Source organism: Arthrobacter sp. AFG7.2 (assembly GCF_002892835.1).
Classification (GTDB): domain Bacteria; phylum Actinomycetota; class Actinomycetes; order Actinomycetales; family Micrococcaceae; genus Arthrobacter.
Window position 1 is genome coordinate 1 of record NZ_PJMB01000006.1, and the last position, 57,671, is coordinate 57,671.

Genomic DNA, 57,671 nt, shown 5'->3' on the forward strand with positions numbered 1-57,671 from the left:
GCCGACGACGGCGGCCACTTCCGTTTCAAAGTCCAGGTCCGTGCAGCCTGCCGGAATGCCGATCACCTCGCCGGTGCCTGTCACGGTGTGCGGGTTGGTGAAGTAGAACGTGGGCGCCTCGTACCATTCGGTCACCACGCCGGCCACGCCGTCGATGCTCTTCCGCACGCCTTCAACGTGTTCCTCGAACGCCACGAAGTCCCGGATGGTGGCGGGCGCCAGCGGTGCGAGCAGCTGCACATCCGCCAGCGGAACAGCGGCCACAGAACCGATGGCTTTCCGGGCCGCGGCCAGTGTCTCCTCGAGGCCGGCATCCAGCAGGGTCTGGACACCCTGGCCTTCGGGGAGGGGGTAGCAGGCGCCGTCTTCAACGAAGCCTGACCGCGTTCCGCCGTCGTGATTCCAACGGGCAATCTTGACCATGAATATCTCCTCAGGCTGTGCGGCGGGCGGGGACTGAAGCGGCGGTGATCCCCAGGGTGCGTGCGTTGCCGCCCAAGACCTGAGCCTCGTCCCCGACAGACAGCCCGGCAGCCTTCACCTCGTCCACAGGGACGTCGGAGCCCATGTCGAACGGGTAGTCCGAGCCGAGCAGCACCTGCTCCGGACCGGCGGAAGCCACCAGGGCACGGAGTTCGGCGGCGCTGTGCACCAGAGAATCGAAGTACAGCTTCGTCAGGTATGACGACGGCGGCGCGGCGCAGCCATGTGCCTCCGGCCGGACCTTCCAGGCGCGGTCCGAGCGGCCCAGCGTGGTGGGCAGGTAGCCCCCGCCGTGGGCGGCCAGCACCTTGAGGTCCGGGTGCCGGTCCAGGACGCCGCTGAAAATCAGGTGGGACAGGGCAACGGCGTTCTCGGCTGGCTGGGACACCGTATTGGCGAGGTAGAACCGGTCCAGCCGCTCATCCAGCGAGCAGCCGAAGGGGTGCAGGAACACCACCGCGCCCAGCTCCTCGGCCCGGTTCCAAAACGGTTCCAGGCGGGGATCGGAAAGTTCGACGGTGCTGCGTACCGGATCTTCCGGAGTGGCGGCAAACGAGCCAATTTCGACGCCGAGCAGCCCGCACTCCAGCACCGCGTGCTCCAGCGCCTCCACCATCAAGGCGGGATGCTGCAGCGGGACCAGGCCCAGCCCGTTAAGCCGCTCGGGGGCGCGGTCCACAAACTCCCGGACCGCCTGATTGGCGGCCTTCGCTACCTGAAGGGCCAGCTCTTCGCCGGCAAAGTAATAGAAGTGCGACGGCGACGGCGAAACCAGCTGCACATCCACGCCTTGCGCATCCATGTCCGCGAGCCGGCGGTCCAGGTCCGTCAGCTGCGGCCAGCGCTCCTTGATCATCCGGCCCGAAGCTGCCATCGATTCCGGGCCGTTGCGGCGCACTTCCAGTGCCTGCTGGGCGCCGAAGCCCTCGGGATCAGCCTCCGCCACAAGCTGCTGCAGGGCCGGAAGCAGGACATGGGCGTGGACGTCCACGGTGGGTGTTTGCATGTCAGTGGTGCGCACGCTCATGCCGGTTCCTTCACCAGGGTGGAGATTGAATGCATGAGGCCGGGCACGTTGGCATCCCGGACACCGTCGAGCATCCACTGGCCCAACTGCACGGACGCGTCGACAACTGCCTTTGCCCTGTCCAGGCGGCGGTCGGTGAACTCTTTCCAGAGCGTCTCGGTAACGTCGTCGGCAACGATCAGGAGTTCGGCCAGCACAGCCGCGTCCTCCATCGCCATGGCAGCACCCTGCGCAATCGTGGGCGGGCAGCTGTGTGCGGCGTCGCCGATGATGACGCTGCGGCCGCGGTTCCAAGGCCCGTCCACGAGGTGCGTGGTGAACCAGGTGTAGTTGATGCGGGCACTGTAGTCCAGGTTCTCCCGGATCTCGTTCCAGGGGCCGCCGTAGGCCGCGGCGAGTTCAGCCATAATGCGGGGGCCGTCCTCGTGCTTGCGCTCCTGTGCCTTCTCCACCAGGTAGGCGTAGATGGTGTCAGGGCCGGTGGGGCAGTAGCCGGCGATGAAGCAGGGGCCGCCGTAGGTGAGGTCCGTGCGGACCACCTCCTGGGGGCGCTCCACGAAGGCACGCCAGATGCCCATGCCGGTGGCCTCGGGTTCAACCTCGATGCCGATGGCCTTGCGGACGGCAGAGTGCAGTCCATCCGCGCCGATCAGGAGGTCATAGGTGGCGCTGCCGCCGTCGGCGGTGCTTACGGTGACGGACCCGCCGTCGTCCGTTATGCCTGCGACCGCCTTGCCGTAGCTGATCCGGGCGCCTGCCTGCTCTGCCCGCTCGCGGAGGATGGCAGTGAGGTCGGGGCGGTACATGCCCATCGTGGCGGGGAGTTCGTCGCCGCCGGTCCGGATGTCTTCCAGGACGGCGATGACGGTGCCGGCGGGGTCCGGGGCGCGCAGGCCCAGGGTGCTGAACCCGTAGCCCTTCGCCTCGACCTGCTCCCACACCCCGAGCTGGCGGAGGACCCGCAGGGCGTTGCCCTGCAGGGTGATGCCGGAGCCAAGGGTCTGCGGTGCTTCCGCCCTCTCGAGGATTTCCACCTTGATTCCGGCGTCGGCCAGGAGGATGCCTGCGGTCAGTCCCGCGGCTCCGGCCCCGACGATTCCGACGTTCTGTACTGCTGCCATCGCTGACTCCTTTGTATTGACGGCGTTACTGCTGGTGGTTTTGTTGCTGTTTCAACTGAAATTATCGGACGGCGATCGGGTTGACGGGCGATCCGACGGCGCCGGTGATGGGAAGCGGGGCGGCGGTGAGCAGGAAGTCGTACTTGCCGTCCGCTGCGCACGCTTCCGCGAGGCCGTCCGGGTCCCACATCTCGCCCAGGAACAGTCCGAGGTTGGGGATGGCGATCTGGTGGAGGGGCTGGAAGGCGGCGTCGAATTCGTTGGGACGCACTTCGAAACCCCAGGTGTCGGTGGCGATCCCGGCGATTTCGGTTTCATGGAGCCAAGGCGCGGTGGTGAACGAGAGGCCGGGGGCTGCGCCGCCGGCGTAGTCGCCCCAGCCCTCACGCCGGACGCGGGTGTGCTGGCCGGTGCGGATGACGACGATGTCGCCTCTGCTCACCTTTGAGCTGGGGCCCTGCAGTGCGATGGTGCGCTCGAGGTGTTCGGGGGTGATCGCGAAACCATCCGGCAGCTCGCCGTCGTTCCGTCCCAGTTCGGGGCCCAGCGCGCGGCCGACGTCCAGCAGGACGCCACGGGTGACGATCTTTGCCGCAGCGGTCTCGATGCCGGTGACCAGGTCACCCTCGGAAGTGACCACGTCGCCGGCGGCCCTGCCGTTCCAGGCCTTGCCCTGGTCGAAGATGTGCCCCAGCCCGTCCCACTGCGTGGAGCACTGCAGCGGCATGGCGATCACGTCGTCCGCACCGCCGAAGCCGTGCGGGAAACCCTGGTTGCCGCGTTCGGCGTCCACGCCGGTGTCCGTCATGGTGTGGACGGGATTGGTGCGCCGGCGCCAGCCCTTCTGCGGGCCATTCGTGTCGAACGGCTGCGACAGTGAGAAGGCCTCACCAGTCTTTACCAGGGCTGCGGCCTCGATGCGCTTGGCGGCGTCAATGTAGTTCAGGGTCCCGAGGACGTCGTCCTGGCCCCAGCGGCCCCAGTTGTTGTGGGCCTTGGCCATGGTTCGGATGCTGCCCAGTGGGTCCTCACGCCGGATGACCGGGGAATCGGTTGATTCCCCGGTGCCGGTTGGTGCTGTGTCCTGGGTGGTCACTGGACACCTTCACTTGTGGTTTCGTCCTTGCAGTGGATGAGCTGTGTTCCCAGTCCGGTGATGGTGCCTTCCATGACGTCGCCGTCCTGGAGCAGCCGGCCCCAGTGCTGGCCGTTGCCGGCCGGGCTTCCGGTGAGGACCAGGTCGCCGGGCCGGAGCGGCATGATCTGGGAGGCTTCGCTGACGAGCTTGGCGACGCCGAAGATCATGTCTGATGTGGACTCGTCCTGCATGGCCTTGCCGTTGAGCTTCAGCGTTACCTGGACGTCCTGCGGGTCGCCAAAGAATTTGGCAGGCACCAGCAGCGGTCCGGTGGGCAGGAAGCCGGGGGCGTTCTTGGCCCGGTACCAGTCCGAGCCGATGGCCGGCATGTCCTTCCGGAAGACGTATTCGCGGGTAGTGATGTCGTTGACCATGGTGTACCCGAAGACGTAGTCCAGGGCTTCCTCGGGGGTGACGCGGAATGCGGTCTTCCCGATGACTGCAGCCACTTCCAGCTCCCAGTCGTGGGACTTGCTGTAGGACGGGAGCGTGAGGTCGTCCGTGGCGGACGCGATCGCCGTCGGGAGCCCGATGAAGAAGTATGGCGTTCCCTGGCCTGCCCGCTTGTCCATCATGGCAGCCGTCCTGGCGCGTACTTCCTCTTCGTCCTCGCCGGGTTCGCGGTGGGCTGCGGCGAGGTCGATCACGTGCTTGCGGTAGTTCGCGCCGGTTTGCAGGACCTGGGCGGGTTCCACCGGGGCGAGGATTTCGACGTCGGCCAGCGCCAGGCCGCTGTCCCCACCTGCAGAGGCGGCCAGGCTGTCCAGCTGTGCCTCGGTGGTTGCCCAGTGCTCGATCAGGGAGTTGATGTCACCGTCCAGCGGCAGGACGCGATCACCCACCAGCAGGCCTGCCCGGGCTTTACTGTCCCCGGCCTCCTGGAAGCGGACCAGGGCATATGTTGCTTCAGGCATATCTTTCTAGCCCCGTCCCTGCTTGGCGTAGGGGTTAAGCAGGGCTTCCTTCATCTCGGCGGAGGCGCCTTCTTCGGTGGCGGTGAAGCCTTCGGCCGGGGGGAAGGATTCGGTCATGGAGTGCGGCATCGCGCCGTTCTTGTAGAAGTTGTTCGAGCCCAGGGACGGCTTCCAGGTGTTGGCGTCCCAGTCCGGGACGTAGTTGCGGTAGCCGCCGGAGTTCAGTTCAACGCGTAGGCCTGAGGGGTCACGGAAGTAGAGGAAGTTCTGTTCCCCCACACCGTGGATGGAGGGGCCGTACTCCATCGGGGTCCCGTTTTCCATCATGACGTCTGCGGTACGGAGCAGGTCCTCGGTGGCGTCCACCCAGAAGGCGATGTGGTTGACACGGCCGGCGCGGCTGGAGGTGTCCAGGACCACGCCAAGGTCGTGGGACTTCTCGTTCGTGGTCAGCACAGAGAACACGGTGATGGGTGCCTCGTCCAGGTCCACGAACGCCATGACGCGGAAGCCCAGGGCCTCGTTGTACCACTTGGCGAAGCCGCGGACATCGGAACAGGCGACAGTGACGTGGTCCAGGAAGCGGGGTGCGGCGGCGTGGCTGCTGCGGCGCTCCGGCCGGTCCGGGTAGGTGGACTCGAAGCCGGGCTCTGCGACGAACTTCTCAACTTCATAGAAGAGGCGCATGGGGTGGCCGTAGGGGCCGGTGAATTCGTAGGCCTTGCCGAAGCCGTGGCCCCCGGGCGTCCAGGTTCCCTGCACGCCGGTTGCTTCGACGCGCTCGGCGGCGGCTTCTAGGGCGGCCTGGGAGTTGGTGCGCCATGCCATCCGGCCCAGGGATGCTTCCGGTCCTTCGGTGATTACGAGGCTGTAGCGGTAGTAGTCGCCCCAGCAGCGCAGGTAGACGTTGCCGGCCACGCGGTCAATGATGCGCATGCCGAACTTTTCCTCGTAGAACCGGGCCGAGGCTTCGACGTCCGGAGTGGTGATCTCGAGGTGGGCAAGATGGGAGAGCGGAGTTTCCACGTTGAAGTCCTTCTGGTTACTGGCTGCGGTACTGGTTGTTGCAGGTCCTGTAACTACTGTGAGGCACTTCATATATTTGGGGAAGACGAGCTTTTTGATATCAAGTATCCGTCGCGCTGATACCTGAATTCTTCCAAAGCAGGTGTGGGCGGGGCACCTGTTTCCCTGCCCCCGGGACTGTGTCTGTTGCTGCCGTGTTTAGGACGACATCCGGTACGGCCCGGTGACGCGGGATCCCGGTTTCGGATCCCCAGCTGACATGATGAGAAGCATGGCTCCTTCCCGTCCCGATCCTCAGGAGCGCCTTGAAGGCACCGTCGTCGTTCTTCGCGAGCTGATCGAGAATGACCTCCCGGCTCTATTCACAGCCATCGGAAGACCCGAGATATTCGCTGGCGGCTGGGGTGGAGGTATGGGGGCTTATCGCGAGGACTTCGCGCAGTGAGCGGCGTTTCTGAGGCAATGGCTGCCCTGGCAACAAGGCAACGTGTACGCCGTGGCGCGAGGAATGGCCCCAGGTACGCAGTGTTATTGATGAGTGTTTGGCGGGCAGGCTGGCGAACCCCAGCTATACCCCGTCTCCGTAAGCGATCCCTTACGGGCAAGGGACCCACCTGATGCTCCGCAGCTCATAACCCAAGTGCGGCGAGTTCAGGTGGTGAGTGCAACACCCTGAATTCTGTGGGGTGGGCCTTTGGCTTGGGTGAGTATCCATTGGAGTGCCTCGCGAAAGGCTGCTCCTGCAAGCTCCCACTCTTCTCTAGCTCCGCCGTCGTCAGCCCAGAAGTACACCCTGTAGGTCGGAACATCGACTTTGCCTGATCTGATTCCGCTGATCAATGAGTTCTGTTCGCATTTACCCGACCGTGCTCCGAGACGCAGTACCTGGTGTCTCGCATGCCCATCCTCTAACGCTTACTTCTAAGCCGTGGTGTGGTGCTAACCGTCCCTAGGAACCAGGGAGGCTGATCACGAACCAAATGAGTCCCGCCCCGAATGGAATCCAAAGGAAAGGTGTGAAGTTTGTCGTCAAGTTATTCTCGTCGGCAACTATCCCGGCATTCCAAAACGCGAATCCGCCGCTTATCAGGAGAGTAAGACTCACCGCCAGCGCGAGCATCGAGATTGCCGCCGATTTCCTGATTATGCTGGCCTCCCGAGGTCTCTGTAGATACAAGGGCGAGTTCTCATGCTAGCTTTCCGCATGCTCGCACAGTCGCACGTATGGCGGTCGCCGAGCGTTCCTTGGCGTGACCGTATTGGACATTTGCGGTTTGTGGAAACCAATGCCGGAGTGCTGGTGAAAGGGGCCATGTGCAAACCTTGGATCGGGGGTTGTTCCTCACGCTGAACTTTAAGAACGGATTCTGATATGGACGAAGGCGAAATGAGGATGCTGGCTTTCTTCATCGGGGTGGCAGCGCTGGCCGTGGTGTTATTCGTTTCAGGCGTCATCTCGCAGCGCCGCCGCCGGGCCCCCAGGGGTTCTGCGTCCGCCCGGACCGGCGGAGGCCACGATGACTCAGGTGTGGCCGTAGGGGGTGCGTCTGCATCTTCTGACGAACGTGGCGGCACTGATGGGGATGGCGGCGGTGCTGACGGTGGCGCTGACGGCGGCGGGGGCGGTGGTGGCGACTGAGTAGTGGTTCGGCCTGAACCTGGACAAGAAGAAAGCCCTTCCCGGATAGCCCGGGATGGGCTTCTTCTTGGAGTGCTGATGCAGAAACTGCGGGAGCGTTTCGGCGGGGACCTGAAACCGGTTGCGCCTACTCCTTGCCAAGCCCCGCGGCCGACGTCTTGTCTCCCGTTACGTCATTCAGTGCCGCCAGGTCGAAAAGCCCATTGATGTCGGCCTGCTTGGTGGTGCCGGCAGCAACACCGTCGGCCAGGAGCTTTTCATAGGTCCCCGCGAGGGGGTCCACGGTAAACACGATGTTTTTCAGTGACCTGTCGATAACGTCTGCCTTCAGCTCGGCGCCGGCGGCTTCCTTCAGTGCCGCGTTGATGACGGAAGCTTTCTCGCCGTCGGCCGCCTTGTTCAGCCACTCAACAGACTTCACGTGCCCCTTCAGCAGAGCCTTCACAGTGTCCGGGTGGTCGGCCGCGAACTTCTGGTTCACGATCAGAATGGTGGTGGGAAACTCACCGGGCTTGCCGGAGAGCGAGTCGTCCCACAGGTCCTTTTCGTCCACCAGCACCTTGGCGCCGGCGGTCAGCACCAAACGTGAGGCCCACGGCTCGGGCAGCCACGCGCCGTCGAGCTTTCCGTCCTGGAACAGCTTCAGGGTCTGCGCGTTTTCAGTGGGGTTGATGGCGACGTCGCCGCTGCCGTCCACGTTGGTCTTGTAGCCCTGGGAGGCGAGCCAGGCCCGGAGGGCGACATCCTGCGTGCCGCCAAGCTGCGGGGACGCCAGCGTCTTGCCCTTGAGGTCCGCCGCGGAGTTGATCTCCGGCTTGACCACCAGCTGGGCGCCGCCGGCGGCCGCGCCGGCGATGATGTTTACGGACTCCCCGCCGCTCTTGACGAACGAGTTGATGGCGGGGTTCGGGCCGATGTAGGTGGCGTCGATGGCGCCGGCGTTCAAGGCCTCGATGGCGGCGGGGCCGGCGTTGAACACCTGGGTGGTCAGCTTGGTGTCCCCGAGTTCATCGGCGATGTAGCCCTGGCTGACGCCGACGAGGGCGGGGGCGTGGGTCACGTTGCCGAAGTAGCCGAGCTTCAGTTCGGCGGCTGGGTTTCCGGCAGGTGCGGCGCCCTGGACCGTTGCCGGGGTGCCGCTGTTGACGGCGGAGGCGACGGCGGCGCCCCCGCCAATGAGCGCCAGGATGCCGGCAGCGATGGCGATCTTCAAGCCGAGGGGGCGTTGTGGTGCAGCGGACCGACCGGCCACGATGCGGGTGGAACTTTGCTGGTCCTGCCGTGCCCTGGGGCTCTTGTTCGAGGCGTCTGTCACTGGATTTCCTTTGCTGGGGCGGATGCTGAGATGAGACTACGAAGAGCCCCGCGGCGCCACAATCGTTGCTGTAGCAGGCGTTCACGCGGCGTAGCGAACGCGCAACGGGGCGTAGCGCAGCGACAAGAAACGTCGCGGGACGTCTTTTTCAAGGGCGGGGCGAAGAGTGTCTGCGATACCCGGGGGTTGCCGGAAACTGGGTCTGTTTCCGGACACTGCAGCGGACGTACCATCAGGCATGGAAAAGCTGAGATTTGAGGTGCGTATTAACGCTCCAGCCCAAACCGTCTGGGCGACGATGCTCGATGATGCCACGTACCGGGAATGGACGAGTGCCTTCAACGAGACGGGTTCCTACTACGAGGGCGACTGGAACCAGGGCAGCGAGATTCGTTTCCTCGGCCCTGAGGAGGAAGGATCCGTGGGAGGGATGATCGCAATAGTTGAGGAAAGCAGGCCGCATGAGTTCATCTCCCTGCGGTATCTCGGCCAGATCGTCCGCGGTGAGGATGACAGGACCAGCGATGCAGCAAAGGAATTCATCGGCGCCCACGAAAACTATTCCTTCACTGAATCGGACGGGGTGACCACAGTGGAGGTCGAGCTTGAGAGCGAGGACGATTGGGCGGACATGCTGAATGAAGCGTGGCCCGTGGCCCTGGCTAAACTCAAGGACCTCGCCGAAGCCCGGTCCTGACCTGCCGCCCGGGCTGCTGGCTGATGCTGACTGCAGCCGCTTCGCTCGGCCGGGGTGCACCGGCATCGCTTTCACCATAGGCTGGCCGGGTGGATACAGGCACCGTGAACTCCCGCGAACAGGGCGTGCAGCTCGACAGGCAGTCGCGCATTCTTGAAGCAGCGCTCGAACTGCTGTCGCGCTATGGGATCTCCGGTGTCAGCATGCGCGCAGTGGCGCGCGAGGCGGGAGTGGCCCTCGGCCTGGTGAACTACTACTACGAGGACAAATCGAGCCTGATCCGCGCGGCACTGCACAGCGTCGACAAACACGACCTCGCTCTGGTTGCGCCGGACCCCGCCCTGCCCGCGGACGAGCAGCTCCGGAACGCACTCCGCCGTGTTGCGGGCCCGGAACTCTTGACGACCCGCTATCTGTCGCTGCGCCTTCATCTGTGGGCGCTCGCGAAGGCGGACGAAGATTTCGCGCTGATCAATGCGGCGGCGTTCGACCGCTACCTGGACGGGCTCGCGGCCCTGATCGGGAACGCCAAGCCGGAGCTGTCCGCCAAGGAATGCAGGGAGCGGGCTGCTGACATCGTGGTCCTGCAGAACGGAATGTGGCTGACCGCGCTCCTTGGCGTGGACAAAGAATCCATTCGGCGGAGCATCGCCCGCACTGAAGAAATCGCCTTCGCCGCATAGCAGCCACCACTTCCCGGCGTGGCAGCCACCACTTCGCCGGCACGCGACACCGCCGGAAGCCCATGGTGCTTGCCCTGGCACCGGTACGCGCCTGTCATATTCGGACGGAACCGCGACACATGCGAGCGGTGGGCTCGAATTCCCGTGCCCCGCTACGGGCGTAAGGTTTCGCCGTCGTAAATTTTGAACGTTTGTCCAGTTTTCTATTGAACAGGTGTTCAATAGGCATTACTGTCCTTGGGTATGACCTACGCCACACCAGGGGATGCCTCGGATTCTCCGGCTGACACGGTCAACCTTTCGCTTTCGAAAGAACGACGACCCGCCCTGGGCCACTCTGACCGGCACCAGGTAGAAGGAGAGTTTGCAGCATGACAACAAACCACTACGACTACGTCATCGTCGGCGGCGGAAGCGCGGGTTCCGTGCTCGCCAACCGGCTGAGCGAAGGAGGCCAGAGCAGCGTCCTGGTTCTTGAAGCCGGCCGGAGCGACTACCCGTGGGACCTTTTCATCCAGATGCCGGCCGCCCTGACGTTCCCCAGCGGCAATCCCCTCTATGACTGGCGGTACCAGTCCGATCCTGAACCGCACATGGGGGGACGCCGGGTGGCGCACGCCCGCGGCAAGGTCCTGGGCGGCTCCAGCTCCATCAACGGCATGATCTTCCAGCGCGGCAACCCGCTCGACTACGAGCGTTGGGGCGCCGACGCCGGCATGGAGACCTGGGACTTCGCCCACTGCCTTCCGTACTTCAACAAGATGGAAAATGCCCTCGCAGCGGATCCCGACGATGAGCTGCGCGGACACGACGGGCCGCTTGTCCTCGAGCGCGGCCCGGCCTCCAACCCGCTCTTCCAGGCGTTCTTCAAAGCCGCCCAGGAAGCCGGCTACCCCCTCACCGACGACGTCAATGGCTACCGCCAGGAGGGCTTCGCGGCCTTTGACCGCAACGTTCACAAGGGCCAGCGCCTTTCGGCGTCCCGAGCACACATCCGCCCCAACTCCTCGCGGAAAAACCTTACTGTCCTGACCCGGGCGATGGTTAGCAAGGTCAATTTCAAGGGCAATGTGGCCACGGGCGTCACCTACCGCCGCAACGGCCAGACCCACGTGGTCAACGCCGGCGAGGTCATCCTGTCAGGCGGGGCCATCAACACCCCGCAGCTGCTGCAGCTCAGCGGCGTGGGCGATGCCGGGCACCTGAATTCGCTGGGCATCAACACCGTGGCCAACCTGCCCGGCGTCGGCGAAAACCTGCAGGACCACCTGGAGGTCTACATCCAGCACGCCTGCACCCAGCCGGTCTCCATGCAGCCCAACCTGGACCTGTGGCGCTACCCCCTCATCGGCCTGCAGTGGCTGCTCGGACGCAAGGGCCCTGCCGCCACCAACCACTTCGAGGGCGGCGGGTTCGTCCGCTCCAACGAGGACGTGGCCTACCCCAACCTGATGTTCCACTTCCTGCCCGTGGCAGTCCGCTACGACGGCCAGAAGGCGGACGCCAAGCACGGCTACCAGGTGCACATCGGCCCTATGTACTCCGATGCCCGCGGCACCCTGAAGATCAAGTCCACCGACCCCACCGTCCACCCGTCCATGCTCTTCAACTACCTCTCCACAGAGCAGGACCGGCGTGAGTGGGTCGAGGCGGTCCACGTGGCCCGCGATATCCTGGGCCAGTCCGCGATGACGCCGTTCAACGGCGGGGAACTTTCGCCCGGGCAAAGCGTCCGTACCGACGCGGAGATCCTGGACTGGGTGGCCAGGGACGCCGAAACCGCACTGCACCCGTCCTGCACGGCCAAGATGGGCCCGGAGTCCGACCCGATGGCCGTGGTGAACCCGCTCGACATGTCGGTCCACGGCACCCAGGGGCTGCGGGTAGTGGACGCTTCGGCCATGCCGTACGTCACCAACGGCAACATCTATGCGCCCGTCATGATGCTTGCCGAAAAAGCTGCTGACCTGATTGCGGGGAAGGCGCCACTGGCTCCCCGGCATGCTGAGTTCTACCGGCACGGCGTCAGCCCGCTGGAACGTAATGGTGCCGGTTCTGCTGCCCCTGCGGCAACGGCCTAGGCATGATTGATGCAGTCGAGAAGGAGAAACCATGACCGCCACCGTTGAGCAAGTCCAGCAGGCCGGGGAAGTGCAGGGCACCGTCAAAGGTCTGTACATCGACGGCGCCTGGCACCAGGCGTCCGACGGCGGCACAACAGATGTGCACTGTCCCGCAGACCGACGCGAGGTGGCGGTTGTCTCCTCGTCCACGGTCGAGGACGCGGAGCGCGCGATCGCCAGTGCCCGGGCAGCGTTCGACGGCGGGCCGTGGCGCCGGATGACCGACATCGAGCGGGGCGAGGTGCTGCTTCGTATCGCCGGCCTGCTTGAGCGGGACAAGGCAGCTTACGCCCGCGCCGAGGCACTGGATACGGGCAAGCGCCTCGTCGAGGCCGAGTACGACATTGACGACATTGCCTCCTGCTTCCGCTACTACGGAAAGATCGCCGGCCTTGATGCCGGCCGGGTGATCGATACGGGCCGGCCGAACGCCATCAGCCGGGTGGTGTACGAACCGCTCGGCGTCTGTGCCCTCATCGCACCCTGGAACTACCCGCTCCTGCAGGCGGCGTGGAAAGTGGCGCCGGCACTCGTTGCGGGAAATTCGTTCGTGCTCAAGCCCAGTGAGCTGACGCCGTCGACCTCCATCCTGCTCATGGAAACCCTCGCCGAAGCCGGCGTTCCCGCCGGTGTGGCAAACCTGGTTACGGGATCCGGGTCCAGGGTGGGAGGCCCACTCAGTTCTGACCCGCGCGTCGACCTCGTCTCCCTGACCGGAAGCCTGGCCACAGGGCAGACCATCATGGCTGCCGCGGCCGAGACAGTGAAACGAGTCGCTTTTGAGCTCGGCGGGAAGAACCCCAACGTCGTCTTCTCTGACGCGGACTGGGACGCCGCCGTCGACAATGCCCTGACGGCAGTCTTCCTGCATTCCGGCCAGGTCTGCTCGGCAGGGGCGCGGCTCGTCGTCGAGGAGGCCATTGCCGAACGTTTCGTCGCCGAGGTGGTGGAACGGGCGAAAAAGATCCGGATGGGCGGGCCTTTTGATCCGGACGCAGAAACAGGTCCGCTGATTTCCGCCAAGCACCGCGACCAGGTCCACGCCTACGTCCAGGGCGGGATCGCGGAGGGCGCCGAACTCTTGTGCGGCGGCTACATCCCTGACGACGGGACGCTCTCTGACGGCTTCTTCTACCCGCCCACCGTGCTGGGCAACTGCCGATCCGGTATGAGCGTGCTGCGGGAGGAATCCTTCGGGCCGGTGCTGACTGTCGAGACGTTCCGGACCGAGGCAGAGGCCGTTGCCATAGCCAACGACACAGAGTACGGCCTGGCGGGGGCGGTCTGGACGTCCGATGCGTCGAAGGCGCAGCGGGTCGCAGCCGGCCTGCGGCACGGAACAGTGTGGATCAATGACTACCACCCGTACGTACCGCAGGCGGAGTGGGGCGGTTTCGGGAAGTCGGGAATTGGCCGGGAACTCGGCAGCGCGGGCCTCAACGAATACCGCGAGGCAAAACACATCTGGCAGAACATCCAGCCCGCACCCAGCGGCTGGTTCGGCGCACCTGCCGACGGCGCCGGGGTGGGGACCGCCGGCTAGCAACAGCAATGGGGGAAATGGCCGGGCGCCGCAGGCGCGGCGCCCGGCGGTCGATATTACCTGCGTCCAATGGCGGCCGCGGGCCATCACCATCGTGCTTTTCTGACCTAGGAGTTCGAATGTTGGAACCCAGCAAGAGTACTGATTCAAGCGGTATGGACGAGTTTGGCTATGCCCAGACCCTGGACCGCAGCATCGGCAAATTCGCCAGTTTCGCGGCCGGTGTCAGCTACATCTCCATCCTCACCGGCGTTTTTCAACTGTTTTACTTTGGCTTCTCCATGGCCGGACCCGCCTACGCCTGGTCCTGGCCTATCGTTTTCGCCGGCCAGCTTATGGTGGCGCTCTGCTTCGCCGAGCTTGCAGGCCGCTATCCGGTAGCCGGTTCGGTCTACAACTGGGCCAAGCGGCTCTCGTCCGGCACCTTCTCCTGGCTGGCCGGCTGGCTGCTGCTCATCTCCTCGATCGTGGCGCTCGGAGCCGTGGCCCTTGCCCTGCAGCTGACCCTGCCCCAGATCTGGTCCGGTTTCCAGGTCATCGGCGACGGCACCGGCACCTACGATTTCGCCCTCAACGGCGTGCTGCTCGCCAGCATCATGATCTCCATCTCCACCCTGATCAACGCCTTCGGCGTGAAGCTGATGACCAAAATCAACAGCATCGGAGTCTTCGTGGAACTCGCCGCCGCCGTGCTCCTCATCCTGGCCCTTGCCTGGCATGTGGTGCGGGGTCCGGAAGTCCTTTTCAGTACCGCGGGCTACGGCGTGGACCACGACCTTGGCTTCTTTGGGGTATTCCTCATCGGCGCGATGGCTTCCGGTTACGTCATGTACGGCTTTGACACCGCCAGTTCCCTCGGCGAGGAGACCAAGGACCCCAAAAAGACAGCCCCCAAGGCCATCCTCCGTGCAATCTCGGCGTCCTTCATCCTCGGCGGCCTGATTCTCCTTGGCGGACTCCTTGCCGCCCCCGACCTCAACGATCCCAAGCTGGGCGCCGCCGACGGCGGCCTGCAGTACATCGTGCTCTCCGTGCTGGGAGGGCCCTTCGGCAAAGCATTCCTGGTGTGCATTGTGGTGGCCGTGACCGTCTGTACCTTGGCCGTTCACGCTGCCGCCATCCGCATGATGTTCGCCATGGCCCGGGACAATAACCTGCCTTTCAGCCGCCAGCTCAGCAAGGTGCATCCCGAGCGGAAGACGCCCACCGTGGCGGCCATCGTCATCGGGCTCATCGCCATCATTCCGCTGATCGTCAACGTCTCGCAGCCCGCAATTTTCACCATCCTGTCCAGCATCAGCATTGTCCTGATCTACCTGTCCTACCTGCTGGTCACCGTTCCCCTGCTCCGCAAGCGGTTCCAGAAAAAGTGGCCCCTCGCGGATGACGGCACCGAGCCGGGCTTCAGCCTGGGCAAGTGGGGGCTGCCGGTGAACATCGCGGCGGTGCTGTGGGGCGGCGCCATGACGCTGAACCTCGTCTGGCCCCGCCCGGAGATCTACAACTCCGTGCCCCCGTTCGAGTGGTACCTGCAGTGGGGCGGTGTCCTGTTCGTCGGTGCGGTCACCGGCGGCGGTGCACTGCTCTATCGGCTGAAGATCAGGCACCAGACCGGCGTGCTCGCCGCCCATGCTGCCGCAGCGCCGGAACCTCTCCTCCAGGCCTCTGCCCTGCGAGAGCCTGCCGCCCGCCCGGCACCTGTTCCTGCCGTGGCTGCCCACTCTGTTGTGGACAGGAACGCTGTTCTGGACGCAAACTCTGTTCTGGACGCAAACTCTGTTGCGGAAGCAAACGCTGTCGTTGACGCTGTGAGGTAACTCCGCCAGGCCACAGCCCGGCCGTGAAGAGCATCCCTTCGCCGACTCTCCAGCGCGAAGGGATGCTCTTCGTCGTCAGGCAGCCTTGACCAGGGGCAGCTCGTCCCAGTGGGTGGTGTAGCGGGGCGAGCGCATGGTCCGTTTCATGCTCCAGTCGACGCCGGACTTGATGCCCGCATGGCCCAGTCCGATGGAGCCGCGCCCGTAGCGCCGGCTGATGTCCTCCAGGAGCGGACCGATGCCGCGTTCCTCGTGCGGGTTCTCGAACAGCTCCAGTGGGGACTGGTTGCCTGTGGGCCTCAGGTCCGTGAGCATAAGCCCGGCCTTGGCGTACTGGAGTCCGTCCCGGATGGCCGGCAGCAGCGCGTGTGCCGCCCTGGTGAGCAGGAGCGGATCCGCCGTGGGCATGGGAAGCGATACGCACACGGACGGATAGGCCTGTTCATGCTGCCGGAAGGGAGACGTGGCAGCGAAGGCGGTGAGGACTTTTGCCTGCAGTCCGTGTTTGGCGAGCCGGGCGCTGGCCTGCTGGCCGTAGATGCTCAGGACCTCCCGCAGGCCGGCGGCTGTGGTCACCGGGGTGGAGAAGGATCGGGAGAAGATGAGCTGGTCCCGTCCCATGCGTTCCTCCTCCATGGGAATGCACGGCGTGCCATTGAGTTCCAGGACAGTGCGCATCATGACCACCGAGAATTTGTCGCGGACAGCTACTGGATTGGCCCGGGTGAGGTCCAGGACGGTGTGGATGCCGATGGCGTTCAGGCGTTTTGCCAGGCGGCCGGCGATGCCCCAGATCTCCTCCACGGACAGCCGTCCGAGCAGTTGCTCCCGGACGGGTTCGGGCACGCTCTCCCAGTGGCAGACGCCGGCGAATGCGGGATTGTTTTTGGCCCACTTGTTGCACAGCTTTGCCAGGGTTTTGGTGGGCGCTATGCCAACACAGACCGGGACGCCCACGTTGCGGCGGACGGCGTCCTTCATGGTCCTGCCCAGTGCCAGCAGCTGTTCCGGCTCACCCTTCACGCCCAGGAAGGCTTCATCGATGCTGTAGACCTCCAGCCATGCCGAGTACCTGCCGAGCAGCTCCATCACCCGGGCGCTGATGTCGCCATAGAGCTCGTAGTTGCTGGACTTGGCCACCAGCCCCCATTCCTTCGCGCGGGGTGCAAGCTTGAACCATGGCTCGCCGGTGGCAATGCCCAGGGCTTTCGCTTCGGGGGAGCGGGTGACAGCGCAGCCGTCGTTGTTGGAAAGCACCACCAGCGGCCGGCCCTCAAGGGAAGGGTCGAAGGCGCGCTCGGCCGAGGCGTAAAAGCAGTTCACATCCACGTGGGCAATCTGCGGCATCTGCCGCATCAGGGCGGGCCTAGACATGGTGCAGGCAACGTGTGGCCACGCCCCAGATGGTCAGTTCGGAGAGTGCCGGGACCCGAATATCCGGATACCGCGGGTTCTCTGCCTGCAGCACCACACCGCTGCCAGTGAGGCGCAGGCGTTTGACGGTGAGCTCCCCGTCAAGGACAGCGACGACGACGCACCCGTCTTTGGGCTCCAGCGCCCTGTTGACGATGAGCTCATCGCCGTCGCTGATGCCCGCACCTTCCATCGAGTCGCCCGTCACTCGGACTACATACGTGCTGGTGATGTCCTTGATGAGGTGTGCGTTGAGATCGATCCGGCCGTCGAAGTAGTCCTGCGCCGGAGACGGAAACCCCGCGGCGACGGGCACCGGCGAGATCAGCACCGAGAATAACGAGGCGCCCGCGTCTATCACGCGGGGACCGACAATAACGCCCACAACACACCCTAATTCGAATATATGTTCGATTAGTTCAGTGTAGTCCTTGGCTCCGACAAAGCGTAGACGCGTGGTCAGGGCAGGCGGTTACGCTCCGGCAGCGAGCCGATTAAAAACGGCAGGAGCGGCGCCGTCCTCCGGGGGACGGCGCCACTCCTGCCACTGGCTGGAATGCTGATCAGCCGGCGACGGCCGGCCGGGATTCCCGCACTGCCGACGGTGTGAACGTCGCCCCGGTGTCCGGGAAGGAGGGCACCTGGATCCGGGCGTGGGTGTGGACTTCCTGGACAGTCCTGCGGGTGTGCTCCGCGATCTCCTCCATGGTGGTGACCCACATGCCGTCCATCGCCTTGACCCGTTCCATCAGGCGCTCCAGCGCAACGGCTTTCGAAGGCCGGCCGGAGATAAACGGATGATTGGTGAGGACGAAGCAGCTTCCCTGCGCATGGTGCGCCTCGGCCTCAAGCGTCCACATCTCCAGCACCTTCGCCGGGCTCTCGATGACGCCGCTGCCGGTCACACCCGGGTAGAACGCGTACTGCTCCCAGTCGTCCAGCGCCCAGTCCACCGGGATCTCCACGAGGTCCCGGGAGTCGTCCGGGGCGACGCTGAAGCGGTAGGGGGCATCGCCGTCGAGCAGGCTGGAATCGTAGAGGAAGCCGCGGTCCGCCAGCAGCGCCGGCGAGTGCCAGTTCAGCTCCCACCAGGGTGCCCGGTAGCCCACCGGCTCAACCCCGGCCACCTTGGCCAGCGCCTCCAGCCCGCGGTCGATGTAGCGCGCCTCCGTCCCGGCGTCGATCCCCTGCATGGGCTCGTGCAGGTAGCCGTGGTGCGCCACCTCGTGCCCGGCATCCACGATGCGGCGGACGGTGTCCGGGTAGCACTCGGCCGTAAAGCCGGGGATGAAGAAGGTGGCGCGGATGTCCTGCCGCTGGAGGATCTGCAGCAGCCGCGGGACGGCGACCTTGGGCCCGTAGGACTGGTGGGTCATCAGGGACATGCGGCTGGTGCTCTTGGGATCGTGGGCGATGGTGCAGGATTCGGCGTCGACGTCGAACGTGAAGGACGCTGCTGCCTGCTTGCCCTCCGGCCAGGTGATCGGGTGGGCCGAGTCCGGGAATGCTTCAAGGGTCATGTCAGGTGTTCCTAGAGTTAGAGGCTGGCCGGGGCTGCGGGCTGTGCGGGGATTCCGGTTAGGACCGGGGATGGCTGGACGTCGCTGCCTGCAGCCGGGACGGATTCGAGAAACTTGCGGTGCACCTTCGGCCCGAGGATGACATAGCTGGTGGCACTCGCCAGTCCGCCGGCCAGCCAGGACAGATCCCAGCCGCCCAGGGCCACGGCGACGGGCCCCTGCATGGCGGGAACGAGCCCGTACATGAACAGCCACGTGGCGAAGATGCCGACCAGAAGGGAGGTGACGCCTGCCCAGTTGACGCCGGGAAGCCGCTTGGTGCCGACGGCGTCGAACAGCCTTGCGGGGTTACCCGGCCAGCGCTTTTCGATCCAGAAGTAGTGCACCAGCATGACGCCGCCCCAGGCTGCCACCCAGGCGACCAGGCCGATGAGCCAGGCGTCCAGGACCGCCGCGAAGTCCTCCTGGAAGATGAAGAAGACGACGGCGATGAGCGAGAAGACGCCGACGAACAGGTTGAGCTTGCGGCGGCTGATGGTGATGTCCAGCGACTGGGTGGCCACCGAGAAGGTGTAGATGTTCAGGATGTTGGTGGCGATGGGGCCGTGCAGCACCATCAGGAGCACCGGCAGCGCGAGGACGCCGAAGTTCTGGACAATGAGCTTGCCGGGGTCGATTTCACCGCTGTTGGTTGCCAGGCTGGCGCCCAGGACACCGAGCCAGACCACCGGGATGAACTGCCCGAGGACGGAGGCCAGGTAGACCTTCTTCTTGGGTACCTCTGTGCTGACGAACCGGGAGTAGTCCGCTGCGTACGTGAACCAGGTGATGCCCCAGCCGATGCCGATGGCGGTCATGACGGCGCTCATGGCCGCGATCCGCTCGGATCCTTCCAGGATGTTGCCCGCCGGGCCGGCGTAGCCCCAGTCGATCTTCATGCCGAACCAGGCCACGGCGGACATGACGGCAAGGATAATGATGGTTGGCGGGACGGTCCACTTTTCGAAGGCGGCAATCGCCCTGTAGCCGAACCAGGCGATAGCTACCTGGGTGGCCATGATGGCCGTGGCGACGCCGATCTTCCAGGCGTAGTTCTGCGCCGTGGGATCCACCCAGCCGAGCGTTCCGAAGAGCGCCATGACCAGATCCAGGATGATCCAGGTGTTGACCGCGCACCAGCCGATCACCAGGAGCGCCTGGATGGACGCCGGGAGGTAATTGCCGCGGCGCCCGAAGGCTGCCCGGGCCAGGACCATGCCCGTGGCTCCGGTCTTCTGGCCCAGCAGGACGAAGCAGCCGAAGAGCAGCATGCCGATCAGGTTGCCCAGCACCAGCACGATGACGGTGTCGGCGAAACCCAGCCCCAGGTGGATTCCGAGGGCGCCGAGCACCCAGTTGATGGGCGCGAGGTTGGCGCCTGCCCAGATCCAGAACTGGCCGGACACTTTGTGCGTGCGCTGGGATTCGGGAATCGGCTGGAGCCAGGCTTCGCAGTCTTCGGCGGGCGCGGACTGCCCGGCTCCTGCGGCTGAAGTTTGGTGTTGCATGGGTGCCTCTTCGTTGAGGGAAATGGGGATATCTCAAGATTATGTGTCCCAGCCCACAAGTCCTATATAGTATCTGTAGCGAAATTTTTCCTTCTGCATGACGGAGTGTCGTGTCCATACGTTTACGGGATGTTCTGGCGCATCCCACGCTCATGCCGGCGGAGCCGGTCATTCGGGCGGCCGCAGCGGTGGCCGCCGACACCCAGCTCCGCTGGATCCACTCCAGCGAGGTTTTGGATATCGCCCAACTGCTCGGCGGCGGTGAACTGCTGCTCACCGGCGGCCAGGCCCTCGCCGCGGAAACGGATGAGCGGCGCACCGGGTATGTCCGGGAACTGGCGGAACGAGGTGTTGCGGCTCTCGCCATCGAGACGGGCACTGACCTGGCTTCCATTCCGTCGTCGATGATCGCGGCAGCCGAAGCCGCGGGCCTTCCCTTGGTGGAGCTGCGAAAGCGGGTGCCCTTCATCAGCGTGATGGAGGCGATCAACTCACTGCTGGTCAGTGAATCCGCTGCCCATCTGCAGCAGGCAGACCAGACCAGCCATGCCATGGCCGTCGAGCTGGCCCATGGTGGCAGCCTTGACCGTGTCCTGGGTGTGCTCGCCGCTGCGACCGGTGCCGAAGTTGCGCTGACCTCGACGACAGGGATCACCCTGGCCAGCGCCCTGCCCGCCGAGCCGGACGGGCCGTCCCGGTCCGCAACCTTCGGTGAGGCAGGGCGGGACAACATCAGCGATATCCACATTGATGTCTCCGTTCGCGGCATTCCGTCGGCCCGGCTCACGCTCTCCGTCCCGGCTGGCGGTGACATGAATCTGGCAAGAATTGCAGGGTACCGGTCGGTGGACATCATTTCCCTGGCGCTGCTCCAGCGGATGCCTCCCGGCCTCAAGGAAATGGCAGGTGCGGCGCTCATCCGTGCCATCGATTCGGGGACGCAAAGCTGGAGGCTCCAGCAGCTTGCCCCCGCCGCCGGGATTGCAGCGAACGCCCAGCTGGTGGCCGTCGTCGTCCGTTCCGGCGGTTCGCGCCAGACCCGCAGCAACGTGGAGCATCTGCTGGACCGGGTGGGGCAGCACAGCGTCAGCTATGCAGACAACGCGGAGCTGCTCGCCTTGGCAGTCCTGCACAATGACAACGTCCAGGACGACAGGAACGCCGTCGTCGACGGGCTTCGGTCCCTGGCTTCAACGGATCGATCGGTCAGCGCTGTAGGTCCGGTGGCGGCAGGCATTTCCAACGCACCCTGGTCATTGACCGAAGCCCGGCTGACCCTGGCCCTGGCTGGCGGGAACGGCCCGGACGACGGCGGCCACGGCACCTCGGGAGGGGCGCTGGACGCCGAAGCATTTGCCGTCGAACGGCTCGCATTCCATTCCCTGGACGACGCCAGGCGTGAGGACTTCGTGCGCCAGCAGCTGGGGGCTGTCCTCGAATACGATGCCCAGCGCCGCTCACAGCTGGTTGAGACGCTGCGGGTATGGCTGGACTCGGGCTGCAATACGGCGCAGGCCGCGCGGGAACTCCACGTGGAGCGGCAATCCATGCACCAGCGGCTGCAGCGTATCTTTTCCCTGTGCGGCGGCGATCCCCGCGGCACGGGAAGGCTGCCCGCCCTGCACCTCGCAGCCCGCCTTGCCCGGCTGCGTGCCCCATAGATCTGCTCGCCGGGCTGCAGAGACACTGGCCGTAACCGTTAGGCCGTCCCGGGACGTGCCTTGTTAGCATGATTGGAGAGAGACGCTGGGGGCTGTCACATATATCGAATCCAGGGGCGAAGAAGCCCGTGGATGATGTGGTCAATTATTGGGGTGTTTTCTCATGTGGCGTGAACCGATCAGGCGGCGGACGCGGGAACTTCTGAGGGAGTTCGTGGACCGGGCCGATGAACTCGTAAGAACCCAGGAACATGTGGAGGGGCTGCTCGGTGCCGTCGTCTCGCTGACGGAGGACCTGAGCCTGGAGGCAGTGCTGGACCGGGTGGTCCAGTCGGCGTGCGAACTCGTAGGAGCACAGTACGGGGCTCTGGGCGTCATCGGCAATGACCAGCGGCTCAGTCACTTCATCACCGTCGGCATCGACGAAGAAGGGACCCGCCTCATCGGTGACCTTCCCACGGGCCATGGCGTCCTGGGGCATCTGATCCGCGAACCAAAACCGCTCCGCCTCCATGATCTGGGCGAACATGCGATAGCGGTCGGCTTTCCGCCCAGCCACCCGCCCATGAAGACCTTCCTCGGCGTCCCCGTCCGGGTCCGGGACGAGGTCTTCGGAAACCTGTACCTGACGGAGAAAATTGGCGGCCTGGATTTCACGGCCGAGGACGAAGACCTGGCGGTAGCCCTCGCCGCTGCCGCCGGCATGGCCATCCAGAACGCCCGGTTGTTCGAGGACAGCAACCGCCGCCAGCGCTGGCTGGAAGCGGGCATGGAAGTCAGCGACAGCCTGAAATCGCAACCCCGGTCCGACACGGAAAACCTGGACCTCATCGCTGAACGGGCACTGCACGCGTCCGCGTCGGCACTGTCACTCATTGCATCGGTTGCGGGGGACGGAAGCATACGGTGCAGGGCGTCGGTGGGCGTCCAATCGTTGCCGGGCGGGCAGGAACTGCCTGCCGGCAGTGTTGTGGCTGACGTGCTGGCGACAGGGAGAACAACGATCCTGACGGACCCGCGCCAGGTGTTCGACGCGGCGTCGGCCGACAAGCTTGGGCCGGTCCTGCTGGCCGCTCTGGGGAACAACAATGACGGGCAGCGCGACAGTGTCCTGATCCTGGCGAGGGCTGCGGGCGGGACGCACTATACGGAGGTGGATGTCGAGTCCAGTACAGTCTTTGCGTCCCGGATAGGGCTGACGCTGGATCTTCTGCGGGCCAACCAGCTGCGGGAAGAGCATGCGCTGTTTATCGACCGGGAGCGGATCGCGAGGGACCTGCACGATCTTGTTATACAACGGCTGTTCGCGGCCGGATTGAGTATCCAGGGCCTGCGCCGCTACACCTCGGATCCCGTCTGCCACGGGCGGGTGGACAGCGTCACCGAGGAGCTGGACGGCTGCATCCGCCAGCTTCGCGACACGATCTACTCGCTCCAGGCCCGGGGCCCCGATCAGGAACTTCTCAGCGGCCGCATCATCCGCGCTGTCCAGGAGGCTGCCGGCGCTGCCGGTGTCCTCCCCAGGATCCAGCTCTCAGGGCCCGTGGACGAAGCCGTGGGTGACGAAGTGGCCGAGCAACTGCTGCCGGTGCTGCAGGAAAGCGTCAGCAATGCTGTCCGTCACTCAGGATCGGAGGACATCCAAGTCCTGCTTGCCGCGCAGGAGGACGAGGTGGTTCTGACTGTCCGCGACAACGGGTGCGGCTTCGAAGACCCCCAACGCGTCAGCGGTTTGGCCAACATGAAGACCCGCGCCTCGGGGCTGGGCGGGACCTGCGTCATCGACAGCACCCCCGGTGAGGGCACAAGCGTCACCTGGACGGCGCCGACGGCCTGACGGTGCGTTCGTCACCGCAGCCATCCGCCGGATCCCGGGATTACTGCCGGTGACAGCCGGCTCGAAAGCCGGAAGCCGAGCTTCTCCAGCACGGAGGAGACACAGCCAGCCACTGCCTCCTCGGGGAGCACCAGATCCTGCCCGATCTGCCCGTTGGTCAAACCCCGGGCCATGAACGCGAACACCGTCCGCTCCTGCGTTGTCATTGCCTCCAGCCAGGGGGCGCCGGCAGTTGCAGAAAGGCTTTCAGCCACTCTTTCCCTGACCTCCGGCGCCAGTACCGGGTGACCGGTCGCAGCGGTGCGGATACCAGTCACCAGGACATTGTTGTCGCCGATCTGCTTGAGCAGGTACCCTGCTGCACCAGCCAGTACCGCGGCCCGCACAGCATGGTGTTTATCCCGGCCCGTCAGGATCAGGCACCTTACGTGCGGGGCGGTGGAGCGAAGGTCGCGGCATACCTCAATGCCCGTACCGTCCGGCAGCCTGTCGTCCAGCACCGCGATATCCGGTTTCAGGAGGGCAATCAGCCGGGTGGCTTCAGCAGCTGATCCGCTTTCGCCAGCGACGTCCAGCCCTTCCTCCTCGAGCAGCTCCCTCAGCCCCTGCCGAACCAGTTCGTGGTCATTGAGGATGAAGACCCGGATGGGCACCGCCGGGAATGGAACCTCATCCACGGGTATTGCTGGTGTATCCATGAAGACGCTTTCATCGATGTGACGCCCTCCCCGGCCACTTCTTGATCGTGGCCGCCCCGTGCGGAAGGATCCTCAGAACATCATCATGCGTCTTGCTGCCCTGCCATCAGGGCCGAAAGTCCGGACTTGCCGAATACCGGCAGGACCGATGCCGGCCGCCTACCGGAGCACCACCGTCCGGTTTCCCTGCAGGATCACCCGGCCCTCGCAATGCCAGCGGACCGCGTTGGACAAGGCCTTGCACTCGGTGTCGCGGCCGGCGGCCACCAGGTCCTCGGGCCCGTACGTGTGGTCCACCTCAACGGTCTGCTGCGAGATGATTGGCCCCTCATCCAGCTCGCTGTTCACGTAGTGCGCGGTGGCGCCGACGGTCTTCACACCGCGGGCGTAGGCCTGGTGGTACGGCTTGGCGCCCTTGAAGCTGGGCAGGAACGAGTGGTGGATGTTGATCGCCTTCCCGTCCAGCTTGCGGGTCAGGTTGTCGCTGAGCACCTGCATGTACCGGGCCAGGACCACGAGTTCCACATCGAACTCGTCCACCAGCTCCAGGAGCCGGGCCTCAGCCTCGGGCTTGGTGCCAGGGGTAACCGGCACGTGGAAGAACGGGATCCCGTGCCACTCCACCAATGTCTGGTGGTCGGTGTGGTTGGAGACCACGGCCACCACGTCCACCGGCAGTTCGCCGATGCGCGCCCGGAACAGCAGATCGTTAAGGCAGTGCCCGAACTTGGACACCATGATCAGCACCCGCCGCTTCGAGCCGTGCGGCTCGAGCCGCCACCGCATCCCGAACCGCTCCGCAACAGGACCGAAAGCGGACCGCAGCGTATTCGCAGTGGAGGCATCGCCATCGGACGCAAAATGCACCCGCATAAAGAAGTGGCCTTCGCTGCGCTCGCCGAACTGCTGGTTGTCGATGATGTCGCAGCCGTGCTCCAGCAGGAAGCCGGAAACGGCATGCACGATACCGGGCGATTCGGAGCAGTCCAGCGTGAGGACGTGCTCCACAGTGGTGGGGGGAGGTACAGCAACAGTTTCAGTCTGGATGGCAGTCATGGTTCAGCACTCGATCACATTCACGGCAAGGCCCCCTCGGGACGTTTCCTTGTACTTGGTTTTCATGTCGGCACCCGTCTCGCGCATCGTCTTGATGGCTTTGTCGAGGGATACCTTGTGGCTGCCGTCGCCGTGCAGGGCAAGGCGGGCGGCGTTGATGGCCTTCACGCTGGCGATGGCGTTGCGCTCGATGCAGGGGATCTGCACCAGCCCGCCCACCGGATCACACGTGAGGCCCAGGTTGTGTTCAATGCCCACCTCGGCGGCGTTTTCCACCTGGGGCGGCGTGCCGCCAAGCACTTCGCAGAGCCCGGCAGCTGCCATGGAGCAGGCCGAGCCTACTTCGCCCTGGCAGCCCACCTCGGCCCCGGAGATGGAGGCGTTGATCTTGAACAGGATTCCGACGGCGGCCGCCGCCAGCAGGAAGCGGACCACGCCGTCGTCGTTGGCGCCGGGGACAAACTTCACGTAGTAGTGCAGCACAGCCGGGACGATGCCGGCCGCGCCGTTGGTGGGTGCCGTCACGATGCGCCCGCCGGCGGCGTTTTCCTCGTTCACGGCCAGCGCGAACAGGTTCACCCATTCCATTGCCCGGAGCGGGTCGGTCACCCCGGTGTCCGCCGTCAGGGTCTGGAATAACGACGGCGCGCGGCGGCGGACGTTGAGCCCGCCGGGAAGGATTCCTTCCGCAGCGCAGCCGTTGTCCACGCATTCGCGCATGACGGCCCAGAGTCCCAGCAGCTTTTCCCGGAGTTCGGCTTCGCTCCGCCAGGTGAGCTCGTTGGCAAGCATCACATCGGAGATGGACATGCCTTCACGCGCGCAGATCTCCAGGAGCTCATCGGCGGTGCTGAAGGGGTAGGGGAGGACGGTGGCGTCGGCAACCACTCTGTCACCGGCGTCGGCGTCCCCGTCCACAACGAAGCCGCCCCCAATCGAATAGAAGCTCCGTTCGCTGAGCACGGCGCCGGAGTGGTCGAGTGCCCGGAACGTCATCCCGTTCGGGTGGGCCGGGAGTGACTTCCGCCGGTGCAGCACCACGTCCTCGTCCCAGTTGAAGTCCACCCGGTGGTCGCCATTGACCCATAGTTCGGCGTCAAGGGCAGCGGCGGCCACCTGGTCATCGGCCGTGAAGGTGTCCACGGTCTCCGGGTCCAGCCCCTTCAGGCCCAGGACCACGGCCTTGTCGGAGCCGTGGCCCCGGCCGGTGGCGCCGAGCGAGCCGAACAGCTCGGCCTGCACGCGCCGGGTGGAGCTCAGGTGTCCTTCGCCTTTGAGCCCGTCGGCGAACAGCTTTGCTGCCCGCATCGGGCCGACCGTGTGTGACGACGACGGCCCGATGCCAACGGAGAACAGGTCCAGGACGCTGAGGGCCATTTAGGGGACCTCGGGGGAGGCGTATTCCCGCATGGCGTCAAGGAGCCAGCGGCCCAGGAAATCGGCGAAGGAAGCGCGGGGGAAGAGCCGGAACGTCTCCTCGCCGGTCTTCCACAGCACCACGGGGATGTTGCCGATTTCTGTGGACAGTGCCGTGCCGGCCTTGAGGGCGCGGGGGTGCAGGTCCAGTGCACAGCCCTTTTCGAGGACGGCGCGGGACCGGGGTCCGGTGAGCTCGAAGGTGGTGCGGTTGGCGGAGAGGTCCACCACCTGGCCCCCGCCGTCGCCGAGGGCTTCGCGGAGTGACGGGATCAGGCCGCCGCCCAGGGACTCATGCGCTTCGGTAGGAGCGATCACCAGGAACTCTTCGGGTCCGAGCCACAGCACGGACGCGTCCCCGCTGCCGCTGACGCTGCCACATCCGGCCGGCAGGCCGCCGATAACGGCGGCGATGCGCTGCCCGGCGTCGCTGTCCCGGTTAACCCGGAGGCCCACCATGGTCAGGAAGGCCTTTTCGGACAGTTCCACCACGTCCCGGACGGAACCGGTCTCGAACGCTGCCCGGAGCTGGGCGGCGGGGCTGATGCGGAGTGAGAGGTTCTTCTCGTAGGAGGTTGCGGGTGCTGCTGTTTCAGCCATCTTTGCGGGTCCCTTCGGGGTCAAAAAGTACGGTTTCGGCGACGACGACATCCACCAGCTGGTCGCCGGCGGCAGCCACCAGGGTTTCGCCGATCCGGTTGCGGCCGTTCTTGATCAGGGCCAGGCCGAACGACCTGCCCAGGGCGGCGCTGTGGTAGCTGGAGGTGACAAAGCCCTCCATCGGGACCGGCCCGTAGGCGGGGTTGGTGGAGCGGCCCTTCTCCACGAGCTGGGTGCCTTCCGGCAGCCGGAGCGTCCCGTCCACAGGAAGCACGCTGACCAGGTGCTTGCGGTCCTCGCGCCGGGCGTCCGCCCGGGAGTAGGAGCGCTTGCCGATGAATTCCTTGGCCTTGGAGACGATCCATTCCATGCCCGCGTCCTGCGGGGTGACGGTGCCGTCCGTGTCCTGGCCAACGATCGGGTAGCCCTTTTCGGCGCGGAGCACGTGCATGGTTTCGGTGCCGTAGGGGGTGATGTTGAACTCGGCCCCGGCGGCTGCCACGGCCTCCCAGGTGTTCAGCCCGTACCAGGAAGGCACGTTGATCTCGTAGGCCAGCTCACCGGAGAACGAGATCCGGCAGATCCGGGCCCGGACGCCTGAGGCGAGGGTGGTTTCGCGGAAGGTCATGAACGGGAAGGCCTCGGCTTCCAGCCCGCCGTTGGCGGCCAGTTCCGGTGCCACCTTCGCCAGGACCGCACGGGATTTGGGCCCGACGACGGCGATGGTGCTCCACTGTTCTGTCACCGAGGTGCAGTGCACATCCAGCTCAGGCCATTCGGTCTGCAGCCATTCCTCCAGCCAGTCCAGGACTTTCGCGGCGCCGCCGGTGGTGGTGGTCATGAAGTACGTGTCGTCGTCGAGGCGCAGGGTTACGCCGTCGTCGAAGATCATGCCGTCCGCCATGCACATCACGCCGTAGCGCGCCGAGCCCGGGGCGAGCTTCTTGAACGCGTTGGTGTAGATCCGGTTGAGGAACTCACCGGCGTCCTTGCCGCGGATTTCGATCTTGCCCAGGGTGGTGGCGTCCATGAAGCCCACGGACTCGCGGACTGCCGCGCACTCACGCAGCACGGCGGCGTCCATGTCCTCCCCGGCCTGCGGGTAGTACCAGGGCCGCTTCCACTGCCCCACGTCCTCGAACAGGGCGCCCTTTTCGACGTGCCACGGGTGGATGGACGTCTTGCGGGCGGGGTCGAACAGCTCGCCGCGCTGGCGTCCGGCCAGGGCCGCGAAGGCTACGGGGGTGAAGGGTGCGCGGTAGGTGGTGGTGCCGATGTCGCCGATGCCGCGGGAGGCTTCGCCGGCGGTGCGGAGCGCTGCAGCGATAACGCCGATCGCGTTGACGCCGGAGGTCTTGCCCTGGTCGTTGGCGGTGCTGATGGAGGTGTAGCGCTTGATGTGTTCCACCGAGCGCATGCCGGCTCCGGTGGAGCGCAGCACGTCGGCGACGGACTGGTCGCGCTGGAAGTCCACGAAGTGGTGGTGCCAGTCGTCCGGGGTGCCCTGCTCACCGGGCACCAGCCACAGCTGGCGGGTGGGGGCGGAGGCTTTGGGCTCACCCGGCTGGGAGGGTTCGACGGCGGAGGCGAACCCGGCCGCGATGGCCGCAGCGGCTCCGGCAGAGATGCCCTCGGCCAGGCAGTCGGCCAGCTCAAAGCTACCGCGCCCGGAACCGATGGTCTGCTGGTTGGGGACCACGGTGCTCGGAACGAAAGCGGCCAGCTCGTCATCCCAGCGCAGCTTGCCCTGGCGCTGGGAGTGCAGGTGGACCAGCGGGCTCCAGCCGCCGGAAACTGCCAGCAGGTCGCAGGCGATCTGTTCGATGCCCGAGGTGAGTTCGCCGTCGTCGTTAATGCTGCGGACGGTGACGCCGTCGAGGCGGCCATATGCGGATCCGGAGGAAGTGTTGGCCACGGCACTGCCGATCAGCACGCGGGTTCCGGCTTCGACGGCGGCGGCGGCCACTGCGGTGAGCTGCGGACGGGCGTCCACCACGGCGGCGACCTTGACGCCGGCGGCGCGCAGGTCAGCGGCCACGGCGTAGGCGCTGTCGTTGGTGGTGCTGATGACCACGCGCTGCCCGGCGGCCACTCCGTAGCGGTTCAGGTAGCTGCGCACGGCCGAGGCGAGCATGATGCCCGGGCGGTCGTTGTTCTCGAACACCAGCGGGCGTTCGTGGGCACCGGGGGCCAGCACCACCTGGTTGGCACGGATGTGCCAAATCCGCTGGCGTGATACTCCGGAGGCGGCGGGGGAGGAGAGGTGGTCCGTGCGGTTCTGGACGGCGATCACGTAGTTGGCGTCGTAGGCGCCGAAGGCCGTGGTGCGGTTCAGGACGGTGGATTCGGCGCCGGAGACGAGCTCGGCTTCGACGTCCGCCACCCATTCCAGGGCGGGCTTGCCTTCGATGGTCTCAGCCAATTCAGCGGCCGTGGAGCCGGACAGGAGGGAGCCGCCCAGTTCGGGCTGGTCATCCAGCAGCATCACGCGGGCTCCGGTGCGCACGGCTTCACGTGCTGCGGCGAGGCCGGCGGGGCCGCCGCCGACCACCAGGACATCGGTGTGGACGTACTTCTTGTCGTACTCGGCGCGGTCCTCCTCCGGGTCCAGCTTGCCCAGGCCGCTGAGCAGTTCTGCCTTCAGGCCGTCAACCAGGGTGACAGTGGTTGCGGGGAGCATGGACTCGGCGACGTCGCCGGGGAAGCGTGCAGCGATCTTCACCATTGCGTTGGATTCCTCCACGCCGGCGGAGATGATGCCGCGGGGGCGGTCCTCGTAGAGCGAGTTGCCGGCGTTGATGCGGCCGTTGGCGATCAGGGCCGAGGCGAGGGTGTCGCCCGGGTGGCCCGTGAACTCCTCGCCATCCACGGTGAAACGCCAGGAGATGGTGCGGTCGATGCGTCCGCCGGCGGCGAGCCGGGCGTTCTGGGAAGTCACTTGGTTGCTCCTTCCGGGGCGGTGGTGCTAAATGAGGAAGTGCTGGGGGCGGTGGCGGACGCGTTGGTCCCTGAGATGTCCGGGGAGGCGTTGCCCGTGGTGGTGCTGTCAGCGGCGGTGCTGGCAGTACCGGTGTCGGGGGTTACCCGGCCGGCGGCATCCGGCCGGGGCGTGCCCATCGGGTAGACGGCCTGGATCTCGTACGTGACGGTGTCGCGGAGCATGTTAAACCACTGGCGGCAGCCGGTGCTGTGCAGCCAGCGTTCCGCGAAGGCGCCCTTGGTGTTGTCCCGGTAGAACAGGAACTCGGCCCATTGGCGGTCGCTCAGTTCGTTGGGGTTTTCCGGGTAGGGGACGTGGGCCTGGCCGCCGTAGTGGAACTCGGTCTCGTCGCGGGAGCCGCAGTTGGGGCAGGAGATGAGCAGCATGTGCGTCTTCTTTCTAAAGTGCAGTGTTCGCTGGCGGCTAGTGGGCGACGGCGGCGGCGCCGTGTTCGTCGATCAGCGCGCCCGTTTCGAAGCGCTCCAGCGCAAACGGCTTGTTAAGCCTGTGCGGGGTGCCGGTGGCGATGTTGTGCGCGAAGGTCATGCCGGCCGCGGGGGTGGCCTTGAAGCCGCCGGTGCCCCAGCCGCAGTTCACGAACATGTTCTCCACCGGGGTGTTGCCCACAATGGGGGAGGCGTCCAGCGTGGTGTCCACGATGCCGCCCCAGGTGCGGAGCACGTGGGCCCGGGCGAAGATGGGGAAGAGCTCGACGGCGGCAGCCATCTGGTGCTCGATCACGTGGAAGGAACCGCGCTGGCCGTAGCCGTTGTAGGAGTCAACTCCGGCGCCCATCACCAGTTCGCCTTTGTGGGCCTGCGAAACATAGACGTGCACGTGGTTGGACATGACCACCGTGGGGTGGACGGGTTCGTGCAGTTCGGAGACCAGGGCCTGGAGCGGGTGGGACTGGATGGGGAGCCGGAAGCCGGCCATTTCGGCCAGGACCGAGCTGTGCCCGGCGGCGCAGAGGCCCACCTTTTCGGTGTTGATGGTGCCGCGGTTGGTCTTGACGCCGGTGACACGGTCACCGTCCTTGACGAACCCGGTGACTTCGCAGTTCTGGATGATGTCCACGCCCAGCTCGTCGCACTTGCGGGCGAAGGCCCAGGCAACGTGGTCGTGCTTGGCGATGCCGGCGCGGGGCTGGTACGTGGCGCCCATGACCGGGTAGCGGATGTTGTCATTGATGTTCAGGATGGGGCAGAGTTCCTTGACCTGCTTGGGGTCCAGCCACTCCGCGTCCACGCCGTTGAGCTTGTTCGCTCCCACGCGCCGCATGCTTTCGCGGACGTCGCCCAGGGTGTGGGCGAGGTTCATGACGCCGCGCTGGCTGAAGAGGAAGTCGTATTCGAGTTCCTCCGGCAGGATTTCCCAAAGCTTGAGGGCGTGCTCGTAGATGGCGGCGCTCTCGTCCCAGAGGTAGTTGGAGCGGATGATGGTGGTGTTCCGGGCCATGTTGCCGCCGGCCAGCCAGCCCTTTTCCAGGACGGCGATGTTGGTCATGCCGTGGTTCTTGGCCAGGAAGTAGGCGGTGGCCAGGCCGTGCCCGCCGCCGCCGACAATGACGGCGTCGTAGGAGGACTTGGGCTCGGGGTTGCGCCAGAGGAAATCCGGGTGCTCGGGGAGCTGTTGGGTGCTCACTGGGCTGCTCCAATCATGTCTGTTTCAAATGCATTGATGGCCGTGGCCTCGGCGTCGTTGCTGAGGTGCGGGTAGAGGGGGAACTTCTCCGCCAGGGCGGTCACGCGGGCGCGGAGTTCGACGGCGGTGCTGCCGCCCAGGGAGGTGGTCCCGGAGGTGACGCTGCCGGCCGAGGCGATGAGCGCCGTCGCAATAATGTCCGCAACTTCGGCGAATTCCTCGGCGCCGAAGCCGCGGGTGGCGAGGGCGGGGGTGCCGATCCGGAGGCCGGAGGAAACCATCGGCGGGCGTGGATCGAAGGGGACCGCGTTGCGGTTGACGGTGATGCCGATGCGGTGCAGGGCGTCTTCGGCCTGCTGTCCGTCCAGCTCGGAGTTGCGGAGGTCCACGAGGACCAGGTGGACGTCGGTGCCGCCGTTGACTACGGAGATTCCTGCTGCGGCAACGTCGTCCTTGAGCAGGCGTTCGGCGAGGAGCTTGGAACCCTGCAGGACGCGTTCCTGGCGTTCCTTGAATTCGGGGGAGGCGGCGAGCTTGAAGGCCACGGCCTTGGCGGCGATCACGTGCTCCAGCGGGCCGCCCTGCTGGCCGGGGAACACGGCGCTGTTGATCTTCTTGCCGTACTGCTCCTTGGCGAGGATGACGCCGCCGCGCGGGCCGCCGAGGGTCTTGTGGGTGGTGGTGGTGACGACGTCCGCGTACGGGACCGGGTTCGGATGCAAACCGGCTGCAACCAGGCCGGCGAAGTGGGCCATGTCCACCATGAGGTAGGCGCCAACGAGGTCGGCGATGCGGCGGAACTCGGCGAAGTCCAGCTGGCGGGAGTAGGCGGACCAGCCTGCAACGATGAGCTTGGGCTTGTGTTCATGGGCAAGTGCCTCGACCTCGGCCATATCGATGCGGAGGTCGGATTCGCTCACGTGGTAGGGGACCACGTTGTAGAGCTTGCCGGAGAAGTTGATCTTCATGCCGTGCGTCAGGTGGCCGCCGTGGGCCAGGCTCAAGCCCATGATGGTGTCGCCCGGATTCAGCAGGGCGAACATGGCGGCGGCGTTGGCCTGGGCGCCGGAGTGCGGCTGGACGTTGGCGAATTCTGCGCCGAACAGGGCCTTGACCCGGTCGATGGCCAGCTGCTCAACAACATCCACGTGCTCGCAGCCGCCGTAGTAGCGCTTGCCCGGGTAGCCCTCGGCGTACTTGTTGGTGAGGACAGAGCCCTGCGCCTCCATGACGGCGGACGGGGCGAAGTTCTCCGAAGCGATCATTTCCAGCGTTGACTGCTGGCGGCCCAGCTCACTGTTGATTGCCTGCTGGACCTCGGGATCGACTACCGAGAGTCGCTCGTTCAACTGCTCAACCACGGATGCTCCTTTGAAATACTTTTTACTTGCTAACTGATATATCAGTGTGATCTCAATGGTATGATCGGGATCACAGCAGAGTCAATAGCTGGACGAAAGTGGCACGAAGCTCCCGGTCGGTGGCTTCGTAACTGCAGCGAAGAACGGAGCGGCGCCTTGAATGCACTTCTTGCCCTGCCTCAGACAGAGGACGCGGCACCGTCCCAGGCGGAGGCCGCCTACCGGCAGCTGCGGGACAAACTCATCATGCTGGAGATCCGCCCCGGCGAGCCAATCAACGAGGGCCAGCTGGCGGCGGAGCTCGGTTTCGGCCGCACTCCCGTCCGCGAGGCAATCAAGCGCCTGGAGGTGGACCACCTGGTCATCTCCTATCCACGCCGGGGGACCTTCGCCACCAACGTGGATTTCACGGAACTGGCCGATGTCTCGGAAATCCGGGAACTGCTGGAGCCGCTCGCTGCACGCCGCGCGGCCCTCCGGGCGAACGAGGGCATGCGCCGCGAGCTCCTGCAGGTTGCTGACGCCATCGCGGAGCTGGCGCCCGGCCAGGGCGAATCGCGCGAACTCATGCGCTACGACCTCATGGTGCACCGGCTCATCTACAAGGCGGCCGCCAACCCGCATCTGGAAAGCACCCTGATCCGTTACGACAACCTGGCTACCCGTATCTGGTGCGTGGTGCTGGACAAGGTGCCGTCAGTCAGCGGCCACATCACCGAGCACGTGGACCTGCTCAAAGCAGTGGCCGACGGCGACGCGGACAAAGCGGCCGAACTGGCCCTGCACCACGTGACGAGCTTTGAGGAAACCATCCGGAAGATCCTGTAGTACTTCCGGGGGACGGCTCCATCGCCGCGGAGAGTAAAGAGCGCCGGGCCTTCCCTATGGTGCCCGGGCGGCTTCACATGCCGTCGGAATGGTCAGTCAACAGATCCGCGAGGGTGCCCAGGTTTGCGCGGACGGTGCGGCTGTGGGCTTTCTGCACGAGCGGGTCGGCGAGTTTGCCAAAGAACCCACCGAGGCTGTTGACCTCGACGCGGTAGGTGAGGCGGGTTCCACCGGCCTCTGGTTCGAGGATATTGCTGATGGAGAAGTCGAAGTTGCCCTCGACGGAGCGGATGACCGTCTTGTTTGGCGGGTCAAAGAGGACGTTCTCCGTCACCCAGTCAAACTGCCTGCCCAAAATCTTGCTGGTTCCCCTGAATCGCGTGCCAAGTCCGACCGGGGCGTCACCGACCTGTTCAGCCTCAATAACCGACGAATCCCACACAGGGATGTTCTCAGTCCTGATGAGGAATTCGAAAACCTTCTCAGGCGGACGGTTGATAAAAACAGTTTCTTCCACGACAGGCATAACGGCACTCCCTGGACAGGCCCGCTGGGGCACGGCTTGCCTGGCAGGCGTAGCGCCAGTGTGGGCTGCCGCCCTGGCCAAGTCAACGTATCCATCAAACCGGCACCGGCGACCCAAGGTTTCCCAGTTGTGGGCTCGAGGCTGGCCGGGCAAGCACGTTCCACATAAGGTAGGTTGTCGCAGAATGAGACGACTCGTCAGAGCTGGTTGATGACGAGCGTGAAACGGAGGTGCGACGAACGCTCCTCCCTCCCGCAGGATGGAAAGACGCAACGATGCCCGCTGCCACCCGGAACGCCCCGGACCGCACCGTCAGGTTCGGCTTCGCCTTTATTGGCGTCCTGCTTATCGCCGTCAACCTTCGGGTTTCCTTTGTCAGCGTGGGCCCGGTGCTCGCCAACATCAGCGGCGATCTTGGCCTGTCCAGTGCCGCAGCGGGGTTCCTGACGGGGCTTCCGCTCATTGCTTTCGCAGTCTTTTCGCCCGTGGCGCCCGGCTTCGCTTCCCGCCTGGGCCTGGACCGCGCGCTGTGGCTGTCCCTTCTGATCCTGGCCTCGGGCATTGTGCTGCGCTCGTTGCCTGTGCCCGGCTTAATCTGGGCAGGCACGGCGTTGATCGGTCTGGCCATTGCGTTCCTCAATGTCCTGGTCCCTTCCCTCGTCAAGCGGGACTTTCCGATGAGGGTCAGCCAGGTGACCGGAATCTACACCGCAACCCAGGCCGCCTTCGCGGCCATGGGGGCCGCCGTCGTCGTGCCTGTTGCGCAAACCTCTCCCGCAGGATGGCGGCTTGCCCTCGGCATTTGCGTGGGACTGGCCCTCATCGCCATGGCCGTGCTCCTGCCCTGGCTGCGCCGGCATACCTCTGGTACCGTGAACGCCGCCAAGCCGGAGGCCTCCTACCGGTCGCCTTGGGCCTCCGCCCTGGGCTGGCAGGTGACCATCTTCATGGGACTGCAGTCGATAGCTTTCTATGTCCTGATGGCCTGGCTGCCCACCATCGAACAAAGCCGCGGGGTCCCGGCCACTACCGCCGGCGTCCACCTGTCTGTTTTCCTGCTGATCAGCGTCTTCGCCAGCCTTGGCGCGGGGGGAATCCTGCACCGCGGTTCGGACCAGCGGATTGTTTCCTTCGGGAGCGGCGCGGTCATGGTCGTGACCTTTCTCGGGCTGGCCCTTGCCCCGGAGCTCATCCTGCTGTGGGTCCTTCTGGGGGCAATCGGGTGCGGAAGCCTCATCGTGATCGCCTTGTCGCTGTTCAGCCTCCGGACCGTCAACTACCCGCAGGCGGCATCATTGTCCGGCATGGCGCAGTCCGTCGGCTACGGCCTGGCTGCTGTGGGGCCGGTGATGTTCGGTGGACTCCGTGACCTGAGCGGTGATTGGACGCTTCCTCTCCTGATCACCGCCGGCATCATGGCGGTCCTCGCCGTGACCGGTGCGCTCGCGGGGCGGGACAAAGTGATCAGCGGTTCAGCATGACGTACGGTCGATTCCTGGAAAGACACATGGTTGAAACTCCTGGTCCGCAAAGGCGCGTGGAAGACGTCATGCTCAGATGCCCCAAGACGCTCCCCCCGGAGTGCACTGTGGATCAGGTGCGCAGTCTTTTCGGTGACGACCACGTCCACATGGCCTTGATCGTGGACGCCCGTGGGAACCTCCTCACCACCTTGGAGCCGTCCGATATTCCGGCGGACGCCCGTGGTGCCGCCAAAGCCGCCGTGTTCGGGATGGTCCGTCACAGGACAATCGACCCGAAGCTGCCTGCTGACGTTGCCACTGCTGTCCTGCAGGCAGCGGGCCGGCGCCGCCTCGCCGTCGTGGACGGCCGCGGAAAGCTGCTGGGCCTGCTCTGCCTCAAGCGGACCGGACTGGGCTTTTGCAGTGATGCAGGAGTTGCTTCCCGCGCAGCGGAAAGGGGCACCTGCAGTACCCGGGCGGGGTAGCTTGTGGGCGGGATCAGTGCCAACCCTCCGTGTGGTGGATTTCGGCCTGCCGGAACCTGGTTGAGAGTATTAGCCATGGCTTCGAACAATGAGCGCGAACCCGACGTCGACGCGGAAGCGGGCCAGCACGGCGGTGTCCAGTCGGTGGACCGGGCCCTTGCGGTCCTGGAAATCCTGGCGCGGGACGGCCATGCGGGCGTGAGTGAGATCGCCGAGGAGATGGGGATCCACAAGTCCACCGTCTCCCGGCTGCTAGGTTCCCTGATCAGCCGGGAAATGGTCCACCAGAACAGTGAGCGAGGGAAATACCAACTGGGTTTCGGCATCCTGAGACTGGCCAGCTCCATCCCCGGGCGGCTCAGCCTGGTCCGGGAGGCCGGGCCCGTGCTGGAGGCGCTGGCGGAGGAATTCAAGGAGACGGTGAACCTTGCCGTGCTCCGGTCCAATTACGCAGTGAACGTGGACCAGGCGATGGGGCCCTCCACCTTGGCCACCTATGACTGGGTGGGCAACCTGACCCCGCTGCACGCCACCTCAAGCGGCAAAGTCCTGCTGGCTGCACTGCCGGCCGAGGAGCGGGACCGCATCCTTAAGGAGACCGGCCTGCCGCCGCGCACTCCCCGGACCATCACCAACCGCAAGGAACTCGAAAGCCAGCTCCTCGCCGTCGCCCGTGATGGCTACGGCGTGGTGCGGGAGGAGTTCGAGATCGGGCTGACTGCTGTTGCCGTTCCGGTCTACAACCACCTTGGTGCCGTGATCGGGGCCATCAGCATCTCCGGCCCGGCCTTCCGCTTTGATCCTGAGGAAACCCCGGGACTGATCGAAGCCCTCAAAGACGCGGGGCTGCAGGTTAGCGCCAGGATGGGCTACACCCGCCGCTAAGGCATCAGCGTCCATGCGGAGGACAAGGAAGCTGCCGAACGCCGGGACGCCGCATCCCCGGCAGCGCTCAGAGGTCCTCTTCTTCGAGACGGTCGGTGAGGATCCGGTTGGCGTTGACCTGCAGGATGCCGAGCGACTCCTGGATCAGGGGCGCCCCGATGCTGCCCCTGCGCACCGCGGCGACGATGCGGCGCGTGGGTTTCGCCCTGCCGGTGATGCGGAGCCGGACCACGTTTTCGGCACCATGCAGAGGCGCCAGCCGGGGCAGCAGGCCGACACCCAGCCCCGCACCCACGAACGCGATGTGAGTTTCCCATTCGACGGCTTCATGGGCGATCCGCGGTGTCACCCCCACTGCCGTGAAGGCGGCGGTGAAGAGGGAATGATAGGCGGAACCGGCGGCCTCCGTGATCCAGGGCTCCGATGCCAGCTCCTCAAGCGTCGCTGTTTCCCGTGATGCCATCGGATGGTCACCGGGAACGATCACGTCCAGTGGATCGTCGAGCAGGACTCTCTGCTCGAAGCGCGGGTCGTCGTCACCATAACTGTCGGACTGCATAGCGACAATGACTGCAAGGTCGATCCGTTCGGCAATCAATAAGTCGAAGCAGCGGGCCGGATCAGCCTCTAGAACCTGCACCTCCAGCAGGGGGTGTGTTAAGCGCAGGGTGGCGGCCAGCGGCGCGAGCAACTGGGCAGCCGCAGAGGAGAATCCGCCGAGGCCAAAGTGGGACTGCACCTGGTCGCCGGCCTCCATGGCCGCGGCGCGCAAGCTCTCCCACTGGGCGATGAGGGGATCCGAGCCCGCCACCAGAAAGCGACCCGTGGCGGTAAGCCGCACGCCCCGGCCGTCCTTCGTCAGCAGCTGCATTCCAAGTAGGCGCTGGAGCTCCCGTAATTGTGCGGAGACGGCAGATGGAGAATAGCCCGTGAGTTCCGCGGTCCCGCCGATGGTGCCACACCGGGCAAAGACGCGAAGGGTGACAAGCCTGGCATCGATCATGCACCTATTGTGCAGGGTTATCTTCAGGTTCTTGCGCTTTTTTTGCAGCTGCTGTGATCCTAATCTCATTACTACAAGTTCTTCCACTACGCTGCCACCCCCCACGCACCCGTGGTTGACACGCAACACCCACTTACCCCATGCCTCCCGGGAGGAAACCCATGACTGCTTCAGTGAACGTGCCCCTCAACTCACGCGGAAAAATCGCTGCCTCATTGCCTGCCGAGCAGCTGGCAGAAATCACCGCCCTGTTTGAGTTCCGGCGCACAGGCTACTCCCTCGATGCCCCCTTCTACACCGATCGCTCGATCTTCAATATCGACATGGAGGCCATTTTCGGCCGGCACTGGATCTTTGCCGCCAGCACCGCCGAACTGCCGGAACCGGGCGACTACGTCACCGTCGACTACGGGCCCTACTCCCTGATTGTGCTGCGCAACGACGACGGCGGGGTGAACGTCCTGCACAACGTATGCCGCCACCGCGGCGCCCGCGTCCTTACCGAGGCTGCCGGGTCAACCGGAAACCTGGTCTGCGGCTACCACTCCTGGACCTACTCGCCGGAGGGCAACCTGATTCATGCCTCCGCCCCGGGGGAAACAAAGTTCGACAAGAGCTGCTTCGGCCTCAAGCGTGCCCACGGCCGCGAGGTCGCCGGACTCATCTTCGTCTGCATTGCAGATGAACCGCCGGCGGACTTCGACGAAACCGCAAAGATCTTTGAGCCCTACCTGGCGCCCCACGATCTTTCGAAGACAAAAATCGCCTATCAGCAGAACATCATCGAAGAAGGCAACTGGAAGCTCGTCATGGAGAACAACCGTGAGTGCTACCACTGCGACGGCCACCCTGAACTTGCCTGCTCCCTCTTCCCCACCTGGGGACTGACGGAGGGCCTGATCCCGCCACATCTTGAGGAGGTGTGGAACCGGAACAAGGAGGCCCAGGCCTCCCTTGAGGAGCGTTGCCGCCGCTATGGCCTTCCCTATGATGTGGTCGAGCAGCTTGACACACGCATCGCGGGAATCCGCATCTCGCGGGAATCACTCGATGGAGACGGCGAATCCTTCTCCGCCGACGGCCACAGGCTTTCCAAGAAGCTGCTCGGCGACCTGCCCGACTTCCGCCTTGGCCGCTGCTCGATGCACCTGCAGCCCAACAGTTGGTTCCATTTCCTCGGCGATCACGTCATCACGTTCGGGGTCTTCCCCATCAATGAACACCAAAGCCTCGTTCGCACCACCTGGCTGGTGGCTGACGATGCCGTGGAAGGCGTCGACTACGACCTGGAGAAGCTCACCTACACCTGGAAGCAGACGAACCTGCAGGACAAGGCATTCGTGGAGCTGTGCCAGCAGGGTGCCGGCAGCCCCGCTTACGAGCCCGGCCCTTACATGAAGAGCGAATACCAGGTCGAGGCTTTCATCAACTGGTACGTGCAGCGCGTGCAGGAGCACTTGGCATGATTCAACTCCTTACTGAAACGGCAACCCAGGAACCACAGCGTATCCGCGGTCTTGAGATGCCGTGGAACAGGGTGATGGGAAGCACTGAGACACCCGCCCGGGCAGCCCGCGCATTGGGCCCGTGGCACCCTCAGGAGTTCATGGCCGAATGCGTCGAGACAATTCCCGAGGCCGGCGCCATGATGACCTTCGTGTTCCGGCGCTGCGACGGTGCGCCCCTGGCGTTCCGTGCGGGGCAGTACGTGAACGTCGCATTCCCGGTCAATGGCGAGGACCAGGAACCGGTGGACCGGAGTTACTCGCTGTCGAGCTCGCCCACCGAGCCGTGGACCTTCAGCATTACCGTCAAGAGCGACCCCACGGGACTCGTCTCGCCATGGGTGCACGAGAACGTCAAGCCCGGCACCGTTCTTGAGATGCTGGGACCGGTGGGAGCATTCCACCTGCCCGATGCCGACCGGCGGGCACGGTATCTCCTGCTGGCCGCCGGCGCAGGCATCACACCCATCATGTCCATGGTGCGGACCATCCACTCCCTGCCCGGACACGCCGATGTTGTGGTCCTCTACCATGGCTCGGACGCCGGCGGCTTTGCCTTCCACCGGGAATTGGCCTACATCGCCTCCGTGGACTCACGGATCAAGGTCCACTACTCCCTGGGCGACCGGAGCAAGCCGGAGGGGTGGGAAGGGTTCAGCGGAAGGCTGACGGCGGCCATGCTCGAGGAGGTGGCCCCGGACGCCAACGGCCGCCAGGTGTACGCGTGCGGTCCCGAGGGTTACCTGAACACCGCCACCGAGCTCCTCGGGAAGGTCGGCGTCGACGACACGTCCATCTACATGGAGTTCTTCTCCGGAGACCGCCAGACGCTCCTTGAGTACCAGGCGGAGGTCGCCTTTGCAGCAGACGTTGCGGAGGAGATCGCCGAGGAGATCGCCGAATCCGCCGAGGACTACTACGAAAGCCAGCCCGCCGCGTTTGGCCTCTACGAGCCTGGCTACGACGCCGACGGAACCCTGCAGGCCTCGGGGCTGCCGCTGGAAGTCATCAACCCGGAGGCACCCCGCTCCGACTCCTCCGCCGACAAACCGGGCGGTCAGCCGGAAGCCGTTTCCCCTGACGCCTCGAGCTTTGACACGGTGGGAACAGGCAGCCTCACCATGTCCTTCATGCGCACCGGCATCAATGTGCGGATCGATCCCACCGAGCACGTCCTCGAGGCGGCCCAGCGTGCAGGCGTCAGGATTGGCGCGAACTGCAAGGAAGGCATGTGCGGCTCCTGCAAGGTCGTCAAGCTTTCAGGAGAGGTCGAGATGAACCACCAGGGCGGAATCCGGGCGCGGGAAATCTCTGCCGGCAAGTTCCTGCCCTGCTGCTCGGTTGCGCAGACGGACCTGGTGATCGATGCCTGACACCTGTTCCGGATAAAGCAAAGCTGACTGCGATTCTGAATGCCAATTTTCCATCCGGTCCGGGGACGCCGGAGCACATCGCTAGCCCATGAATTCAAACCAAAGGACCTGACATGGCTTTGAACAGCGACATCCGCCCGGATGCCCAACTCCCCCGCGAGCTGGAGGAGCCCCAACCCGTTCCTGCACCGGAGAACTCTCTTTCCTCCCCCGACTCCCTCGACTCCCACGCCGGGGAGGACACCCAGCAGATCCTCCAGGAACTCCGGCAGGGCAAGACCGAACGCGCGGTAACGGAACGCCGCAACCGCAAGCTTGTCCTGGACAAGTGGACCTTCGGGATCACGGGCGTCATCGCCTTGGCCTTCATCGCGTGGGGCTTCCTCGGCCGGGACAGCCTGGCCACAGTCTCCACCGACGCCCTTGGCTGGGTCATGGAATACACCGGCTGGCTCTTCATGGTCCTGGCGTCCCTCTTCGTCGTGTTCGTGCTGTGGCTGGCACTTGGCCGCTTCGGCAACATCCCGCTGGGCAAGGATGGTGAGAAGCCCGAATTCCGGACGATCTCCTGGATCGCCATGATGTTTGCCGCAGGAATGGGCATCGGCCTGATGTTCTACGGCGTAGCCGAACCGCTGTACCACTTCATCTCGCCGCCGCCTGGAACGGTGGACGGGCGCACTCCCGAGGCAATTCAAACGGCCATGGCCACCTCAATCTTCCACTGGACCCTGCACCCCTGGGCGATGTACGCCGTCGTCGGTATTGCCATGGCGTACGGAACGTACCGGCTGGGCCGCCGCCAGCTGATCTCTGCCGCCTTCACCTCGCTCTTCGGAGTGCGGACGGTTGAAGGTCCGGTGGGCAAATTCATCAACATCCTCGCCATCTTCGCCACGCTCTTCGGCACCGCGGCATCCCTGGGCCTGGGTGCCCTGCAGATCGGCAGCGGCATCACCTCCAATGGCTGGGCCGGCGAAATCGGTACTCCCGTGCTGGTGGTCATCGTCGCCATCCTGACCTTTTGCTTCGTGGCCTCTGCGGCGTCCGGCATCAGCCGCGGCATCCAGTGGCTGTCCAACATCAACATGGTCCTGGCCGTGGTGCTTGCAGTCATCGTGTTCGTGGCCGGTCCCACCCTGTTCATCCTCAACCTCATCCCGTCCGCGGTGGGTGATTACGCCAGCGACCTCGCGAAAATGGCCACCCGCACCGAGGCTGTCGGCGACGAGGCGCTGCGTGCCTGGCTGTCCGGCTGGACCATCTTCTACTGGGCCTGGTGGATCTCCTGGACGCCGTTCGTAGGCATGTTTATCGCCCGGATCAGCCGCGGCCGCACCATCCGCCAGTTCGTCACGGGCGTGCTGCTGGTGCCGAGCATCGTGAGCGTCATCTGGTTCGGTATCTTCGGCGGCACCGCGTTCCAGGTCCAGCAGCAGGCCGACAAAACGGACGACCCCGCCGACGGCATTGCCAAGATGGTCGACGGCGCCTCCACCATCGACTTCGACGGTGCGCTTTTCGAGCTGGTCAAGAACCTGCAGATGCCCGGCTGGGCCGTCTCCGCGGTCATTGTCCTGGCCATGGTGCTGGTTGCCATCTTCTTCGTTACCGGTGCCGACTCTGCCTCGATCGTGATGTCTTCCCTGAGCTCCAACGGCTCCAGTGAACCGCGCCGCGGCCTGGTGATCTTTTGGGGCAGCCTCACCGGTGCAGTTGCAGCCGTCATGCTGCTCGCCGGCGGCAATGAACCGTCCGAGGCCTTGTCCGGGCTGCAGCGCATCACCATTGTTGCCGCCCTGCCGTTCGTGCTGGTGATGTTCCTGCTCTGCATTGCCCTCACCCGCGACCTGCGCCGGGACCCCATTTCCCTGCGCCGCCGGCTGGCCGACTCGGTTGTGGAACGTGCCATCCGCAGCGGCGTGGACGAGCACGGCGGCGTCCAGTTCGATCTCGTGACCAAGCATCAATGTGATCAGCATTGTTCGGATGAGGGCCGCTGCGCGCCTTCCTCCGCTGACACCCAAGCCCCCGCAAAGAACCAGGAGTAGACCATGACCACAGTCCTCGAAGGCCGCCCCGCCGCCAACGTGACGGCGGAAGCCGGCGCCGTCCCCAGCGTCCGCAACACCGGCACCGTACAGTACGTCCTCACCCTTGCCTGCCCGGAGCGCCCCGGAATCGTCCGGGCCATCACCGCATTCCTCGCTGATCGCGGCTTCGACATCGTTGAGCACCAGCAGTTCGATGACCACATGAGCGGCAAGCTTTACCTGCGCACGGCCTTCACTCCGGGAGACAAGGAAGTTTCCGCAGAAGGCCTCAGCGCGGAGTTCGCCGCAGTTGCTGATGAGTTCGGCATGGAGTTCACCATCCACGACGGCAGGCCGCAGCGGCTGCTGGTGATGGTCTCGAAGTTCGGCCACTGCCTCAACGACCTGATCTTCCGGTGGCGCGCCGGCAGCCTGGGTGCGGAGATCGCGGTCGTAGTGTCCAACCACGAGGACCTCCGCCCCATGGCGGAAGCCGCGGGCCTGCCGTTCATCCACGTCCCGGTCACCGCCGACACCAAGCCGCAGGCTGAAGCCCGGCTGCTGGAACTGGTCGAGGAGTACCAGGCAGACCTGGTGGTCCTGGCCCGCTACATGCAGGTGCTCTCCAACGAGCTCTGCGGCAACCTCCTCGGCCGTGCCATCAACATCCACCATTCCTTCCTGCCCGGGTTCAAGGGCGCCAAGCCCTACCACCAGGCCTATGACCGTGGAGTGAAGCTCATCGGAGCCACTGCGCACTACGTCACCGCCGACCTTGATGAGGGCCCGATCATCGAGCAGGAAGTCTTCCGGGTGGACCACAGCCTGGACCCGAATGCACTGGTCACTGTAGGCAGGGACGCCGAATCGCAGGCACTGTCCCGCGCAGTCAGGTGGCACAGCCAGCACCGGGTCCTGCTCAACAACACCCGCACCGTCGTCTTCCGCTAACGCGAACCCCATGCCAACAGGAGAAACAACACCCATGAGCTCATCACCACGCGTTGTCATCATCGGCGCCGGCATTGTCGGAACCAACCTCGCCGACGAACTCGTAACCCGGGGCTGGACCAACATCACGGTGGTGGAACAAGGCCCGCTGGAACTTGCCGGCGGCTCCACCTCGCACGCGCCGGGCCTGGTGTTCCAGAACAACCAGTCACGGACCATGACCGAATTCGCCACCTACACGGTGAACAAACTGCTCGCCCTGACCAAGGACGGCGAGTCCTGCTTCAACCAGGTGGGCGGTCTGGAGCTGGCAACCACCCCCGAGCGCCTGGCCGACCTCAATCGCAAGATGGGCGTGATGACATCCTGGGGCGTCGAAAGCCGGATCGTCGATGCCGACGAATGCGAAAAGATCTATCCCCTCCTGAACACCGGCAAGCTCACCGGCGGCCGCGAAGTCCTGGGCGGCCTGCTCATCCCCACCGACGGCCTGGCCCACGCCGCCCGGGCGGTGCAGCTTTTGATTGAGCGCTCCAGCGAGCGTGGCGTGACCTTCGTCGGCTCCACCACGGTCACGGGCATCGCCCAGGAGGGCGGCAAGGTGACCGGCGTCGAAACCGACAACGGACTGATCCCGGCGGACATCGTGGTGTCATGTGCAGGTTTCTGGGGCCGTGAACTGGGCAGGATGGTGGGGCTGGAGGTACCACTGCTGCCGCTGGCCCACCAGTACGCCATCAGCACCCCGCTGCCCGAACTCGAGGGCGTCAACGAGCTTCCCAAGGGCGCCAGCAAGCCTATCCTGCGCTACCAGGACAAGGACCTGTACTACCGCGAATGGGGCAACCGCATCGGCATCGGCAGCTACGCCCACCGCCCCATGCCGGTGGACATGTCCGCCCTGCCGAAGGTTCCCGCAGAGGAGATGTCGGACCACCGCATGCCCTCCCGCCTGGAATTCACTTTGGAAGACTTCCTGCCCGCGTGGGAGGACAGCCAGGACCTGCTGCCGGCCCTGCGCAGCTCCGGGATCCAGGACGGCTTCAACGGCATCTTCTCCTTCACCCCTGACGGCGGCCCGCTGATGGGCGAGGCACCCGAGCTCGACGGCCTGTTCGTGGCCGAAGCCGTCTGGGTCACGCACTCGGCCGGCGTGGCCAAGGCCATGGCGGAGCTGCTGGTGGAAGGCCGGTCCCGCACGGACCTGCACGGCTGCGAGCTCACCCGCTTCGAAAAGGTCCAGACCTCCGACGCCTACGTCAGCGAGACCTCGCAGCAGAACTTCGTGGAGATCTACGACGTGATGCACCCGTTGCAGCCCAGGGAATCCCCGCGGGACCTCCGCGTGAGCCCCTTCAACGTGCGGCAAAAAGAGCTCGGGGCGTTCTTCCTCGAGTCCGCCGGCTGGGAACGGCCGCACTGGTTCGAGGCCAACCGCGGGCTGCTGGAGGAACTGCCCGCCGAATGGCAGACGCCGGAGCGGGATGAGTGGGCAGGAATGTTCTCGTCCCCCATCTCTGCCGCCGAAGCGTGGAGGACGCGTACCGCCGTCGCACTTTATGACATGACTCCGCTGAAGCGCCTGTCCGTGGTGGGTCCTGGCGCGCAGGCGCTGCTGCACCGGCTCAGCACGGGCAACATTGCCAAGAAGCCGGGTGCCGTGACGTACTGCCTCCTGCTGGAGCACGACGGCGGCATCCGCAGTGACGTGACCGTCGCGCGGCTGGCGGAGGAGGACTTCCAGCTGGGCGTCAACAGCAACGTTGACTTCGACTACCTTCGGGTGGAGGCCCGCAAGCAGTCTGCCGCGGATCCGGCCCAGTGGGTGCATGTCTCCGACATCACCGGCAGCACCTGCTGCATAGGGCTGTGGGGCCCGCTGGCGCGCGAAGTGATCGGCAAGGTCAGCTCCGACGACCTCACCAATGACGGCCTGAAGTACTTCCGCACCAAGGAAATCTCCGTGGGCGGCATCCCCGTGACGGCCATGCGCCTGTCCTACGTGGGTGAGCTCGGCTGGGAGCTGTACACCACCGCCGAGTACGGCCTGAAGCTGTGGGATCTGCTGTTCGAGGCAGGCCAGGAGCACGGCATCATCGCCGCCGGCCGTGGCGCCTTCAACAGCATGCGGCTCGAAAAGGGCTACCGGCTGTGGGGCACGGACATGACATCCGAGCACCACCCGTACCAGTCCGGCCTGGGCTTCTCCATCGCCAAAGACAAGACCGGGTTTGTGGGCGCCGAGGCCCTGGCCGAGCGCAAGGAGCAGCCCGCCACGCGTGTGCTGCGCTGCCTGACGGTCGACGACGGCACCTCCATTGTGCTGGGCAAGGAACCGGTGTACGTGGACGGTTCGGCGGCCGGCTACGTCACCAGCGCTGCCTACGGCTACACGGTCCGCAAGCCGATCGCCTACGCGTGGCTGCCGGCGTCGGTGTCCGAGGGAGACGCGGTGGAGGTGGAGTACTTCGGCAAGCGGATTGCTGCAACGGTCTCTGCTGAGCCGCTCTTCGATCCGGGCATGGAACGCCTCCGCGGGTAGTCCGGAACCTGTCCGGACTTGGCGTCGGAAACCGGGGGTCGCCTGACGGGCGGCCCCCGGTTTTCACGCGTGAATGTCAGACCCCCTTGCCATGATGGGTACATGGGCAGGGAAGCGGTGGTGAAGGCGTTTGCGGATATCAAGGCCGCCCTTGCCGTGCTCAATGCTGAGGTGGACGGATATGGTTCAGAGCCGTTCTCGGCTGCTGATCCGCTGGCCGGGCTGGCGGATGGGAACCTGGACATTCTCGCCGGCGCTAAGGAGGCGGAAGCCGGGCTTGCAGGCTTGAAAGCCCGTGCTGCCGTTAAGTATGCGGACACAGTCCAAGCCTTGGCGCCTGACATGCCGGTGCAGGCGCAGGAGATGGCCGTCGCTGCGGAAATCGGGTCCGTGCTGGCCATCGGACTGCGGGCCGCAAGCGCGTTCCTGGCCGCTTCCCACGCCATGGACACAACATTGCCACTGACACTCTCGGCCCTGCAGGCCGGTTCAATTTCCTGGCAGCACGCCCTGGCCATGGCGGACGAGGCAGCCACCCTTGACCCGGCCGGCGCCGCTGCCCTGGAAGCCCACTTCCTGGACCCGGAGACACCCAGGCCTGCCACCGCGGCCGCGATCGGGGACATACCCGCCCACCGGCTCCGGCACAAAGCCCGCACCTGGCGCGAACGCCACCACGCCGAAAGCATCGAGAAACGCCACGCTAAAGCCGCGGCAGACCGGCGCGTCGAGTACAGGCCGGACCAGGACGGGATGGCCTGGCTTTCGGCCTGCCTCCCCGCCGATCAGGCAATGGCAGGCTGGAACCGCCTCAACGCCCTCGCCCGGGCCGCACAAGGACCCGATGAGCCCCGCACCCTCACCCAAATCCGGGCCGACACATTCGCCGAAGCGATCCTCACCAGCGGAACCAGTCCAAACTTCAATGCAGGCAACAGCGACGCGGCAGGTGCAGAAACGGCTGCCGGCCCATCTTCATCAGTCCGGGCCCAGGTGCTCGTCACCGTGCCGGTATTCGCCCTCATGGGACTGACTGACGAGCCCGCCATGCTGGACGGCTTCGGCCCCATCGCGCCGTCGATGGCCCGGAAACTGGTCGCCGACGGTGCTGATTCGTTCCACCGCGTCCTGGTGGATCCGCGGGACGGGGCACCGCTGGAGATCGGGCGGACCAGCTACCGGGTCACCAAAGCGATGCGGAACTGGCTGAGGATGCGGGACGGCAAATGCCCCTTCCCCGGTTGCAACAACCCGTCGCTGGACAACGAGGCAGACCATCTCCTCGCCTGGCATCACGGCGGAACCACCGGCATCAGCAACCTCGGACAACCATGCCCCAAGCACCACAAACTCCGGCACTCCACCGGCTGGACACCAACCCCCGCCACCAAGAACGAACCACCCGGGTGGATCTCACCCTCCGGGCGGCGTTACAAAAGCGAACACCAGGACTGGGAACCACCCCACTGGCCCGGAGCACCACGCCCTGCCACCGGCGACCCACCCGATTTTTTCTACCTCGGCCGCTCCCCAGGAGAAGACGGTATCGAGCGGTTCCTGCATGCCCGGGCCAATTGAACCCTTGCAGCCACCTGTAGCTACTGATTGGCTGGTGGGATGGCTGATGACGAGGTTTCCAAGAACATTCCTTCCGACGACGAGCACCTGCGCCAGGATGTCCTGCCAGAATCCGGGGGAGAACCCCAGGACGCCCCGGACAGCGGATTCACACCCGGACAAACCAACGCCGGGCAGCAGGTGGGCGGACTTGCCTCGGCCAGCGGCTACGGCAAAGACCTCGATCCAGAGGCCCAACCTGACGGCAACAACCCGGTGTAACCCAGACGGGGTCCTAAAAAACACAAGACAGCGACGGCGACATTCGGAAGGTGCCGGATGTCGCCGTCGTCGTTCTGCTCGCTGGAGACGAAGCTGGGCGGGAACTAAACCGCGGCAGGCTCCAATTCCCCGGCAGTTTCCTCGGCAGCGGCTTCCGCCAGGTGTGGCACGAACCTGACAAACATGGCTTTGAAGCCGGGGGTGTTGGATTCCCGTGCGACGTTTTCCTTGTGGACCAGGGCGTTCGCTTCCGGGAAGTACGCGGCTGCGCAGCCCTTTGCCGTCGGGTAGGCCACCAGGCGGAACTTGTCCGCTGTCCGGTCGTGGCCGCGGAAGGTGCTGACCACGTCCACCAGGTCCCTGTCCTTGAAGCCCAGTTCGGCCAGGTCTTCCGGATGGATCAGGATCACCCTCCGGCCGCCGGAGATGCCCCGGTAACGGTCGTCCAGGCCGTAGAAGGTGGTGTTGTACTGATCATGGCTGCGGATGGTCTGCAGCACCAGGTGCCCGTCGGGCGGGGTGAGGTACTCCAGCGGACTGACGGTGAACCGGCCGCGGCCGATGTCCGTGGCGAACGAGCGGGTGTCCCTGGGCGGGTTAGGCAGAACGAACCCGTTCTTGGTCCGGACCCGGGCGTTAAAGTCCTCGAAGCCGGGCAGGACGCGTTCGATGTGGTCCCGGATCACGTCGTAGTCCTCGGCCATGGCCTTCCAATCCACCGAGTGATCCGGGCCGAAGGTCGCCTCGGCCATCCGGGCCACAATCACGGGTTCGGCCAGCAGGTGCTCCGAGACCGGCGCCAGCCGGCCCTGGGTGGAGTGGACCACGGACATGGAGTCCTCCACGGAGAGGAACTGGGCGCCCTTGGGGTGCTTGTCGTCCTTGTCCGTCCGGCCCAGCGTGGGCAGGATCAGCGAGGTGCGCCCGTGCACCACATGGGAGCGGTTGGGTTTGGTGGAGATGTGGACTGTCAGGCCGATCCGCTGCATCCCGGCTTCGAGGGTTTCGGTGTCTGAGCAGGCGAGCGAGAAATTGCCGCCCATGGACACGAACACGTCCACCTCGTCGCGTTCGAAAGCTTCCATTGCTTCGACGGCGTCGTACCCGTGGTGGCGCGGGGACGTGATGCGGAACTCGGTATCGAGGGCGTCGAGGAGCCATTCCTTCGGTTTTTCCCAAATGCCCATGGTCCGGTCTCCCTGGACGTTGGAGTGCCCGCGGACCGGGCAGGCACCGGCGCCGGGCTTGCCGAAGTTCCCCTGAAGCAGCAGGACGTTGACCATTTCCTTGATGGTGTCCACCGAGTGCGGCTGCTGGGTCACGCCCAGGGCCCAGCAGAAGATGGTGGCCTTGGACTTGATCAGCATCCCGGCCACGGTCTCAATCTGTTCCCGGGACAACCCGGTGGCCTTCTCCGTCTCGGCCCAATCCAGCTCCTTGCGGGCGTCGCAGTACGCTTCGAACCCATCGGTTTGGGCAGCGATGAAGGAATGGTCGACGACGGTCCCCGGGTTCCGCTCCTCCTCCGCCAAGAGCAAGTGGCCGAGGGCCTGGAACAGGGCCAGGTCACCGCCCACCTTGATCTGCAGGTATTCATCGGCCAGCGGCGTACCTCCGCCCACGACGCCGGAGACTGTCTGCGGATCCTTGAAGTTGAAGAGACCGGCCTCTGGCAGCGGGTTGACCGCCACCACTTTCCCGCCCTTGTCCTTGCACTCCTTCAGCGCGGACAGCATCCGCGGGTGGTTGGTGCCGGGGTTCTGTCCCACCACAAAAATCAGTTCCGAATCGTGGATGTCATCCAGGGACACGGTGCCCTTGCCGATCCCGATCGTGGGATTCAGGGCCGAGCCGGAGGACTCATGGCACATGTTGGAACAGTCCGGCAGGTTGTTGGTGCCGATGGCCCGGGCGAACAGCTGGTACATAAAGGCTGTCTCGTTCGCGGTCCGGCCGGAGGTGTAGAAAACGCAGCGGTCAGCCGTAGTGGCCCGGAGGTGTTCGCCGATCAGCTCGAACGCCTCGGCCCAGGAGATCGGCGAATAGTGGGTTTCGCCTTCGCGGATCACCACGGGTTCGCTCAGCCGGCCCTGGTTGCCCAGCCAGTACTCCGTCTTCGTCGAAAGCTCCGCGATGGAGTGCTTGGCCCAGAACTCCGCTCCGACCGTGCGGAGGGTGTTCTCCTCGGCCACCGCCTTGGCGCCGTTTTCGCAGAACTCAGCAACCTTGCGCTTCTTGTCCGACTCCGGCCAGGCGCAGCCAGGACAATCGAAACCGCCGCGCTGGTTCAGCCGGAGCAGCGTGTGTGCCGTGCGGGCCACCCCGGCCTGGGCCACTGCACGTTCAAGGGCAACCATGACTGCCTTGACCCCGGCAGCCTCGGTCTTGGGCTTGTGGACTTCAAGATCGTCCTCGTTGATATCCGCGACGGGGGCGGGCTGCTTACCGAACTTCATTGTTCCAACTTCCTTACCGGCATACGCCGTTCTTTCCATGACCAGCAAAGGCGTGCCGGGTTCTACCGGCACGCCTTCGTTGCTAAATCCCCGCTACTGGGCCACCTTCGCCAGGGTTTCCTGCTCGGCCCCGATGGTGGTGTTGTCGCCGTGGCCGGTGCGGACCACGGTTTCAGCGGGGAGGGTGAGCAGCCGTTCCCGGATGGAGGCCAGGATGGTGGGGTAGTCGCTGTAGGAACGCCCCGTTGCACCCGGACCACCGTTGAAGAGCGTGTCTCCCGTGAAGACGGTGCCTTCACTCTCGAGGTAGAAGCAGGTGGAACCGGGGGAATGCCCGGGCGTGTGGATTGCCTTGAAGGTTGCTCCAGCCACCTGGAACTCGTCCCCGTCCTTGTGCTCCCGGTCCGGTTTTGAATCCGGGTAGACCTGCTCCCAGAGGACCTGGTCCTCCGGGTTCAAGTAGATGGGCGCACCCACGGCTTCCGAGACCTCCCGGGCTGCGCCGATGTGGTCATTATGTGCATGGGTCAGAAGGATGGCCAGGACCTTCCGGCCCTGCACCTCACTGATGATCGCGGCCGCGTCATGCGGCGAGTCGATGATGACGCACTCGTCGTCGTTTCCCACGATCCAGACGTTGTTGTCCACATCCCAGGTGCCGCCGTCGAGCGAAAAGGTGCCGGACGTGACCAGGTTGTCGATCCGGACTGCCATCAGAGCTCCACCACCGAACGCAGGACCTTGCCCTCGTGCATCTTGTCGAACGCTTCTTCCACCTGGTCAATGGTGATCCGCTCCGAGACGAAGGCGTCCAGGTCCAGGTTGCCCTGCTTGTAGTGCGACACCAGCATCGGGAAGTCGCGCGAGGGCAGGCAGTCGCCGTACCAGGAGGACTTCAGGGAGCCGCCCCGGCCAAAGACGTCGAGCAGGGGCAGTTCAAGCGTCATCTGGGGAGTCGGGACGCCCACCAGGACCACCCGTCCGGCGAGGTCGCGGGCGTAGAACGCCTGCTTGTACGTCTCAGGGCGGCCGACGGCGTCAATCACCACGTCCGCTCCGTTGCCGTTGGTGAGGGCGCGGATAGCCTCGACGGCATCTTCCTTGCTGGAGTCGATGCCGTGCGTGGCCCCCAGGGACTTGGCCATCTCCACCTTGTTTGCGTCGATGTCCACGGCGATGATCGTGGTGGCGCCGGCCAGCTTGGCGCCGGCGATTGCGGCGATGCCCACGCCGCCGCAGCCGATAACCGCTACGGACTCGCCGCGCTTGACCTCACCGGTGTTGATCGCGGCACCGATGCCTGCCATCACGCCGCAGCCCAGCAGGCCGACGGCGGCAGCATCGGCTTCGGGATCCACCTTGGTGCACTGGCCCGCCGCCACCAGGGTCTTCTCAGCGAAGGCGCCGATGCCGAGGGCAGGGGAGAGTTCCGTACCGTCTTCAAGGGTCATCTTTTGCGTCGCGTTGGCTGTGTTAAAGCAGTATTGCGGCTGGCCTTTCGCGCAGGCGCGGCACTCGCCGCACACGGCACGCCAGTTCAGGATCACCCGGTCCCCGGGTGCGACGGAGGTGACATCGTCGCCCACGGCACTGACAACACCGGTGGCTTCATGGCCCAGCAGGAAGGGGAATTCATCATTGATAGCACCCTGTTTGTAGTGCAGGTCCGTGTGGCAGACGCCGCAGGTGAGGATGTCCACCAGTGCTTCGCCGGGGCCCGGCTCCGGCACCAGGATGGTCTCCACCGACACCGGCGCGTTCTTTTCCTTGACAACCACTGCCTTGACTTTGTGAACCATGTTCCTGTGTTCCTTTCGTTGGCCGGATGAGGATCCCCGCCCGACTAGCAAGTCTAGAAGCTGCACCGGCTTCGGGCCGCTACCCAAAGGGACAGGTAAGGGACGCGAAGGGGTAGTTTCGGCCCCCTGGAGAACGTTCGGCTTCCGATCCACCATTGCGCATTACACAACGCGACGCGCCATGCGCTTACTCGAAAATATCCCAGCGGTGCCGCCGGCTGTCAATAGGGCGTTCACGGTGCCGGCATCCGCGGTGGCAGCCGCCCCTACCTGCAGCCCATTTCAGAGCAACTCTAGTTCACCTGCTGCAACGCTGCGTAGGTCCCTGCCTTCATGACCATGGACACGGCCGTGGCGCACTATTTCCCCCCGCGCCAGAGTTTTCTTTTCGAGGAGCCATTGACTGTGCTCCCCGTCACGCTTAGTCTGGTGCAACAGCGTTGCGCTGAATGCAACCACAAACCTTTGGTGGATACATGAGTAACGAAACTTCCTCTCCTGCCCGTGAGCGGGGCATGGGTGCGCAGGGGAACGGCGCCGATCCCCGCAACAGCACCACGGGCAGTGCGATGAGTGGCTCCGCACCTGCTGACAACGCAGTCAGCAAGGAAACGCGGCGCCGGGTCATTGCCGCCAGCTTCATCGGCAACTTTGTTGAATGGTTCGACTACGCCGTTTACGGCTACCTTGCCGTCACCATCGCAACAGTCTTCTTCCCCGAATCCGATCCGCAGACCGGGCTCCTGCTGACCTTCGCACTGTTTGCGATTTCCTTCCTGGTGCGTCCGCTCGGCGGGTTCGTCTGGGGCCACATTGGCGACAAGGTGGGCCGGCGGACGGCCCTCTCCCTGTCCATCCTGATCATGTCCGGAGCAACCTTCTGCATAGCGCTGATCCCGGGCTACGACACAATCGGCATCTGGGCGCCCGTCCTGCTCCTGATCATCAGGGTGGTTCAGGGTTTCTCTGCTTCCGGCGAGTACGCGGGAGCATCCGCCTTCCTGGTGGAGTATGCCCCCGCCAACCGGCGGGGACTGTATGCCGCCGTCGTTCCCGCCAGCACCGCCGCCGGCCTGCTCCTCGGTTCGCTGATCGCCGGCCTGCTGACCACCCTGCTCGCGGCCGAAGCGATGCAGAGCTGGGGCTGGCGGCTGCCGTTCCTGCTCGCAGCCCCGATGGGCCTGATCGGCCGGTACATCCGGACCAAGCTCGAGGACACTCCCGTGTTCCGTGAACTGGCGGCCGAAGACCACAAAGACAAGGCGCCCGTCTCCAGCCTCTTCCGCAACCACTGGCGGCAGCTGCTGCAGGCCGTCGGAGCCGTGCTGCTCAACGCCGTCGGCTTCTACGTGATCCTCAGCTACATGCCCACGTATCTGTCCTCCGAGCTGGGCCTCGGGGAAACCGAGTCCTTCCTCGCCACCACCGTCGCGCTGACGACGTACATCGGATTCATCTTCCTGACGGGCATGCTCTCGGACCGGTATGGACGCAAGAAGGTGCTGATCAGCGCATCGGTCGCCTTCATTGTCCTCACCGTGCCCGCGTTCGCTCTGCTGGGAACGGGCAACTTCCTTGTGATCGTCCTGGTCCAGATCCTGCTGGGCGCCATGCTCACCCTGAATGACGGTACGCTCCCCAGCTTCCTGGCTGAAATGTTCCCCACCCGCGTCCGTTACAGCGGCTTTGCCGTCAGCTTCAACCTCTCCAACGCCCTGTTCGGCGGCACCGCCCCCTTCATGGCAACACTCCTCATCGCTGCCACTGCAAGCGACCTGGCGCCCGCCTGGTACCTCGTCGCTGCCGCCGTCGTCTCCCTGATCGCTGTGGCCCTCTCCAGGGAAACCTGCAAAGAGCCACTGCGCCACGAATAGCTTCCCTCCCAACCAACCGCACCACGCCAACCGCACCAAGAAATGCACGAGAGAAAGGCATCGTTACGATGACCATCACCACCGAGAACGCCACCACCGTCGCCGAACTCGAGCGCACCAAGATCCTCAAGAACGGCGAGAAAGTCAGCCTCACGTTCTCTGACACCGAGTTCGAGCGCCGCCTCGCCGGCCTGCGCCGCATCATGGCTGAGAAGGACCTGGACGCCGTTGTCCTCACCAGCTACCACTCCATCAAGTACTACTCCGACTTCCTGTTCACCACCTTCGGCCGCTCCTACGGCATGGTGGTCACCAAGGATGACACCGTCACCGTCACCGCCAATATCGACGCCGGAATGCCTTGGCGCCGCAGCTACGGCGACAACATCGTCTACACCGACTGGCGCCGGGACAACTACATCTTCGCCATCCAGGAAGTCCTGCGGACCCGCGGCATCAGCCCGCGCCGCCTCGGGGTTGAGGACGACTCGCTGCCGCTCGACAACCGCAACAAGATCCAGGCCGCTTTCCCGTCGGCCACGCTGGTGGACGTGGCCCAGGCTGCGATGCGCCAGCGCATGATCAAGTCCGCCGAGGAGATCGAGGTGATCAAGCACGGCGCCCGCATCGGCGACCTGGGCGGCGAAGCCATCCGCAACGCCATTACCGCAGGCATCACCGAGTACGAGGTTGCCCTGATCGGCACCGAGGCCATGGTCCACGAGATCGCCAGGACGTTCCCCGATTCCGAGATCCGCGACACCTGGGTGTGGTTCCAGTCCGGGATCAACACGGACGGCGCCCACAACTGGGCCACCACCCGCAAGATCCAGGAACACGACATCCTGTCCCTGAACTGCTTCCCCATGACCTCGGGCTACTACACAGCGCTTGAGCGGACCCTGTTCTTTGGCGAACCGGATGCCCGTTCGCTTGAGCTGTGGAACATCAACGTTGAGGTGCACAAGCGCGGTCTTGAACTCATCAGGCCCGGTGCCGTCTGCAAGGACATCGCCGCGGAACTCAACGAGATCTACGTCGGCCATGGCCTCCTGGCCAACCGCACCTTCGGCTACGGCCACTCCTTCGGCGTCCTGAGCCACTACTACGGCCGCGAAGCCGGGCTGGAACTCCGTGAGGACATCGACACGGTGCTCGAGCCGGGCATGGTGGTCTCCATGGAACCGATGGTCACCGTCCTCGACGGCCAGCCGGGCGCCGGCGGCTACCGTGAGCACGACATCCTGGTGGTGGGCGAAGACGGCGCGGAGAACATCACCAAGTTCCCGTTCGGGCCCGAATACAACATCATCGGCGCCTGATCCAGGCAGGGCCAAACCCGGAAGCGGCGTCATGTCCATGGCGCCGCTTCCGGCGGTACGTAGGGAATGATGGGTAGCACCATGAGCGCAACAGAACCCGAGACCACAGGCAACGGCGACAGCAAAGGTGCCTCTGTCATCGTCAACGCGATTGCCGTCCTCCGCACTTTCTCGGCGGACGAGCCGTTGCTGGGCGTCACCGAGATCGCCAACCGGGTGGGATTGCATAAAAGCACAGTGTCCCGGATCCTGGCCACCTTTGAGCAGGAACACCTGGTGGAGCGGGACGCTGAAACGCGCCGGTTCCGGCTCGGCCTCGGCCTGATCGCAGTCGCCGGACCCCTGCTGGCAGAACTGGAGGAACGCCGGGTTGCCTACCCGGTCCTGCGCGAACTGTCGGAGCAGACCGGTGAAACAAGCGCATTGATGGTGTGGAGCGGTGACGAATCCATCTGCGTGGAGCAGATTGCCAGCCACCACCAGATCAAGCACACCACTCCACTGGGAGCACGTTACAACGACGCGCTCAGTGCCTCGGTGCAGGTTTTCCTGGCCCGTGAACCGGAAGCCCGCGTCCGGTCCCTCCTCAGCAGCGGTGTCATCAGCTATCCCGGCCTGGACGAATCGGGCCTTGACGCCTACCTGGTCCGGCTCAAGGACGACGTCCGGCGCGGCTGGGCAGTCAACTACGGGGAAACCTCCATTGATGAAGTGGGCCTCGCGGCGCCCGTTTTTGACCACCGGGGCGAGGCGGTGGCCGCCGTCCTGATCCCCGCCCCGCGGTTCCGGGTGTCCCAGGACCGGCTGCAGGCCCTGGGGGAATCATGTGCCGCCGCCGCAGGCAAGGTCACTGCGCGGCTGGGCGGAAGGGTACGCAGGCCCGCCCAGTAGACTGTCAGGATGCGGTTGGTAGCGAGCGACATTGACGGAACGATCCTCGGCCACGACGGAAAAATCAGCAACCGCACCGTTCGTGCCTTCCACGCCTGCCGGGACGCCGGCGTCGAACTGGTTTTTGTGACCGGGCGTCCGCCGCGGTGGCTGCACCCCCTGCAGGACCAGTTGGGCCACACCGGCACTGTCATCTGCTCCAACGGCGCCGTTGTCTGGGACCTGGAAGCGGACAAGCTGGTGTCCGCCCGGACGCTGGGCATTGATGCGGTTCTGGAAGCCCGCCGCGTCATCAAGCGCCTGCGCCCCGCCGCCCTGTTTGCCGCCGAAACGCTGACAGGATTCCATCTTGAACCCGGCTTCATCGAAAACGCCTCCAGTGAGCTGCTCTCGGAATTCACCCCGGCACCGCTCGCCGAAACACTGGTGGCGGATGACGCCGTGGTGAAGTTCCTGGCCATCGTCCGAGAAGGCACTGCCGACCAATTCCTCGCTGAGGTGGCTCCCGCCGTCGAACACCTTGCCTCCGCCACCCATTCCTCACCCGGCGTGTCCATGCTCGAACTCGCGCTGCCCGGAGTCAACAAGGCCGTCGCCCTGGCTGAATACGCCGCCGCCCTGGGCATCGGTGCCGAGG

47 protein-coding genes (1 of these 47 running past the window's edge) are annotated in these 57,671 nt (G+C 65.1%); 23 read left to right on the top strand and 24 right to left on the bottom strand.

Annotation, left to right across the window (positions count from 1 at the left end):
- The 6 genes from CXX84_RS11870 to CXX84_RS11895 form a co-directional block, all read right to left on the bottom strand.
- Positions 1-423, bottom strand: a 423-nt coding sequence (locus CXX84_RS11870) for a fumarylacetoacetate hydrolase family protein (RefSeq protein ID WP_146031876.1), incomplete at its 3' end; no start/stop codon positions are given.
- A gap of 10 nt (positions 424-433) precedes the next feature.
- Positions 434-1,510 (bottom strand): amidohydrolase family protein, encoded by a 1,077-nt coding sequence (locus tag CXX84_RS11875; protein WP_223253079.1) that lies wholly within the window; start codon positions 1,508-1,510, stop codon positions 434-436.
- A complete protein-coding gene (locus tag CXX84_RS11880) occupies positions 1,507-2,631 on the bottom strand; it encodes an FAD-dependent monooxygenase (protein ID WP_102976925.1) in 1,125 nt (374 codons plus the stop codon). The genes CXX84_RS11875 and CXX84_RS11880 overlap by 4 nt, the downstream gene beginning before the upstream one ends.
- Before the next feature lie 61 nt (positions 2,632-2,692).
- Complete coding sequence (locus tag CXX84_RS11885) at positions 2,693-3,727, bottom strand: cyclase family protein (RefSeq protein WP_102976926.1); 1,035 nt, start codon at positions 3,725-3,727, stop codon at positions 2,693-2,695.
- Positions 3,724-4,683, bottom strand: a complete 960-nt coding sequence (locus CXX84_RS11890; protein ID WP_102976927.1) for a fumarylacetoacetate hydrolase family protein — start codon at positions 4,681-4,683, stop codon at positions 3,724-3,726. The genes CXX84_RS11885 and CXX84_RS11890 overlap by 4 nt, the downstream gene beginning before the upstream one ends.
- 6 nt (positions 4,684-4,689) lie before the next feature.
- Complete coding sequence (locus CXX84_RS11895; protein WP_102977124.1) at positions 4,690-5,709, bottom strand: VOC family protein; 1,020 nt, start codon at positions 5,707-5,709, stop codon at positions 4,690-4,692.
- Between the two features lie 1,372 nt (positions 5,710-7,081).
- On the opposite strand from CXX84_RS11895, the gene CXX84_RS11910 reads away from it, so the two are divergent.
- Positions 7,082-7,348: a hypothetical protein gene (locus CXX84_RS11910; RefSeq protein ID WP_102976930.1), complete on the top strand. Its 267-nt coding sequence runs from the start codon at positions 7,082-7,084 to the stop codon at positions 7,346-7,348.
- Positions 7,349-7,475: 127 nt separating this feature from the next.
- On the opposite strand, the gene CXX84_RS11915 is transcribed toward CXX84_RS11910, so the two are convergent.
- The gene (locus CXX84_RS11915; RefSeq protein ID WP_102976931.1) at positions 7,476-8,663 is read right to left on the bottom strand and encodes an ABC transporter substrate-binding protein; all 1,188 of its coding nucleotides are present in this window, start codon (positions 8,661-8,663) and stop codon (positions 7,476-7,478) included.
- Between the two features lie 238 nt (positions 8,664-8,901).
- On the opposite strand from CXX84_RS11915, the gene CXX84_RS11920 reads away from it, so the two are divergent.
- The 5 genes from CXX84_RS11920 to CXX84_RS11940 all read left to right on the top strand — a co-directional run bounded on the left by CXX84_RS11920 (position 8,902) and on the right by CXX84_RS11940 (position 15,526).
- Positions 8,902-9,360, top strand: coding sequence for an SRPBCC family protein (locus CXX84_RS11920; protein WP_102976932.1), 459 nt, complete (start codon positions 8,902-8,904; stop codon positions 9,358-9,360).
- A gap of 89 nt (positions 9,361-9,449) precedes the next feature.
- The gene (locus tag CXX84_RS11925; protein WP_189337577.1) at positions 9,450-10,043 is read left to right on the top strand and encodes a TetR/AcrR family transcriptional regulator; all 594 of its coding nucleotides are present in this window, start codon (positions 9,450-9,452) and stop codon (positions 10,041-10,043) included.
- A gap of 371 nt (positions 10,044-10,414) precedes the next feature.
- The gene (betA, locus tag CXX84_RS11930) at positions 10,415-12,124 is read left to right on the top strand and encodes a choline dehydrogenase (RefSeq protein ID WP_102976933.1); all 1,710 of its coding nucleotides are present in this window, start codon (positions 10,415-10,417) and stop codon (positions 12,122-12,124) included.
- Positions 12,125-12,155: 31 nt separating this feature from the next.
- Positions 12,156-13,709 carry an aldehyde dehydrogenase family protein gene (locus CXX84_RS11935; protein ID WP_102976934.1) on the top strand — a complete coding sequence of 518 codons (1,554 nt, stop codon included), beginning with the start codon at positions 12,156-12,158 and terminating at the stop codon, positions 13,707-13,709.
- Positions 13,710-13,828: 119 nt separating this feature from the next.
- A complete protein-coding gene (locus tag CXX84_RS11940; protein WP_102976935.1) occupies positions 13,829-15,526 on the top strand; it encodes an APC family permease in 1,698 nt (565 codons plus the stop codon).
- 75 nt (positions 15,527-15,601) lie between these two features.
- Here the strand turns inward: CXX84_RS11940 and CXX84_RS11945 are convergent, their stop codons facing one another.
- The 4 genes from CXX84_RS11945 to CXX84_RS11960 all read right to left on the bottom strand — a co-directional run bounded on the left by CXX84_RS11945 (position 15,602) and on the right by CXX84_RS11960 (position 20,006).
- On the bottom strand, positions 15,602-16,882 hold the full coding sequence (locus CXX84_RS11945) for a Y-family DNA polymerase (RefSeq protein WP_189337589.1): 1,281 nt from the start codon (positions 16,880-16,882) through the stop codon (positions 15,602-15,604).
- A 10-nt stretch (positions 16,883-16,892) separates the two neighbouring features.
- Entirely contained in the window at positions 16,893-17,324 is a 432-nt protein-coding gene (locus CXX84_RS11950) for a LexA family protein (protein WP_102976937.1), read from the bottom strand.
- Between the two features lie 178 nt (positions 17,325-17,502).
- Complete coding sequence (locus CXX84_RS11955) at positions 17,503-18,459, bottom strand: polysaccharide deacetylase family protein (RefSeq protein WP_102976938.1); 957 nt, start codon at positions 18,457-18,459, stop codon at positions 17,503-17,505.
- A gap of 17 nt (positions 18,460-18,476) precedes the next feature.
- Positions 18,477-20,006, bottom strand: coding sequence for a purine-cytosine permease family protein (locus CXX84_RS11960; protein WP_102976939.1), 1,530 nt, complete (start codon positions 20,004-20,006; stop codon positions 18,477-18,479).
- 110 nt (positions 20,007-20,116) lie between these two features.
- Between CXX84_RS11960 and CXX84_RS11965 the strand changes: the two genes are divergently transcribed.
- Together CXX84_RS11965 and CXX84_RS11970 are read left to right on the top strand one after the other, a co-directional pair.
- Positions 20,117-21,667, top strand: a complete 1,551-nt coding sequence (locus CXX84_RS11965) for a PucR family transcriptional regulator (RefSeq protein ID WP_189337578.1) — start codon at positions 20,117-20,119, stop codon at positions 21,665-21,667.
- Positions 21,668-21,830: 163 nt separating this feature from the next.
- A complete protein-coding gene (locus CXX84_RS11970; RefSeq protein WP_102976940.1) occupies positions 21,831-23,504 on the top strand; it encodes a GAF domain-containing sensor histidine kinase in 1,674 nt (557 codons plus the stop codon).
- An 11-nt stretch (positions 23,505-23,515) separates the two neighbouring features.
- On the opposite strand, the gene CXX84_RS11975 is transcribed toward CXX84_RS11970, so the two are convergent.
- The 8 genes from CXX84_RS11975 to glyA all read right to left on the bottom strand — a co-directional run bounded on the left by CXX84_RS11975 (position 23,516) and on the right by glyA (position 33,259).
- Positions 23,516-24,202: a response regulator gene (locus tag CXX84_RS11975; RefSeq protein WP_102976941.1), complete on the bottom strand. Its 687-nt coding sequence runs from the start codon at positions 24,200-24,202 to the stop codon at positions 23,516-23,518.
- A 159-nt stretch (positions 24,203-24,361) separates the two neighbouring features.
- Positions 24,362-25,258 carry a formyltetrahydrofolate deformylase gene (gene purU / locus CXX84_RS11980; RefSeq protein ID WP_102976942.1) on the bottom strand — a complete coding sequence of 299 codons (897 nt, stop codon included), beginning with the start codon at positions 25,256-25,258 and terminating at the stop codon, positions 24,362-24,364.
- Between the two features lie 3 nt (positions 25,259-25,261).
- Positions 25,262-26,635 carry an L-serine ammonia-lyase gene (locus CXX84_RS11985; RefSeq protein WP_102976943.1) on the bottom strand — a complete coding sequence of 458 codons (1,374 nt, stop codon included), beginning with the start codon at positions 26,633-26,635 and terminating at the stop codon, positions 25,262-25,264.
- On the bottom strand, positions 26,636-27,274 hold the full coding sequence (locus tag CXX84_RS11990) for a sarcosine oxidase subunit gamma (RefSeq protein WP_102976944.1): 639 nt from the start codon (positions 27,272-27,274) through the stop codon (positions 26,636-26,638).
- The gene (locus CXX84_RS11995) at positions 27,267-30,212 is read right to left on the bottom strand and encodes a sarcosine oxidase subunit alpha family protein (RefSeq protein WP_102976945.1); all 2,946 of its coding nucleotides are present in this window, start codon (positions 30,210-30,212) and stop codon (positions 27,267-27,269) included. The genes CXX84_RS11990 and CXX84_RS11995 overlap by 8 nt, the downstream gene beginning before the upstream one ends.
- On the bottom strand, positions 30,209-30,640 hold the full coding sequence (locus CXX84_RS12000; RefSeq protein ID WP_102976946.1) for a sarcosine oxidase subunit delta: 432 nt from the start codon (positions 30,638-30,640) through the stop codon (positions 30,209-30,211). Before CXX84_RS12000 ends, CXX84_RS11995 begins: the two co-directional genes overlap by 4 nt.
- A 37-nt stretch (positions 30,641-30,677) precedes the next feature.
- Positions 30,678-31,898, bottom strand: a complete 1,221-nt coding sequence (locus CXX84_RS12005) for a sarcosine oxidase subunit beta family protein (protein WP_102976947.1) — start codon at positions 31,896-31,898, stop codon at positions 30,678-30,680.
- On the bottom strand, positions 31,895-33,259 hold the full coding sequence (gene glyA / locus CXX84_RS12010) for a serine hydroxymethyltransferase (RefSeq protein ID WP_102976948.1): 1,365 nt from the start codon (positions 33,257-33,259) through the stop codon (positions 31,895-31,897). The genes CXX84_RS12005 and glyA overlap by 4 nt, the downstream gene beginning before the upstream one ends.
- A gap of 156 nt (positions 33,260-33,415) precedes the next feature.
- Here glyA and CXX84_RS12015 point away from each other — a divergent pair, with 156 nt between their 5' ends.
- Complete coding sequence (locus CXX84_RS12015) at positions 33,416-34,087, top strand: GntR family transcriptional regulator (RefSeq protein WP_102976949.1); 672 nt, start codon at positions 33,416-33,418, stop codon at positions 34,085-34,087.
- A 73-nt stretch (positions 34,088-34,160) separates the two neighbouring features.
- On the opposite strand, the gene CXX84_RS12020 is transcribed toward CXX84_RS12015, so the two are convergent.
- Positions 34,161-34,613 (bottom strand): SRPBCC family protein, encoded by a 453-nt coding sequence (locus tag CXX84_RS12020; protein ID WP_102976950.1) that lies wholly within the window; start codon positions 34,611-34,613, stop codon positions 34,161-34,163.
- A gap of 275 nt (positions 34,614-34,888) precedes the next feature.
- Between CXX84_RS12020 and CXX84_RS12025 the strand changes: the two genes are divergently transcribed.
- From CXX84_RS12025 to CXX84_RS12035, 3 genes are all read left to right on the top strand, one after another.
- Positions 34,889-36,094: an MFS transporter gene (locus CXX84_RS12025; RefSeq protein WP_102976951.1), complete on the top strand. Its 1,206-nt coding sequence runs from the start codon at positions 34,889-34,891 to the stop codon at positions 36,092-36,094.
- Between the two features lie 116 nt (positions 36,095-36,210).
- Positions 36,211-36,561: a hypothetical protein gene (locus CXX84_RS12030; protein ID WP_146031877.1), complete on the top strand. Its 351-nt coding sequence runs from the start codon at positions 36,211-36,213 to the stop codon at positions 36,559-36,561.
- 75 nt (positions 36,562-36,636) lie between these two features.
- A complete protein-coding gene (locus CXX84_RS12035; protein WP_102976953.1) occupies positions 36,637-37,446 on the top strand; it encodes an IclR family transcriptional regulator in 810 nt (269 codons plus the stop codon).
- Positions 37,447-37,513: 67 nt separating this feature from the next.
- On the opposite strand, the gene CXX84_RS12040 is transcribed toward CXX84_RS12035, so the two are convergent.
- Positions 37,514-38,449, bottom strand: a complete 936-nt coding sequence (locus CXX84_RS12040) for a LysR family transcriptional regulator (RefSeq protein ID WP_102976954.1) — start codon at positions 38,447-38,449, stop codon at positions 37,514-37,516.
- A 161-nt stretch (positions 38,450-38,610) separates the two neighbouring features.
- On the opposite strand from CXX84_RS12040, the gene CXX84_RS12045 reads away from it, so the two are divergent.
- The 7 genes from CXX84_RS12045 to CXX84_RS12075 all read left to right on the top strand — a co-directional run bounded on the left by CXX84_RS12045 (position 38,611) and on the right by CXX84_RS12075 (position 48,692).
- Entirely contained in the window at positions 38,611-39,915 is a 1,305-nt protein-coding gene (locus CXX84_RS12045) for an aromatic ring-hydroxylating oxygenase subunit alpha (protein WP_102976955.1), read from the top strand.
- Positions 39,912-41,327 (top strand): ferredoxin reductase, encoded by a 1,416-nt coding sequence (locus tag CXX84_RS12050; protein ID WP_102976956.1) that lies wholly within the window; start codon positions 39,912-39,914, stop codon positions 41,325-41,327. Before CXX84_RS12045 ends, CXX84_RS12050 begins: the two co-directional genes overlap by 4 nt.
- Before the next feature lie 113 nt (positions 41,328-41,440).
- On the top strand, positions 41,441-43,378 hold the full coding sequence (locus CXX84_RS12055; protein ID WP_102976957.1) for a BCCT family transporter: 1,938 nt from the start codon (positions 41,441-41,443) through the stop codon (positions 43,376-43,378).
- Between the two features lie 3 nt (positions 43,379-43,381).
- On the top strand, positions 43,382-44,311 hold the full coding sequence (purU, locus tag CXX84_RS12060) for a formyltetrahydrofolate deformylase (RefSeq protein WP_102976958.1): 930 nt from the start codon (positions 43,382-43,384) through the stop codon (positions 44,309-44,311).
- A 34-nt stretch (positions 44,312-44,345) separates the two neighbouring features.
- Positions 44,346-46,853 (top strand): FAD-dependent oxidoreductase, encoded by a 2,508-nt coding sequence (locus CXX84_RS12065; protein ID WP_102976959.1) that lies wholly within the window; start codon positions 44,346-44,348, stop codon positions 46,851-46,853.
- Between the two features lie 102 nt (positions 46,854-46,955).
- Entirely contained in the window at positions 46,956-48,431 is a 1,476-nt protein-coding gene (locus CXX84_RS12070) for an HNH endonuclease signature motif containing protein (protein ID WP_102976960.1), read from the top strand.
- Between the two features lie 39 nt (positions 48,432-48,470).
- Positions 48,471-48,692 (top strand): hypothetical protein, encoded by a 222-nt coding sequence (locus CXX84_RS12075; protein ID WP_102976961.1) that lies wholly within the window; start codon positions 48,471-48,473, stop codon positions 48,690-48,692.
- A gap of 104 nt (positions 48,693-48,796) precedes the next feature.
- Here the strand turns inward: CXX84_RS12075 and CXX84_RS12080 are convergent, their stop codons facing one another.
- The 3 genes from CXX84_RS12080 to CXX84_RS12090 form a co-directional block, all read right to left on the bottom strand.
- Complete coding sequence (locus tag CXX84_RS12080; RefSeq protein ID WP_102976962.1) at positions 48,797-51,148, bottom strand: FdhF/YdeP family oxidoreductase; 2,352 nt, start codon at positions 51,146-51,148, stop codon at positions 48,797-48,799.
- A gap of 93 nt (positions 51,149-51,241) precedes the next feature.
- Positions 51,242-51,862: an MBL fold metallo-hydrolase gene (locus CXX84_RS12085; protein WP_102976963.1), complete on the bottom strand. Its 621-nt coding sequence runs from the start codon at positions 51,860-51,862 to the stop codon at positions 51,242-51,244.
- On the bottom strand, positions 51,862-52,947 hold the full coding sequence (locus CXX84_RS12090; protein ID WP_102976964.1) for an S-(hydroxymethyl)mycothiol dehydrogenase: 1,086 nt from the start codon (positions 52,945-52,947) through the stop codon (positions 51,862-51,864). Before CXX84_RS12090 ends, CXX84_RS12085 begins: the two co-directional genes overlap by 1 nt.
- 476 nt (positions 52,948-53,423) lie before the next feature.
- On the opposite strand from CXX84_RS12090, the gene CXX84_RS12095 reads away from it, so the two are divergent.
- The 4 genes from CXX84_RS12095 to CXX84_RS12110 all read left to right on the top strand — a co-directional run.
- Positions 53,424-54,821 (top strand): MFS transporter, encoded by a 1,398-nt coding sequence (locus CXX84_RS12095; RefSeq protein ID WP_102976965.1) that lies wholly within the window; start codon positions 53,424-53,426, stop codon positions 54,819-54,821.
- Between the two features lie 68 nt (positions 54,822-54,889).
- Complete coding sequence (locus CXX84_RS12100; protein ID WP_102976966.1) at positions 54,890-56,143, top strand: aminopeptidase P family protein; 1,254 nt, start codon at positions 54,890-54,892, stop codon at positions 56,141-56,143.
- Between the two features lie 81 nt (positions 56,144-56,224).
- Positions 56,225-57,034: an IclR family transcriptional regulator gene (locus tag CXX84_RS12105; protein WP_102976967.1), complete on the top strand. Its 810-nt coding sequence runs from the start codon at positions 56,225-56,227 to the stop codon at positions 57,032-57,034.
- Between the two features lie 9 nt (positions 57,035-57,043).
- On the top strand, positions 57,044-57,671 hold the 5' portion of the coding sequence (locus tag CXX84_RS12110; RefSeq protein ID WP_102976968.1) for an HAD family hydrolase. 191 nt of this gene lie beyond the right edge of the window; 628 of the gene's 819 nt are visible here — the first part of the coding sequence; the start codon lies at positions 57,044-57,046; the stop codon falls past the right edge of the window.

Bases quoted from the DNA above. Each gene is read 5' to 3' on its own strand.
- CXX84_RS11875 (WP_223253079.1), bottom strand. From the start codon at position 1,510: ATGAGCGTGCGCACCACTGACATGCAAACACCCACCGTGGACGTCCAC.
- CXX84_RS11880 (WP_102976925.1), bottom strand. From the start codon at position 2,631: ATGGCAGCAGTACAGAACGTCGGAATCGTCGGGGCCGGAGCCGCGGGA.
- CXX84_RS11890 (WP_102976927.1), bottom strand. From the start codon at position 4,683: ATGCCTGAAGCAACATATGCCCTGGTCCGCTTCCAGGAGGCCGGGGAC.
- CXX84_RS11910 (WP_102976930.1), top strand. From the start codon at position 7,082: ATGGACGAAGGCGAAATGAGGATGCTGGCTTTCTTCATCGGGGTGGCA.
- CXX84_RS11920 (WP_102976932.1), top strand. From the start codon at position 8,902: ATGGAAAAGCTGAGATTTGAGGTGCGTATTAACGCTCCAGCCCAAACC.
- betA (WP_102976933.1), top strand. From the start codon at position 10,415: ATGACAACAAACCACTACGACTACGTCATCGTCGGCGGCGGAAGCGCG.
- CXX84_RS11935 (WP_102976934.1), top strand. From the start codon at position 12,156: ATGACCGCCACCGTTGAGCAAGTCCAGCAGGCCGGGGAAGTGCAGGGC.
- CXX84_RS11940 (WP_102976935.1), top strand. From the start codon at position 13,829: ATGTTGGAACCCAGCAAGAGTACTGATTCAAGCGGTATGGACGAGTTT.
- CXX84_RS11945 (WP_189337589.1), bottom strand. From the start codon at position 16,882: ATGCGGCAGATGCCGCAGATTGCCCACGTGGATGTGAACTGCTTTTAC.
- CXX84_RS11955 (WP_102976938.1), bottom strand. From the start codon at position 18,459: ATGACCCTTGAAGCATTCCCGGACTCGGCCCACCCGATCACCTGGCCG.
- CXX84_RS11960 (WP_102976939.1), bottom strand. From the start codon at position 20,006: ATGCAACACCAAACTTCAGCCGCAGGAGCCGGGCAGTCCGCGCCCGCC.
- CXX84_RS11970 (WP_102976940.1), top strand. From the start codon at position 21,831: ATGTGGCGTGAACCGATCAGGCGGCGGACGCGGGAACTTCTGAGGGAG.
- CXX84_RS11975 (WP_102976941.1), bottom strand. From the start codon at position 24,202: ATGGATACACCAGCAATACCCGTGGATGAGGTTCCATTCCCGGCGGTG.
- purU (WP_102976942.1), bottom strand. From the start codon at position 25,258: ATGACTGCCATCCAGACTGAAACTGTTGCTGTACCTCCCCCCACCACT.
- CXX84_RS11985 (WP_102976943.1), bottom strand. From the start codon at position 26,635: ATGGCCCTCAGCGTCCTGGACCTGTTCTCCGTTGGCATCGGGCCGTCG.
- CXX84_RS11990 (WP_102976944.1), bottom strand. From the start codon at position 27,274: ATGGCTGAAACAGCAGCACCCGCAACCTCCTACGAGAAGAACCTCTCA.
- CXX84_RS12000 (WP_102976946.1), bottom strand. From the start codon at position 30,640: ATGCTGCTCATCTCCTGCCCCAACTGCGGCTCCCGCGACGAGACCGAG.
- CXX84_RS12020 (WP_102976950.1), bottom strand. From the start codon at position 34,613: ATGCCTGTCGTGGAAGAAACTGTTTTTATCAACCGTCCGCCTGAGAAG.
- CXX84_RS12025 (WP_102976951.1), top strand. From the start codon at position 34,889: ATGCCCGCTGCCACCCGGAACGCCCCGGACCGCACCGTCAGGTTCGGC.
- CXX84_RS12035 (WP_102976953.1), top strand. From the start codon at position 36,637: ATGGCTTCGAACAATGAGCGCGAACCCGACGTCGACGCGGAAGCGGGC.
- CXX84_RS12040 (WP_102976954.1), bottom strand. From the start codon at position 38,449: ATGATCGATGCCAGGCTTGTCACCCTTCGCGTCTTTGCCCGGTGTGGC.
- CXX84_RS12045 (WP_102976955.1), top strand. From the start codon at position 38,611: ATGACTGCTTCAGTGAACGTGCCCCTCAACTCACGCGGAAAAATCGCT.
- CXX84_RS12050 (WP_102976956.1), top strand. From the start codon at position 39,912: ATGATTCAACTCCTTACTGAAACGGCAACCCAGGAACCACAGCGTATC.
- CXX84_RS12055 (WP_102976957.1), top strand. From the start codon at position 41,441: ATGGCTTTGAACAGCGACATCCGCCCGGATGCCCAACTCCCCCGCGAG.
- purU (WP_102976958.1), top strand. From the start codon at position 43,382: ATGACCACAGTCCTCGAAGGCCGCCCCGCCGCCAACGTGACGGCGGAA.
- CXX84_RS12065 (WP_102976959.1), top strand. From the start codon at position 44,346: ATGAGCTCATCACCACGCGTTGTCATCATCGGCGCCGGCATTGTCGGA.
- CXX84_RS12070 (WP_102976960.1), top strand. From the start codon at position 46,956: ATGGGCAGGGAAGCGGTGGTGAAGGCGTTTGCGGATATCAAGGCCGCC.
- CXX84_RS12075 (WP_102976961.1), top strand. From the start codon at position 48,471: ATGGCTGATGACGAGGTTTCCAAGAACATTCCTTCCGACGACGAGCAC.
- CXX84_RS12080 (WP_102976962.1), bottom strand. From the start codon at position 51,148: ATGAAGTTCGGTAAGCAGCCCGCCCCCGTCGCGGATATCAACGAGGAC.
- CXX84_RS12085 (WP_102976963.1), bottom strand. From the start codon at position 51,862: ATGGCAGTCCGGATCGACAACCTGGTCACGTCCGGCACCTTTTCGCTC.
- CXX84_RS12090 (WP_102976964.1), bottom strand. From the start codon at position 52,947: ATGGTTCACAAAGTCAAGGCAGTGGTTGTCAAGGAAAAGAACGCGCCG.
- CXX84_RS12095 (WP_102976965.1), top strand. From the start codon at position 53,424: ATGAGTAACGAAACTTCCTCTCCTGCCCGTGAGCGGGGCATGGGTGCG.
- CXX84_RS12100 (WP_102976966.1), top strand. From the start codon at position 54,890: ATGACCATCACCACCGAGAACGCCACCACCGTCGCCGAACTCGAGCGC.
- CXX84_RS12105 (WP_102976967.1), top strand. From the start codon at position 56,225: ATGAGCGCAACAGAACCCGAGACCACAGGCAACGGCGACAGCAAAGGT.